At 42.9% G+C, this 55775-nt stretch carries 64 protein-coding genes (2 of these 64 only partly in view); 32 read left to right on the forward strand and 32 right to left on the reverse strand.

Features of this window, described 5'->3' with window-relative positions; translation table 11 throughout:
• The 3 genes in view from D2U88_RS12130 to D2U88_RS12140 are tightly spaced (at most 54 nt apart) and all read right to left on the reverse strand, a layout consistent with a single transcriptional unit that may run on beyond the window.
• Window positions 1–349: the 5' portion of a LysE family translocator gene (locus tag D2U88_RS12130; RefSeq protein ID WP_119640831.1), read on the reverse strand. It extends 311 nt beyond the left edge of the window; 349 of the gene's 660 nt are visible here — the first part of the coding sequence; its start codon is at window positions 347–349; its stop codon lies beyond the left edge, outside the window.
• Between the two features lie 3 nt (window positions 350–352).
• The gene (locus D2U88_RS12135) at window positions 353–1393 is read right to left on the reverse strand and encodes a quinone-dependent dihydroorotate dehydrogenase (protein WP_119640832.1); all 1041 of its coding nucleotides are present in this window, start codon (window positions 1391–1393) and stop codon (window positions 353–355) included.
• A 54-nt stretch (window positions 1394–1447) separates the two neighbouring features.
• Window positions 1448–1867 (reverse strand): hypothetical protein, encoded by a 420-nt coding sequence (locus D2U88_RS12140; protein ID WP_147378584.1) that lies wholly within the window; start codon window positions 1865–1867, stop codon window positions 1448–1450.
• 97 nt (window positions 1868–1964) lie between these two features.
• On the opposite strand from D2U88_RS12140, the gene pepT reads away from it, so the two are divergent.
• From pepT to D2U88_RS12155, 3 genes are all read left to right on the forward strand, one after another.
• On the forward strand, window positions 1965–3194 hold the full coding sequence (gene pepT / locus D2U88_RS12145) for a peptidase T (protein ID WP_119640834.1): 1230 nt from the start codon (window positions 1965–1967) through the stop codon (window positions 3192–3194).
• Window positions 3195–3198: 4 nt separating this feature from the next.
• Entirely contained in the window at window positions 3199–3789 is a 591-nt protein-coding gene (locus tag D2U88_RS12150) for a YdeI/OmpD-associated family protein (protein ID WP_119640835.1), read from the forward strand.
• Between the two features lie 91 nt (window positions 3790–3880).
• A complete protein-coding gene (locus D2U88_RS12155) occupies window positions 3881–4393 on the forward strand; it encodes a hypothetical protein (protein WP_119640836.1) in 513 nt (170 codons plus the stop codon).
• A gap of 182 nt (window positions 4394–4575) precedes the next feature.
• Here the strand turns inward: D2U88_RS12155 and D2U88_RS12160 are convergent, their stop codons facing one another.
• Both D2U88_RS12160 and D2U88_RS12165 read right to left on the reverse strand, forming a co-directional pair.
• Window positions 4576–5046: an OsmC family protein gene (locus D2U88_RS12160; protein ID WP_119640837.1), complete on the reverse strand. Its 471-nt coding sequence runs from the start codon at window positions 5044–5046 to the stop codon at window positions 4576–4578.
• A complete protein-coding gene (locus tag D2U88_RS12165; RefSeq protein WP_119640838.1) occupies window positions 5043–5456 on the reverse strand; it encodes an amino acid-binding ACT domain-containing protein in 414 nt (137 codons plus the stop codon). The genes D2U88_RS12160 and D2U88_RS12165 overlap by 4 nt, the downstream gene beginning before the upstream one ends.
• A 67-nt stretch (window positions 5457–5523) precedes the next feature.
• Here D2U88_RS12165 and D2U88_RS12170 point away from each other — a divergent pair, with 67 nt between their 5' ends.
• Complete coding sequence (locus D2U88_RS12170; RefSeq protein WP_119640839.1) at window positions 5524–6207, forward strand: ArsR/SmtB family transcription factor; 684 nt, start codon at window positions 5524–5526, stop codon at window positions 6205–6207.
• Between the two features lie 119 nt (window positions 6208–6326).
• On the opposite strand, the gene D2U88_RS12175 is transcribed toward D2U88_RS12170, so the two are convergent.
• The 4 genes from D2U88_RS12175 to nusB all read right to left on the reverse strand — a co-directional run bounded on the left by D2U88_RS12175 (window position 6327) and on the right by nusB (window position 9533).
• Window positions 6327–7676 carry a Gfo/Idh/MocA family protein gene (locus tag D2U88_RS12175; protein WP_119640840.1) on the reverse strand — a complete coding sequence of 450 codons (1350 nt, stop codon included), beginning with the start codon at window positions 7674–7676 and terminating at the stop codon, window positions 6327–6329.
• 87 nt (window positions 7677–7763) lie between these two features.
• On the reverse strand, window positions 7764–8054 hold the full coding sequence (gene yajC / locus D2U88_RS12180) for a preprotein translocase subunit YajC (RefSeq protein WP_119640841.1): 291 nt from the start codon (window positions 8052–8054) through the stop codon (window positions 7764–7766).
• 13 nt (window positions 8055–8067) lie between these two features.
• On the reverse strand, window positions 8068–8547 hold the full coding sequence (locus tag D2U88_RS12185; protein WP_119640842.1) for a DUF1573 domain-containing protein: 480 nt from the start codon (window positions 8545–8547) through the stop codon (window positions 8068–8070).
• A 38-nt stretch (window positions 8548–8585) separates the two neighbouring features.
• Window positions 8586–9533 carry a transcription antitermination factor NusB gene (nusB, locus tag D2U88_RS12190; RefSeq protein ID WP_119640843.1) on the reverse strand — a complete coding sequence of 316 codons (948 nt, stop codon included), beginning with the start codon at window positions 9531–9533 and terminating at the stop codon, window positions 8586–8588.
• Between the two features lie 179 nt (window positions 9534–9712).
• Between nusB and D2U88_RS12195 the strand changes: the two genes are divergently transcribed.
• The 4 genes from D2U88_RS12195 (at window position 9713) to D2U88_RS12210 (ending at window position 13109) form a co-directional block, all read left to right on the forward strand.
• The gene (locus D2U88_RS12195; protein ID WP_119640911.1) at window positions 9713–11467 is read left to right on the forward strand and encodes an ABC transporter ATP-binding protein; all 1755 of its coding nucleotides are present in this window, start codon (window positions 9713–9715) and stop codon (window positions 11465–11467) included.
• Window positions 11468–11542: 75 nt separating this feature from the next.
• Window positions 11543–11923 carry a PUR family DNA/RNA-binding protein gene (locus tag D2U88_RS12200; RefSeq protein ID WP_119640844.1) on the forward strand — a complete coding sequence of 127 codons (381 nt, stop codon included), beginning with the start codon at window positions 11543–11545 and terminating at the stop codon, window positions 11921–11923.
• Between the two features lie 81 nt (window positions 11924–12004).
• Window positions 12005–12565 (forward strand): thioredoxin family protein, encoded by a 561-nt coding sequence (locus tag D2U88_RS12205; RefSeq protein WP_119640912.1) that lies wholly within the window; start codon window positions 12005–12007, stop codon window positions 12563–12565.
• Window position 12566: 1 nt separating this feature from the next.
• Window positions 12567–13109 carry a GNAT family N-acetyltransferase gene (locus D2U88_RS12210; RefSeq protein ID WP_182859174.1) on the forward strand — a complete coding sequence of 181 codons (543 nt, stop codon included), beginning with the start codon at window positions 12567–12569 and terminating at the stop codon, window positions 13107–13109.
• A gap of 1 nt (window position 13110) precedes the next feature.
• On the opposite strand, the gene D2U88_RS12215 is transcribed toward D2U88_RS12210, so the two are convergent.
• Window positions 13111–13653, reverse strand: coding sequence for a YfiT family bacillithiol transferase (locus tag D2U88_RS12215; protein ID WP_119640846.1), 543 nt, complete (start codon window positions 13651–13653; stop codon window positions 13111–13113).
• A gap of 156 nt (window positions 13654–13809) precedes the next feature.
• Between D2U88_RS12215 and D2U88_RS12220 the strand changes: the two genes are divergently transcribed.
• Together D2U88_RS12220 and D2U88_RS12225 are read left to right on the forward strand one after the other, a co-directional pair.
• Window positions 13810–14448 carry a peroxiredoxin gene (locus D2U88_RS12220; protein WP_119640847.1) on the forward strand — a complete coding sequence of 213 codons (639 nt, stop codon included), beginning with the start codon at window positions 13810–13812 and terminating at the stop codon, window positions 14446–14448.
• A gap of 85 nt (window positions 14449–14533) precedes the next feature.
• Complete coding sequence (locus tag D2U88_RS12225; protein WP_119640848.1) at window positions 14534–14728, forward strand: cold-shock protein; 195 nt, start codon at window positions 14534–14536, stop codon at window positions 14726–14728.
• Between the two features lie 452 nt (window positions 14729–15180).
• On the opposite strand, the gene D2U88_RS12230 is transcribed toward D2U88_RS12225, so the two are convergent.
• Window positions 15181–16113: a peptidylprolyl isomerase gene (locus D2U88_RS12230; RefSeq protein ID WP_119640849.1), complete on the reverse strand. Its 933-nt coding sequence runs from the start codon at window positions 16111–16113 to the stop codon at window positions 15181–15183.
• A gap of 310 nt (window positions 16114–16423) precedes the next feature.
• Between D2U88_RS12230 and D2U88_RS12235 the strand changes: the two genes are divergently transcribed.
• The 9 genes from D2U88_RS12235 to D2U88_RS12280 all read left to right on the forward strand — a co-directional run bounded on the left by D2U88_RS12235 (window position 16424) and on the right by D2U88_RS12280 (window position 22189).
• Entirely contained in the window at window positions 16424–16981 is a 558-nt protein-coding gene (locus tag D2U88_RS12235; RefSeq protein ID WP_220473504.1) for a dihydrofolate reductase family protein, read from the forward strand.
• Between the two features lie 83 nt (window positions 16982–17064).
• A complete protein-coding gene (locus tag D2U88_RS12240; RefSeq protein ID WP_119640851.1) occupies window positions 17065–17892 on the forward strand; it encodes an alpha/beta hydrolase in 828 nt (275 codons plus the stop codon).
• 112 nt (window positions 17893–18004) lie between these two features.
• Window positions 18005–18367, forward strand: coding sequence for a hypothetical protein (locus tag D2U88_RS12245; RefSeq protein ID WP_147378585.1), 363 nt, complete (start codon window positions 18005–18007; stop codon window positions 18365–18367).
• Window positions 18368–18808: 441 nt separating this feature from the next.
• On the forward strand, window positions 18809–19237 hold the full coding sequence (locus D2U88_RS12255) for a PH domain-containing protein (RefSeq protein ID WP_119640854.1): 429 nt from the start codon (window positions 18809–18811) through the stop codon (window positions 19235–19237).
• 15 nt (window positions 19238–19252) lie between these two features.
• Window positions 19253–20089 carry a CPBP family intramembrane glutamic endopeptidase gene (locus D2U88_RS12260; RefSeq protein WP_119640855.1) on the forward strand — a complete coding sequence of 279 codons (837 nt, stop codon included), beginning with the start codon at window positions 19253–19255 and terminating at the stop codon, window positions 20087–20089.
• 118 nt (window positions 20090–20207) lie between these two features.
• The gene (locus D2U88_RS12265; protein WP_119640856.1) at window positions 20208–20495 is read left to right on the forward strand and encodes a hypothetical protein; all 288 of its coding nucleotides are present in this window, start codon (window positions 20208–20210) and stop codon (window positions 20493–20495) included.
• 16 nt (window positions 20496–20511) lie between these two features.
• The gene (locus tag D2U88_RS12270) at window positions 20512–20895 is read left to right on the forward strand and encodes a SpoIIAA family protein (protein ID WP_119640857.1); all 384 of its coding nucleotides are present in this window, start codon (window positions 20512–20514) and stop codon (window positions 20893–20895) included.
• A 95-nt stretch (window positions 20896–20990) separates the two neighbouring features.
• Window positions 20991–21599 carry a PepSY domain-containing protein gene (locus D2U88_RS12275; protein ID WP_119640858.1) on the forward strand — a complete coding sequence of 203 codons (609 nt, stop codon included), beginning with the start codon at window positions 20991–20993 and terminating at the stop codon, window positions 21597–21599.
• 5 nt (window positions 21600–21604) lie between these two features.
• Window positions 21605–22189, forward strand: coding sequence for a TMEM175 family protein (locus D2U88_RS12280; RefSeq protein ID WP_119640859.1), 585 nt, complete (start codon window positions 21605–21607; stop codon window positions 22187–22189).
• Between the two features lie 12 nt (window positions 22190–22201).
• Here the strand turns inward: D2U88_RS12280 and D2U88_RS12285 are convergent, their stop codons facing one another.
• Both D2U88_RS12285 and D2U88_RS12290 read right to left on the reverse strand, forming a co-directional pair.
• On the reverse strand, window positions 22202–23599 hold the full coding sequence (locus D2U88_RS12285; RefSeq protein ID WP_119640860.1) for a M20/M25/M40 family metallo-hydrolase: 1398 nt from the start codon (window positions 23597–23599) through the stop codon (window positions 22202–22204).
• Window positions 23599–24480: a PPK2 family polyphosphate kinase gene (locus D2U88_RS12290; protein ID WP_119640861.1), complete on the reverse strand. Its 882-nt coding sequence runs from the start codon at window positions 24478–24480 to the stop codon at window positions 23599–23601. The genes D2U88_RS12285 and D2U88_RS12290 overlap by 1 nt, the downstream gene beginning before the upstream one ends.
• Window positions 24481–24658: 178 nt before the next feature.
• Here D2U88_RS12290 and D2U88_RS12295 point away from each other — a divergent pair, with 178 nt between their 5' ends.
• Complete coding sequence (locus D2U88_RS12295; protein WP_147378586.1) at window positions 24659–25369, forward strand: hypothetical protein; 711 nt, start codon at window positions 24659–24661, stop codon at window positions 25367–25369.
• Window position 25370: 1 nt separating this feature from the next.
• Here the strand turns inward: D2U88_RS12295 and D2U88_RS12300 are convergent, their stop codons facing one another.
• The 10 genes from D2U88_RS12300 to D2U88_RS12345 all read right to left on the reverse strand — a co-directional run bounded on the left by D2U88_RS12300 (window position 25371) and on the right by D2U88_RS12345 (window position 34862).
• Window positions 25371–26534, reverse strand: a complete 1164-nt coding sequence (locus tag D2U88_RS12300) for a sigma-54-dependent transcriptional regulator (protein ID WP_119640863.1) — start codon at window positions 26532–26534, stop codon at window positions 25371–25373.
• Window positions 26535–26544: 10 nt separating this feature from the next.
• The gene (locus tag D2U88_RS12305) at window positions 26545–27390 is read right to left on the reverse strand and encodes a DUF6268 family outer membrane beta-barrel protein (RefSeq protein WP_235855783.1); all 846 of its coding nucleotides are present in this window, start codon (window positions 27388–27390) and stop codon (window positions 26545–26547) included.
• A gap of 57 nt (window positions 27391–27447) precedes the next feature.
• The gene (locus D2U88_RS12310; protein WP_119640865.1) at window positions 27448–28335 is read right to left on the reverse strand and encodes a mechanosensitive ion channel family protein; all 888 of its coding nucleotides are present in this window, start codon (window positions 28333–28335) and stop codon (window positions 27448–27450) included.
• Between the two features lie 6 nt (window positions 28336–28341).
• Window positions 28342–29682: an ABC transporter permease gene (locus tag D2U88_RS12315; protein WP_119640866.1), complete on the reverse strand. Its 1341-nt coding sequence runs from the start codon at window positions 29680–29682 to the stop codon at window positions 28342–28344.
• Window positions 29672–30610 (reverse strand): ABC transporter ATP-binding protein, encoded by a 939-nt coding sequence (locus D2U88_RS12320; RefSeq protein ID WP_182859175.1) that lies wholly within the window; start codon window positions 30608–30610, stop codon window positions 29672–29674. The genes D2U88_RS12315 and D2U88_RS12320 overlap by 11 nt, the downstream gene beginning before the upstream one ends.
• Window positions 30611–30793: 183 nt before the next feature.
• Window positions 30794–31909, reverse strand: a complete 1116-nt coding sequence (dnaJ, locus tag D2U88_RS12325) for a molecular chaperone DnaJ (RefSeq protein WP_119640867.1) — start codon at window positions 31907–31909, stop codon at window positions 30794–30796.
• A 6-nt stretch (window positions 31910–31915) separates the two neighbouring features.
• On the reverse strand, window positions 31916–32491 hold the full coding sequence (locus D2U88_RS12330) for a nucleotide exchange factor GrpE (RefSeq protein WP_119640868.1): 576 nt from the start codon (window positions 32489–32491) through the stop codon (window positions 31916–31918).
• Between the two features lie 135 nt (window positions 32492–32626).
• Window positions 32627–33589, reverse strand: coding sequence for a TIGR01777 family oxidoreductase (locus D2U88_RS12335; protein ID WP_119640869.1), 963 nt, complete (start codon window positions 33587–33589; stop codon window positions 32627–32629).
• 136 nt (window positions 33590–33725) lie between these two features.
• The gene (mnmC2, locus tag D2U88_RS12340; protein ID WP_119640870.1) at window positions 33726–34388 is read right to left on the reverse strand and encodes a tRNA (5-methylaminomethyl-2-thiouridine)(34)-methyltransferase MnmC2; all 663 of its coding nucleotides are present in this window, start codon (window positions 34386–34388) and stop codon (window positions 33726–33728) included.
• Window positions 34389–34391: 3 nt separating this feature from the next.
• Window positions 34392–34862 (reverse strand): DUF4920 domain-containing protein, encoded by a 471-nt coding sequence (locus D2U88_RS12345; RefSeq protein WP_119640871.1) that lies wholly within the window; start codon window positions 34860–34862, stop codon window positions 34392–34394.
• 106 nt (window positions 34863–34968) lie between these two features.
• Here D2U88_RS12345 and D2U88_RS12350 point away from each other — a divergent pair, with 106 nt between their 5' ends.
• Window positions 34969–36036, forward strand: coding sequence for a branched-chain amino acid aminotransferase (locus D2U88_RS12350; RefSeq protein WP_182859176.1), 1068 nt, complete (start codon window positions 34969–34971; stop codon window positions 36034–36036).
• A gap of 33 nt (window positions 36037–36069) precedes the next feature.
• Here the strand turns inward: D2U88_RS12350 and D2U88_RS12355 are convergent, their stop codons facing one another.
• Complete coding sequence (locus D2U88_RS12355) at window positions 36070–36456, reverse strand: pyrophosphohydrolase domain-containing protein (protein ID WP_119640872.1); 387 nt, start codon at window positions 36454–36456, stop codon at window positions 36070–36072.
• Between the two features lie 342 nt (window positions 36457–36798).
• Between D2U88_RS12355 and D2U88_RS12365 the strand changes: the two genes are divergently transcribed.
• The 5 genes from D2U88_RS12365 to D2U88_RS12385 all read left to right on the forward strand — a co-directional run bounded on the left by D2U88_RS12365 (window position 36799) and on the right by D2U88_RS12385 (window position 40478).
• Entirely contained in the window at window positions 36799–36978 is a 180-nt protein-coding gene (locus D2U88_RS12365; RefSeq protein WP_119640915.1) for a hypothetical protein, read from the forward strand.
• A 16-nt stretch (window positions 36979–36994) separates the two neighbouring features.
• The gene (crcB, locus tag D2U88_RS12370; protein ID WP_119640874.1) at window positions 36995–37369 is read left to right on the forward strand and encodes a fluoride efflux transporter CrcB; all 375 of its coding nucleotides are present in this window, start codon (window positions 36995–36997) and stop codon (window positions 37367–37369) included.
• Between the two features lie 269 nt (window positions 37370–37638).
• Complete coding sequence (locus tag D2U88_RS12375; RefSeq protein ID WP_119640875.1) at window positions 37639–37977, forward strand: P-II family nitrogen regulator; 339 nt, start codon at window positions 37639–37641, stop codon at window positions 37975–37977.
• Between the two features lie 36 nt (window positions 37978–38013).
• Window positions 38014–39297 (forward strand): ammonium transporter, encoded by a 1284-nt coding sequence (locus D2U88_RS12380; RefSeq protein WP_119640876.1) that lies wholly within the window; start codon window positions 38014–38016, stop codon window positions 39295–39297.
• Between the two features lie 122 nt (window positions 39298–39419).
• Window positions 39420–40478 (forward strand): porin, encoded by a 1059-nt coding sequence (locus tag D2U88_RS12385; RefSeq protein WP_119640877.1) that lies wholly within the window; start codon window positions 39420–39422, stop codon window positions 40476–40478.
• 55 nt (window positions 40479–40533) lie between these two features.
• Here the strand turns inward: D2U88_RS12385 and D2U88_RS12390 are convergent, their stop codons facing one another.
• Genes D2U88_RS12390 through D2U88_RS12400 form a run of 3 tightly spaced genes read right to left on the reverse strand, consistent with a single transcriptional unit; the run spans window position 40534 to window position 43130 of the window.
• On the reverse strand, window positions 40534–41169 hold the full coding sequence (locus tag D2U88_RS12390) for a DUF1684 domain-containing protein (protein ID WP_119640878.1): 636 nt from the start codon (window positions 41167–41169) through the stop codon (window positions 40534–40536).
• A gap of 32 nt (window positions 41170–41201) precedes the next feature.
• Complete coding sequence (locus D2U88_RS12395) at window positions 41202–42617, reverse strand: alpha/beta hydrolase family protein (protein WP_119640879.1); 1416 nt, start codon at window positions 42615–42617, stop codon at window positions 41202–41204.
• Window positions 42618–42677: 60 nt separating this feature from the next.
• The gene (locus tag D2U88_RS12400; RefSeq protein ID WP_119640880.1) at window positions 42678–43130 is read right to left on the reverse strand and encodes an Lrp/AsnC family transcriptional regulator; all 453 of its coding nucleotides are present in this window, start codon (window positions 43128–43130) and stop codon (window positions 42678–42680) included.
• A gap of 123 nt (window positions 43131–43253) precedes the next feature.
• Between D2U88_RS12400 and D2U88_RS12405 the strand changes: the two genes are divergently transcribed.
• Entirely contained in the window at window positions 43254–43655 is a 402-nt protein-coding gene (locus D2U88_RS12405; RefSeq protein ID WP_119640881.1) for a hypothetical protein, read from the forward strand.
• Window positions 43656–43662: 7 nt separating this feature from the next.
• On the opposite strand, the gene D2U88_RS12410 is transcribed toward D2U88_RS12405, so the two are convergent.
• A complete protein-coding gene (locus tag D2U88_RS12410) occupies window positions 43663–47115 on the reverse strand; it encodes a methylmalonyl-CoA mutase family protein (RefSeq protein ID WP_119640882.1) in 3453 nt (1150 codons plus the stop codon).
• A 142-nt stretch (window positions 47116–47257) separates the two neighbouring features.
• On the opposite strand from D2U88_RS12410, the gene purU reads away from it, so the two are divergent.
• The 4 genes from purU to D2U88_RS12430 all read left to right on the forward strand — a co-directional run bounded on the left by purU (window position 47258) and on the right by D2U88_RS12430 (window position 52398).
• Entirely contained in the window at window positions 47258–48106 is an 849-nt protein-coding gene (purU, locus tag D2U88_RS12415) for a formyltetrahydrofolate deformylase (RefSeq protein ID WP_119640883.1), read from the forward strand.
• Window positions 48107–48264: 158 nt separating this feature from the next.
• Window positions 48265–49617, forward strand: coding sequence for an MFS transporter (locus D2U88_RS12420; RefSeq protein ID WP_119640884.1), 1353 nt, complete (start codon window positions 48265–48267; stop codon window positions 49615–49617).
• A 90-nt stretch (window positions 49618–49707) separates the two neighbouring features.
• Window positions 49708–51567, forward strand: a complete 1860-nt coding sequence (locus D2U88_RS12425) for a glycoside hydrolase family 13 protein (RefSeq protein ID WP_119640885.1) — start codon at window positions 49708–49710, stop codon at window positions 51565–51567.
• Between the two features lie 126 nt (window positions 51568–51693).
• Window positions 51694–52398 (forward strand): DUF4197 domain-containing protein, encoded by a 705-nt coding sequence (locus tag D2U88_RS12430; RefSeq protein ID WP_119640886.1) that lies wholly within the window; start codon window positions 51694–51696, stop codon window positions 52396–52398.
• Window positions 52399–52602: 204 nt separating this feature from the next.
• On the opposite strand, the gene D2U88_RS12435 is transcribed toward D2U88_RS12430, so the two are convergent.
• Window positions 52603–53109, reverse strand: a complete 507-nt coding sequence (locus tag D2U88_RS12435; RefSeq protein ID WP_119640887.1) for a hypothetical protein — start codon at window positions 53107–53109, stop codon at window positions 52603–52605.
• 200 nt (window positions 53110–53309) lie between these two features.
• Here D2U88_RS12435 and D2U88_RS12440 point away from each other — a divergent pair, with 200 nt between their 5' ends.
• Entirely contained in the window at window positions 53310–53504 is a 195-nt protein-coding gene (locus tag D2U88_RS12440; protein ID WP_119640888.1) for a hypothetical protein, read from the forward strand.
• Here D2U88_RS12440 and pyrF read toward each other — a convergent pair.
• The 3 genes from pyrF to D2U88_RS12455 form a co-directional block, all read right to left on the reverse strand.
• A complete protein-coding gene (gene pyrF / locus D2U88_RS12445; protein WP_119640889.1) occupies window positions 53501–54328 on the reverse strand; it encodes an orotidine-5'-phosphate decarboxylase in 828 nt (275 codons plus the stop codon). The genes D2U88_RS12440 and pyrF overlap by 4 nt on opposite strands.
• A gap of 51 nt (window positions 54329–54379) precedes the next feature.
• On the reverse strand, window positions 54380–55456 hold the full coding sequence (prfA, locus tag D2U88_RS12450) for a peptide chain release factor 1 (protein WP_119640890.1): 1077 nt from the start codon (window positions 55454–55456) through the stop codon (window positions 54380–54382).
• A gap of 67 nt (window positions 55457–55523) precedes the next feature.
• Window positions 55524–55775, reverse strand: partial view of a DUF3570 domain-containing protein gene (locus D2U88_RS12455; RefSeq protein ID WP_119640916.1) — the 3' end only. The gene runs 1044 nt beyond the window's last position; only the last 252 of its 1296 coding nucleotides appear in the window; the start codon falls outside the window, past its right edge; the stop codon is at window positions 55524–55526.

Genomic DNA, 55775 nt, shown 5'->3' on the forward strand with positions numbered 1-55775 from the left:
CAGGAGTCTTTTCCTTGTTCAATAGGATGGATGCATCGCTTCGATACACTTTATAGGCCAAAAACAACAGATACAAGGCCCCAAAAAGTTTGATGGCAAAGAACAAAGTATCGCTCCGTTTGATAATCTCCGAAACACCAAAAGCCAGCAAAGTGGTGTGCACCAAACAACCCGACACCAAGCCATAAACCGTGGCCAATCCTGATTTTACCCCATTGGAAATACTTTGGGTCAGCACAAAAATATTGTCCGGCCCAGGGGAAAGGGCCAAGGCCAATGAAGACACCACAAACCCGATCAGAATAGGGTAATGTATGGTTTCCTCACTGTGCAAAAATAAGCTGTGCATGATCTATTGCATCCGGTCTAAAATGGCCCTGTTGATTTTTTTAATAAGTGCTGGACCCTCGTAGATAAACCCAGTGTAGAGCTGGACCAAATCGGCCCCGGCATCCAATTTCTCCAATGCATCTTCAGCAGAATGGATTCCGCCCACACCAATGATCGGAAAGGCCTTATTGCTTTTTTCAGACAGAAACCGGATGACTTCCGTGCTTCTTTTGGTCAAGGGTTTACCGCTAAGACCACCCTTCTCTTCGGTCAGGATCAGATGGGTTTTTAAATCCTTGCGTTCAATGGTGGTATTTGTGGCAATGATGCCTTCAATATTCGTAACCTTTACAATGTCGATGATATCCATGAGTTGATCATCCGTTAGATCCGGAGCTATTTTCAACAGGATGGGTTTCTCCTTCCGCTTGAGTTTTTTGGACAGCTTCGTATTCTGGCTCCTCAGCTTTTTCAACAGATTGGTCAAGGGCTCCTTATCCTGAAGTTCCCTAAGCCCTGGTGTATTGGGTGAACTCACGTTCACCACAAAATAATCCACGTGTTCAAACAAGGCTTCAAAACAGATGAGATAGTCCTTGATGGCATCTGCATTGGGAGTCACCTTGTTCTTTCCAATGTTTCCGCCGATTAACACCCTATGCTTCTTTTTTAGTTGTTCGGCGGCTTCAAAAACCCCTTTGTTGTTAAAGCCCATGCGATTGATAATGGCTTTGTCCTGCACCAAACGAAACAATCTTTTTCGAGGATTACCCGGTTGGGGCTTGGGTGTAACCGTCCCGATTTCCACAAAACCAAAACCAAAATCCGAGAACTCGTTGTACAATTTGGCATCCTTGTCAAATCCGGCCGCCAATCCCACTGGATTCTTGAATTTCAACCCAAAAAGTTCACGCTCGAGCTTGGGATCGTTCAAGACGAAGGTTTTCCTAAAAAGAAAGCCCAGACCCAAGCTTGAAAAAATCCTGATGGCCCAAAAAGAAAAGTGGTGTGCCGTTTCTGGATCGAACAAAAAAAGGATGGGTCGGATAAGGATTTTGTACATCAAAAAGATTTTGGACAAAAATAAAAACTCTTGCTATGGATTGTTGTAATTCCTTCAATTTTCGTCAACAGACCTGTTTACGTAGATAGGACGCAAGGTCATCTGGTTGCATAGTTTCGTATACCGCTCGTATTGCGCTTCGTTGAAGGTGCCCAACAAGCGTTTATCCATCATGCGGATATTCTGTTTCATGCTATCCAAAATGATTTTGTATTCCTGTGAAACCGTAATCAACACCTCTGGGGAACTCTCCTCGTTTTTCTTCATCAGGTATTGGGCCTTGTCCCTCAACAGGTCATTTCGCACTTTAAGTTCCGCACTCCAGTTCTTAAGGTTCTCCTGTTGCTCCTCACTGAGTTCAAACACCTTGATAATCGTCTCGTTGTCCTTTCCGCCCACACCCAGCATACATTCCATTTGGGCAGTACCCGAAAAACACAACAAGAGGAAAGAAATCAAACAAATTGGCTTCAATGAAGGTTGATTTAAATGATAGGGAAAGATACTTTTTTAATCCGTTGGAAATTCAAATATAGCCCAATTAAGCCTTATTTTTGGTGAAACGCCCAACATGGAAAAACTACTGCCCCGTTTTCTGGACTATGTGACGACCGATACCCAGAGTGATCCTTATTCCAAATCGACCCCAAGTACGGAAAAGCAATGGAACCTGGCCAAAAAACTGGTGATGGAGCTCCATCAAATTGGTCTGCAAGAGGTTTCCATTGATGAAAACTCCTATATCATGGCCACCTTGCCCAGTAATGTGGACAAGAAAGTGCCAACCATTGGGTTTATTTCCCATATGGATACTTCCCCCGATTTTTCAGGGAAGAACGTAAAGCCCCAGATCATCGAAAATTACGATGGCAAAGACATTGTCTTGCACAAGGGAAAGGACATTGTACTGTCTCCTGATTATTTTGAAGACCTGTTACAATACAAGGGACAGACGTTGATTACCACAGACGGCACAACGCTTTTAGGCGCTGATGACAAGGCAGGTGTGGCAGAAATCGTTACGGCCATGGAATATTTGGTGCAACATCCCGAAATCAAACATGGGAAGATCCGGATTGCCTTTACCCCTGATGAGGAAATTGGCCGAGGTGCCCATAAATTTGATGTGAAAAAATTCGGGGCCGATTGGGCCTACACCATGGATGGCAGCCAAATTGGGGAACTGGAGTACGAAAACTTCAATGCGGCCAAGGCCAACCTCATCTTTACGGGAAAAAGTGTGCACCCGGGCTATGCCAAGAACAAAATGGTGAACGCCATCGGCATTGCCAATGAATTTTTAAGCTTGCTCCCCCCAAGGGAAGTTCCTGAACATACTACGGGTATGGAAGGTTTTTTCCATGTGCACAAGATTAAAGGAGAAATTGAAAAGGCTGAGATCGAACTGATCATCCGCGACCATGATGCCGTTCATTTTGAAGCCAGAAAAGAGTTGTTGAGAGACGTTGTAGATAAGCTCAACCAAAAGTATGGGGACTATACAAGTCTGGTCATTGAGGACCAATACCGCAACATGCGGGAAAAAGTGGAGCCCGTTTTCCATATTGTGGAGATTGCCGAAGAGGCCATGGAATCCTTGGGCATTGAACCCATCATCAAACCGATCCGTGGGGGTACCGACGGCTCCCAATTGAGTTTTATGGGCCTACCCTGCCCTAACATCTTTGCGGGCGGACATAATTTTCACGGAAAATATGAGTATATTCCTTTGGAAAGCATGCAAAAAGCAGTGGAGGTCATTGTGAAAATCTGTGAACTGACCGCCAGTCAAATCAAGTAACGCCATGGAAAAATCGGAAAAACTAGAAGCCTTCTATGAAAAGGAACATCCCTTTAAAAACGGAATTGCGCTTTTGCGCGAGTTGGCCCTCCAAACCGATTGCGAGGAGGATTTTAAATGGAGTTTTCCGGTGTATACCGTAAATGGTAAAAACGTTTTTGGCGTCAGTAAATTCAAAGGCTATTTTGGTGTCTGGTTCTTCAATGGGGCCTTAATGAACGACCAAAAAAAAGTACTGGAAAATGCCCAGGAAGGCAAGACGAAGGGCATGCGGCACTGGAAATTCTTTTCTTTGGAAGAGGTTGATAAAAAGGGCGTAATAGCCTACATGCAAGAGGCCATTCAAAATCAAAAAAAGGGAATTGAACTAGCGACTGCAAAGCCCACGAAAGCCGTAATTCCAGACCTTCTCCAAACCAAATTGGCTGAAAACGCAAGTTTAAAAAGTGCTTTTGACGCCTTTGCCCCCTACAAACAGAAAGAGTTTTGCGAATACATTGCGGAAGCCAAACAAGAAGCCACCAAATTGCGCAGGCTGGATAAGATCCTTCCCATGATTGAAAAGGGAGTGGGCTTGAATGATGGGTATAGATAGATTGGCAAATCTGCGATTTAAATAATCAAACCTACCTGTAAATGGATCGTAGCCTGAGTGTAGGAACCCTAACATGATAATATCTTGAGTCATGAACTATGAGTATTATTTAGAAAAATTTCAAAAATCAGCTGACCGACTCGACAAGAAAATGCTAACTAAAAAGCACATGGAAATCCATGTTGGCATTACCTTAGAATCTGTTGTCCTGAAATTGTACAAAAGAAGTTGGACAAATGACAAAATGAATCCATTAAACGCACGGACAAGAATCTTTTTTGCCATCTGGATCAACGACAAGACATTAAGGCAAAACAAGATATTTTATAACATTCATGCATTAAAACTTCGAGATTTTAAAGGATATTCCATTACGAGTAAAGGGTTTGCGAATAGTTTTAGAGAGGATTTTTTAATATTTGAGCAAGACTGGAAAAACGTAAGCACAAAATATGGCCCATTGACATTGATGGAAGGTTGGGAACATTTTGAAAATGCTACACTTGAAGATATTGTTTTAAAACTTGCAAGCAAGTTTTTAAGCATTGAACATCTGATCGATAATACCTTGGAGAAATATCAGTCTACAAATATCAACTCATAAATAAAAAAATCACTAATAAACACCCATAACAAAGAATCAACCACAAAATAGATCGAAAGTTAAATTGGGATAAATGGACCTTGCACCCATTATTTTATTCCAAAAACCACTTGCTTTTTAATGGATATCCAATCTCATCATAGGAAACTACCAACCGTTAAATTATTTAGGTCCATTCCCTCTTAATCACAAAAACAGGACGGATGATGGTCAACTTTGAAATTCACAGAGTTGGCAATAAAACAAAGTTCATTTGCTTTTTTATGCAGTTCGTTCGCTTTTTCAATCATGGAACTTTCTACAACCCTAACCTTGGGATTCAGAACCACTTCGGTAAAATGCCCCCCTCCGTTTGCGGTTTCAACCATTTTCCCCGTAGCGTTATCCGCATATTCCATAACAATAACCCCAGCTTCGGAACATAAATGCAGGTACCAAAGCATGTGGCATGAAGAAAGTGATACAACCAAAAATTCCTCCGGATTGTATTTTGTTTTATCCCCTCTAAACGCCGGGTCCGAAGAACCAAAAATATCAGGTTTGTTAACGGTAGAAATGCTATAACTTCTCTCAAATTCCCTATAATTGGATGTCCCGGTCCCTTGGTTTCCGGTCCACTTAACAGTTGTGGAGTATTCATGTTCCTTTTTCATATGATGTAATCTTCATTTGACCACCATGTTTTCATCCATTGTTCAGACACTGCTTTTGCCTTTTCATAGTCGTCCGGAACAATGATCAGTTGATTTGAATGATCACTGTATTGGGTAAGAATATTGACCTTGGCATGGGCAAGTTCCCTACAAAAACTACCCAATTGACCCGGTACATCCTGTCTCAACTTTTGAATAATGACATCATGGATCTTTACCACTTCAATACCTACTTTTCCCAATTCCGTCTTGGCCCTATCCGCTTCCTCTACCAAAAAATGGGCTATTGAAAATGCCCCATTATCGAAAACACCGCCTCCTTCAAGACTGATTTTGTGTTTCCCCAAGATTTCACCCATCTTGGCCAATGTCCCGACCCTGTTCTCCAGTAAAATTTCTATGTCTTTCATTAATATATTTTAAACTGCTCCAAAGAAAATTGATTTATTACATTTATACTTCATTTGATACTGAACCATGGAAGAAGATAAATTTATTTCCACCGCATCGCTGCTATGCGAACCTTCAAGGGCAAAAATTGTATGGAATCTATTGGATGGAAGGGCTTACACGGCAAGTGAACTGGCGTTTGTTGCGGATTTGTCGGCGACTTCGGTAAGTAACCACTTGTCAAAGTTGCTGCAGGGAAATATTGTAAAAGTAGATATTCAGGGTAGGCATAGATACTACTCCTTTTCGAATCCTGAAGTGGCCTATGCCGTAGAATCATTGGCAAACCTCGCCAATAAAAAATCCAGTATCAAATCAGACCATCGAACCACCCAAAACGAGATTAAGTATTGCAGGACATGTTACGACCATCTAGCGGGTAAGGTCGGTGTTCTGATTACGGATAAATTATTGGAACGGGAGCTAATTCAGTTAATGGACAAAAATTTCATCGTTACCGAGAATGGCAACCATTTTTTTAGTGACTTCGGCTTGGATATGACTTCCCTAGAAAAACAAAGACGAAATTTTGCAAAAGCCTGTCTTGACTGGAGCGAACGAAAATACCACCTTGCTGGTTCGCTCGGTGCCGCCCTGCTTGATAAAATGTTGGAATTGGACTGGATACGGAGGACAAAAAACTCCAGGGCAATTGTAATAACCTCACTAGGGCGAAAAGAACTCATGAACAAGTTTGAGTTGGAATTCTAAAGATTGGATGCTCCTGTCGAAAAATACAACAATAGCCATAAAACATAACATAAGACAAGCAACCTTTCATTTACATACCGATAAGAATCTTGTCGAAAGGTCTCAAATTTACTTACAACCTACCCCAACTTCGGAAACTTCCAACCGTTGTGGTACTCTTTGGTCAAAAGGGCATCCGCCGTTGAATGATTGAATTTCCCATTTTCGGCATCCCAAAACAAGCGTTCACCTGTTTTATAGGCAATATTGCCCAAGTGGCTCACCATTGCGGCATCATAACCCACTTTTATGGGTGCTTTTAAAATAGAGGCGTCTCTAGTTTTTACAGCCTCCAAGAAATTTTTCGTATGTAATCCCAAACCTTGGCCAATTCCTTTTTGCAAGGGAACCGGTTCTATTTTGGGTCCCAGATCTTGGCTCCAATGTGGGCGGTCGTGCTCGGGAATCACTTCCCAACCGCCACGGTCCAGCACCAATGTCCCGTTGTTTCCAATAAAGGCTACCCCGTGGTTTCGACCGTAGTTTCCACCGTCAATTCCTGTTGCGTGTTCCCAAAGCAGGGAAAAATCACCAAAATCATAAATGGTCTGCAATGTATCCGGCGTTTCGGCCGCATCATCAGGATAGGCAAATTTACCTCCCATGGCCATCACCGATTTGGGGTCGGAGGCTTTCATACCGAAAAGGGCATAATCTATCATATGCACACCCCAATCGGTCATCAAACCGCCTGCGTAGTCCCAATACCATCTAAAATTAAAATGAAACCTGTTTTTATTGAAAGGCCTGGTTTGTGCTGGTCCCAACCACATGGCATAATCCACACCGGAAGGGACGGGACTGTTCGGCAACACGGGAATGGATTGCATCCACCCTTGGTAGGCCCATGCTTTTACCAATCGTATTTGTCCCAGTTTCCCGGAATGGACATAGTTGATCGCATCCACAAAATGAGGCTCGCTGCGTTGCCACTGTCCTATTTGCACCATTCGGTCACTGGCATTCACTTTGGCCAACATAGCTTGACTTTCACCCACCGAATTGGCTATGGGCTTTTCGCAGTACACATCTTTTCCTGCATCAATGGCATCCGTGAGTTGTAGGCAATGCCAATGGTCAGGCGTTCCAATGATGGCAATATCGATATCCTTGTCCTCCAACAGTTTTCTATAATCGGAATACCATTTTGGTTTTTTGATACCTCCCTTTTCCAGTTCGGCCGTTTTTTCACGCAGCACATTCTCATCTACATCACATAGGGCCACCACTTCCACTTCGCTGTTCTGCAACATGGAGCTCAAATCGGAAAAACCCATACCGTTACAACCAATGAGTCCCACTTGAATCTTGTCATTGGGGCTGATGGTCCTTCGAATGGAGGCCAACATTTCGGTCGGGAACATAAAGCTGGCCCCCAGTCCGGCCATGCCCAAAGAACTTCTTTTTACAAATTGCCTACGTGTGTTCATGCTTTTTAAATTTGGAATAAGGTACAAAAAAAACGTCCCTTGGAACGCAATGTTCCAAGGGACGTTCTTGATAAAACTTTTTGTACGCTATTTCTTTTCTTCGGGAGCGTTCAATTTTTTGCTCATTTCCATGGAAATGGCAGAACGATCAAACTTTAAACGGCCGGCCATGGTTTCGATGACACAGGAAAAATCCTTGTCGTTCAATTCCACAATCTTGCCATGAAGTCCGCTTTTGGTAATGATGCGGTCTCCTTTTTTCAATTCCGAAGTAAATTTTTTCTCATCCTTCTGACGTTTCATCTGCGGACGTATCATAAAAAAATACGCCACGGCAAAAATCATGATCAGAGGTAAAAACTGTCCGAGGTTTTCCATTTAAATCTTCTCCTTATTTAACGGGACCAGCGGGCATCGCCTCCTTAGGGTTAACAAAGGCCTTGATCCTCAAGATTTCAGAACCTTTTGCTGTATTGGCGGTAACGGTGATGGTCTTGGTCACCTGGTTTTGTCCTGAACCGTTGAACTTCACCAAAAGCTCGCCAGTTTCTCCTGGGGCGATCGGGGAGTTCTTTGGGTATTCGGGCACTGTGCAGCCACAGCTACTTTTTGCATCGGTAATGATCAAAGGGGCATCACCTGTATTGGTAAACTTGAACACGGTTTCTTGTGGGGTACCCCTTTCAATGGTACCAAAATCGTGCTCGGAAGTTTCAAAGGTCATTACCGGAAGTTTTTTCTGTGCCTCATCCCTTGTAGTGGCACTTTCAACATTGTCCGCAACTATTTTGTTCGAAGCTTTGTCCTTGCAGGAAACCCCCATCAAAGCAACGGCTGCGATCAAACTAAAAACTGTTGTTATTCTTTTCATGATTAAAATTTGTTTTCCCAAAATTAAACAAATATTGTTTATTGGAGCCCCCTTCCTATTTTTTGCAACTTTCCAGAGGTTTTGTACTCCTTGGCCAACTTGTCCAAAACTCCATTGATAAAGATGCTGCTCTTGGGGGTGGAGTACTCTTTGGCTATCTCCAAATACTCGTTCAAGGTCACCTTTTCTGGTATGGAGGGGAAGTTGAGCAACTCGCAAATGGCCATCTTTAAAATGATGGAATCGATCTCGGCGATACGATCATTGTCCCAATTGGGGGTCTTGCCCTCAATCTCCTTTTCCCATTTGGCATCGTTGAGCAAGGTCTTGGTCAACAACTCATTGGCATAGTCCATATCCTGTTGGTCCTTGAGCAATGCCGGCAAAAAGAAACGCTCCGCAGAGCTTTCGCTGGCCTTTTTCAAGCGTTTGATGAGATAGGTGTTCACAATGGGGAAATCGTCCACCCAGGTAAGTTTCTCATCCTCAAAGTAATCGTATACCTTCTCATTGGGCGCAATGATCTCCCTATACAACTGCAGCACCACATCACGATCATCCTCATAACCGTTCTTCCCATTGGTCATGTAAGTCTTGTATATGTCACTGGAGGTGACGTCCTTGTAGAGTATCTTGATATATTCCTCGTTAAGGTACCAATTGTTCAACTTTCGTTTGGAAAGTTCGCTTTTCAAGGCCTCGTTGTTGGCAATCTGTAGCAACAAGCGGTTCTTGACAAACTTTTCCCTATCCGGATAGTTGTCCTCTTCGGTAGCAAGATATTTTTTATTGGCGTGGCTGACGTGTTTTTCGGCCATGCGGTGAAGTTCGGCCAAAAGGCTCAAAACGAGTAGATAGAGCACATACATGTTCTCTATACTCACTCTTAGGAATTTTTCCTGCTTCGCCAAGGAATCGTCCTTGGACTGGACCAATGCATAAATGCACTGCATCACTTTTACTCTGATATGCCTGCGGGTAAGCATTTTTAAAGAACTTTAAAGTCGTTGATTGGCTTTCACTCCGCAAAAGTAATCTTATATTTCAATCTTACCTACCAAAGTTGTTTTCTTATCAGTTTTATAACATTTACTTTGTTGGCAATGCCATATATTTGCTGGATTGTCTACCTATAAAGACACTCAAAAAACTGCCTTTCCCCTTTATGAAGGAACTAAGACACCTCAATAAATACTTTAAAAAATACTGGTTAAAGCTTCTCGTCGGGATTTTGATCACTGTGATTGCACGCATCTTTTCCTTGGTCTTGCCATCATATGTGAACAAGTCCATACAGGCTGTAGAGCAATTTTTGAACAAGTCCATCACCCTTTCCGATGCCAAGGAAATGTTGTTGCAATACATCCTCATCATTGTGGGCACGGCCATCTTATCGGGCCTTTTCACCTATTGGATGCGCCAGACCATCATCAACGTATCACGTTATATTGAATACGACCTTAAAAATGAGGTGTTCGACCACTACCAACTGTTGAGCCTTAATTTTTACAAAAAACATAGGATCGGGGATTTGATGAACCGGATCAGTGAGGACATCAACCAAGTTCGGATGTACGGTGGCCCCGCCATCATGTACGGAATCCAAACGCTTACCTTGTTTGTCTGTCTGATTCCCCTTATGTTCATCAAGGCGCCTACGTTGGCCGCCTATACATTGTTGCCCTTGCCGGTATTATCTGTGTTGATCTACCAGATCAGCAAGGTGATCCACAAAAGAAGTACCAAGGTACAGGAGTTCCTGTCCAATCTGTCCACTTTTACCCAGGAGTCGTTTTCGGGTATTTCCGTGATCAAGGCATACAGTATAGAACCCCGCATCAATGCAGAGCTAAGGGACCTTGCCAATGAGGGAAAGGACACCAGTATGGCTTTGGCAAAGGTAAACGCATGGTTCTTCCCCTTAATGATCCTTTTGATCGGCATCAGTAACATTTTTGTAATCTATATTGGTGGAAGACAATACATCAACGGACAAATTGAATCCGTGGGGATCATTGCAGAGTTCATTCTCTATGTGAACATGCTTACATGGCCTGTGGCCATCGTAGGGTGGTTGACTTCCATTATCCAAAGGGCGGAGGCCTCACAAAAGCGGATCAACGAATTTTTGAAGGAAGAGCCTTCGATCCAGAATGAGGTAAAGAAACCCACCCCAATCCATGGGGATATCGAGTTCAAAAACGTGACCTTTACCTACGAGGACACCAACATTACTGCGTTGAACGGGGTTTCATTTAAAGTGAAGGCCGGGGAAACCGTGGCCATTTTAGGAAAAACCGGTTCCGGTAAATCCACTATCCTCGATTTGGTCGCGCGTTTGTACGATACTACTTCCGGGGAAGTTTTGGTAGATGGGATTCCCGTGCAGCAACTTAATTTGGACAGTTTACGAGGTGCTATCGGGGCAGTTCCGCAAGATGCCTTCCTCTTTTCGGATACCATTGCGAACAACATCCGCTTCGGAAATGAAAATGCTTCTTTTGACGAAATCGTGAAGGTGGCCAAGCAAGCCGTGGTCCACAAGAACATTGAAGGATTTGCCAAAAAATACGATACCATACTTGGTGAACGCGGCATTACTTTAAGTGGTGGACAAAAACAGCGCGTGTCCATTGCCAGGGCGTTGTTGAAAGATCCAAAAATCTATCTTTTTGACGATTGCCTTTCCGCTGTGGATACCGAAACCGAGGAAGAAATCCTGAACAATCTCAAAAAAGTTTCAGAAAGCAAGACCACCCTTATTGTGAGCCATAGGGTTTCCTCTGCAAAAAATGCGGACAAGATCATTGTTATGGATAACGGCAAGATCATACAAGAGGGCACCCATGAAGAGTTGAACAACGTTGAAGGCTATTACAAAGAGCTTTACCTCAACCAACTCTCGGGTAAAGAATCATAAAAAAGTTGCTGAATTAGCATTTTTTTTACATTTTTGGTAACATAATTCAACATAGTACCAAATACACTATACCATATGGGCGAGAAAGATATCATGGACCAGGAAGAGATTTACTCGAAAGTCTTAAGGGCAGGGAGAAGAACTTACTTTTTTGATGTAAGAAGTACCAAGGCCGGGGATTATTACCTAACCATCACAGAAAGCAAGAAGTTTACCCACGATGATGGTTCTTTCCACTACAAAAAGCACAAAATCTATCTGTACAAGGAAGATTTTACCGCCTTCAAGGAAATTATGGAGGAAATGATGGAATACATCATCGACGAAAAAGGCCAAGAGGTCATTTCCGAGCGCCACCAAAAGGATTTCAAGAAGGAAGAAGACGAGGAAACAAGCTTTAGTGAAAACGGTACCGCATCGGGTAGCTTTACCGATGTTGATTTTGACGACATCTAGACCTTATCTTTGAAAATATGGATGACGGCCTGCCTTTTTGCAGGCCGTTTTTTATTTTTGATCTATCCAAAACAATATACCATGGCACGTACTCCCAGTAACATGCTACCTTTGGGAACAAAGGCACCTGAATTTGAACTATTGGACACGGTTTCCGATAAAATCCTGTCCCTTCAACAGGTGAAGGGTGAAAAGGGCACTGTGGTCATGTTCATTTGTAACCATTGCCCCTTTGTGATCCATGTGAATCCAGAGATTTCAAAACTTGCGAAGGAATATCAGGCTAAGGGGATCGGTTTTGCGGCGATTTCGAGCAACGATGTGGCCAATTATCCACAAGACGCCCCGCATCTCATGAAATTGAAGGCCGGCGAAGAGGATTACACTTTTCCTTACCTGTACGACGAAACCCAAAAAGTGGCCAAAGCCTATGATGCGGCCTGCACGCCCGATTTTTATCTTTTTGACGCGAACTTAAGGTTGGTCTATAGAGGACAATTGGACGATTCCAGACCCGGAAACGGCATCCCACTTACGGGTAAGGATCTAAAAAATGCCATGGACGCCCTTTTGGACGATAAACCCATCAGCGTGGAACAAAAACCAAGTCTGGGTTGTAACATTAAATGGAAGGAAGCCTAATATGCAATCAACGATTCCCGTTCTCAAAATCCATTTGGTCCCAGTCGATAGCACCAATCTAGAAACTTATCTCTCTGTTGGAACCCGTTCCTACCGAGAACATTATCTCCACTTATGGGAAAATGAGGACCCCACTCCTTACATTTCCCATGGATTGACCAAGGAAGTAGTTCAGCGTGAACTGGAAGACCCCAACAACCTGCATTTTTTGATCAACCACGATACCGTTACGGTTGGCATCCTAAAACTGGTGAAGGATTGTGGCATAGATGAGATACCCAAAGAAGAAGCCTTGAAGGCCGAAAAAATATACTTTCTCCAAGAGCATTCGGGGAAAGGATTTGGCAAGCAGGTACTTCAATATATTGAAGACTTCGCCCGTTCCATCCACAAAAAAACAGTTTGGCTGGATACCATGCAAAAGGGCAATCCCATTCTATTCTATCAAAAAAATGGGTACGCGATCAAACGGGAAAGTGAAGTGGTCCTCCCCGGAGCCAAGCCCTCGGAAAAGGCCATGTGGATCTTGACCAAAAACCTGTAGGCTACCAGCCCTCCCGCTCTATCAGATTGGCAATATGCGCAAAATGATGGTTGCTGTGCCAAGCATACCGGCCCACATTTTCTTCCAACGTTGTTGCTACATTTCCGTCAGGATGGATAAAGGAGCGTTTTAGGTCTTCTTTGGAAAGACCTTTCAACAAATAGACCAATTTGGCATGTATGGCCCTTAAATGATCCAGGGACATTTGAATGGGTGCTGTACGGGTGTCAAAGAGTTCGGCCCAAGCTTTTTCGTCATAGGCTTTGATCACAGGATTTTGCTCTGTCAATGCCCATTTAAAACGAATATAACTGTTGTGATGGCTATCGGAAATATGGTGCACCAATTGCCGTACCGTCCATCCTCCAGGTCGGTATGGGGTTTCCAACTGTTGCTGATTCAGCGGTTTTACCATTTCCTCCAACTTTTGGGGCAAATGTTCCAAAACAGAGATCCATTCCTTCAAAAGTTGTTCTGTGATGACCGACGGGGCCTCGAATTTCCCGATCGGATAGCGGAGTTGTTCCAATGTATCGTTTTCCATAGTTTAAAAATAACAAACTAAAGGTTGTAACGGATTACCTTTTCATTACAAGTTGAACAAAGTTTTTTAATACACTTTTAACCAAAATTCAGCACAAGTGACGATATATCTACTAATTTTGTAGGGTAATGATGTATCAACTCTAAAACAACATATATGGCAACTCTTAGATTGGGCGATACCGCTCCCGATTTTACTGCGGTAACCTCAGAAGGAACCCTTAATTTTTATGATTATTTGGGCGATGGTTGGGGAATCCTCTTCTCTCATCCCGCTGACTTTACCCCCGTTTGTACCACGGAATTGGGTACCGCGGCCAAGTTCAAAGGGGAGTTCGACAAAAGGAACGTGAAAATGATGGCTCTCAGCGTTGATGGGGCCGATTCGCACAAAGAATGGATCAAGGATATCAATGAGACCCAACATACCCAGGTTAACTTTCCGATCATTGCCGATGAGGACAGAAAGGTTTCTGATTTGTACGACATGATCCATCCAAATGCCAATGATACCCTTACCGTACGTTCGGTTTTCATTATTGGTCCGGATAAGAAAGTAAAACTCATCTTGACCTATCCCGCCTCCACTGGCCGTAATTTTTATGAATTATTGCGTGTGGTGGATTCCCTGCAATTGACCGCCAACCATAAGGTTGCGACTCCCGCTAACTGGGAACATGGTCAAAAAGTGGTGGTTAGCCCAGCAATACCTACCGAAGAGGCCAAGGGGATTTTCACCAAAGGTGTGGAGGAAATCAAACCCTATTTGCGTTTAACGCCGGACCCAACAGCATAATTTTTTAAGAAATTATTTAAAAAACCCTAATTATCAATAAATTAAATGTACATTCGCGGTTCATTTAATTTTTTTAATTTTCATTATGAGTAAAGGAACAGTAAAATTCTTCAATGATTCTAAAGGCTACGGCTTCATCACTGAAGATGGTTCAAACAAAGATCACTTCGTACATGTCTCAGGTTTGGTAGACGAAATTAGAGAAGGTGATGTTGTAGAATTCGAACTACAACAAGGTAAAAAAGGAATGAACGCCGTTAATGTACAAGTTATAGATTAAGGTAGCAACACACTTTTTTATATGTCAAGCCCGGGCAAAAGCCCGGGCTTTATTTTTTTTACATTTTTTACGCAACCAATTTGGCATTCCCAATCTATTAAGTGTAAACAGGCTTTGTTCCCCCATAACCATTAACCTTACATCCACATGAACACTTTTTTTGGAGTACTTTCATTTCTTTTGGTCGTTAATGTTCTCTTGCTCTTTTTGAGCGTGAATGGGTCCAAAAAATAAAGGAAAACGAGCAATCTATACATTTCGGGCAATAGGTAGGGTATTTTTTCGTTCGATTGTTATACTATAAACACGCAACGACCATGAATACCTTTTTTAGCGTTTTGCTATTCCTTCTGGCCCTAAACCTTTGTTTACTCTTATTGAGTGTAAACCGATCCAAATAAAAAAGCTCCCATTGCTGGAAGCTTTCCTATTTATCTAGTAGTGAAGTATTCCTATTTCACTTTCATCAATTCCACATCAAAGATCAAAGTTGCATTGGGAGGAATTACCCCTCCGGCCCCGGCACTTCCGTAAGCCAAATGGGATGGAATCACAAAACGGGCCTTGTCACCCACTTGTAATAATCCAATACCTTCGTCCCATCCCGGGATCACCTGACCAATGCCCAATGTAAAATCGATGGGTTGGTTTCTTTTATAGGAAGAATCGAAAACCTGCCCGTTGGACAAGGCACCCTCATAGTGTACCGAAACCGTTTTTCCCTTCTCGGCCTTGGGTCCACTTCCCTTTTGAACAATCTTATATCGAAGTCCACTATCAGTCTTGTCAAATCCCGCGGCCAACTTTTCCATTTCAGCTTCTGCTTGGGCCTTCGCCTCGGCAATTCGTTTTTCCCTGGCGCCTTCAAAAATCCTAAAGGCCTCTATGGCGTTCCAGGTTTGGGCTTCGTCCCCTACCCTTACGATTTCCAGACTGTCGATGGTATCCCCTTGTGCAATGGCATCCACTACATCCTGACCTTCCACCACGTGTCCAAAAACAGTGTGTTTGTTGTCCAACCAAGGCGTGGCCACATGGGTAATGAAGAACTGGCTCCCGTTGGTACCTGGTCCCGCATTTGCCATGGACAATACTCCTGGGGTGTCGTGCTGCAACTCTGGATGAAATTCATCGTCGAACTTATAACCTGGGTCTCCGGTACCGGTGCCCAATGGGCACCCTCCTTGTATCATAAAGTCGGCAATCACCCTGTGGAACTTAAGACCATCATAGTAAGGTTTTCCCTGGGGTCTTGCGCTATTTTCCATATTTCCCTCGGCCAGAGCAACAAAATTACCCACGGTTCCTGGGGTTTTATCATGGGCAAGTTTCACTAATATTTCCCCTTTAGGGGTATTGAACTTAGCATAAATTCCGTCTTGCATTATTTTCTTTTTAATAGGATTATTCGATTTCTCGATCCTTGGGTTTTCCCAAGGCTGTAAAGGTAAGGGTTTTATAGTGCAATACCTTGGAAAGCTATAGATTAAAGCATGAAAAGGAAAGGGCGATCATTCGGTATGGCCATGGGAACAACTATCAATTTCAGTCAAATGGCTGAAGGCCATAATTGTTGTGCGTGCAGATTTCCGTGGTGTATTGAACTCGTTTAAAAAAATAGTACATTTATTTCAAAATGAACATGGTACAGGACATTTTCCAATATCCACACTTTAACCAGTAAGTCCAATTCTTATGTCAACACAATCATTAACAGTTACCATACATATGGTTTCCAGTTTGGATGGATTCATAGCCAAAAAAGACAATAGCATTTCTTGGTTCGAGACATCGGACAGTTATGAAAAAGGTGTTTCAGGACAAGATCCGGAAGAATTTCTCAAGACGATTGATTGTTATGTAATGGGGTCCAAAACCTATGAACACGCTTTGGAACTTTCCAGATCATATGGCTGGGCGTACGGGGACAAACCTACCATTGTGGTCACTAAACGGAAACTTCCCAATGAAAGATCCAATATCGAATTTTATGCTGGCAACCTCAACAAACTTGTAGAAGAACAACTAAGGCCAAAGTATAAAAATGTTTGGGTTGTGGGTGGCGCAGAGCTTGCCAAAGATTTTATTATCAACAAATTGGCAGATGAAATACGGATCAGCATCCTGCCCATAATATTGGGGGGCGGATTGCCCTTTTTTGACCATCTTGGGCAAGAATTGCCCCTTCACCTAAAGGATACCACCGCCTATAAAAATGGAATGGTGGAGCTCTGTTACGAAATCAAGAAATAGCCTGTAATGAATACACCACAGACATTCCTTCAAGATGGCAAGTAAAAAAACAGAATGGAAAATTTGAATCAAATGCAATCCAAATGAGAAAAATCCTCTTTTTATTTTTCATCACCATAGGACTTACCACCGCTTCGGCCTCCACCGTGGATACCGTGGCCATTTACAGTCCTTCCATGCAAAAGACCATTAAATGTGTCATCATAAAACCAAACCACTACGATGATTCGACCACTCGCTATCCTGTGGCGTATCTATTGCACGGCTACAGCGGTTCCTATGCCTCTTGGGTGGAAACTGCCCCAAACCTAAAGGAATATGCAGACAACCATCAAATGATTTTGGTATGCCCAGATGGCGGATACAACAGTTGGTATTTTGACAGCCCCATCAATCCTGAGCGCAAATACGAGACACATGTGAGCAAAGAAGTGGTTTCCTATGTAGATGATCATTACCGAACCATTCCCGATCGCAACCATAGGGCCATAACCGGATTGAGTATGGGCGGCCATGGAGCCTTTTATCTTGGATTACGCCATCCGGATGTTTTTGGGGCCATGGGCAGTACCAGTGGTGGGGTGGACATCACACCTTTTAAGACCCACTGGGAAATTTCGGAACAGATCGGGGATACGATCGACCATAAGGATAATTGGAAAAACATGACCATCATAAATATGATAGACAAATACCCCGCCAATGATCTGTCCATCATTTTTGACTGTGGCACTGAGGACTTCTTCTATGAGGTGAACAAGGCCCTACATAAAAAAATGCTGGATATGCATATTCCCCACGATTATATTGAACGACCTGGTGAACACAACGGGGAATACTGGAAAAATTCCATAGAATATCAATTGGTCTTCTTCAAAAATTTCTTTGCAAGAAATCCTGATGAAAAATAACACAAAAGATTACTCTTGAAATGAAAGAGCATATGGCCTCATGTTGAAAAACCATATGGTAAACACAACTCGAGAGCTCAAAAAGCTTATTTTAAACAATGAAATCAAACTAATGATGATAAGAAAAATTATAGGAATACTTACCGGATACGTAATTTTTGTAGTGACCTCATTGGCATTTTTCAACCTGACAGCCCAAAACCCACATGCCAACCCAACCATTGGTTTCGCCATCTTAACGGCTTTGTACGGAGCCGTTTCTTCCTTCCTTTCAGGTCTTGTTGCCCAGTGGATAGCAAAAGGGGCGAATCTGAAGACCAATTATATATTGGCTGGAATCATTGCCGGTTTTGCGGCCTTCTCATTATTTAAATCGGAAGGAAATCATTATACACAGCTACTAGCTATTTTTATTTTTGCCCCGGTTTCCATCTTGGGAGGAGCCTATCTTTTAAAACGTCGAAAAGGTGCATAGGCTAAAAACATTTTTGGATTCAAAAAATCGGAATAATACTATTTATCTTCCTGTTATGAATTGCCGTAACCAAAATTCCGCTCTTTTTAGTAATTTGTAGAAAAATAGTATCATCATGTTAGGAATCTTATTGGCAAAAAGAGGAAAGACCAAAACGTTGAACCTGCTTATCGTAGCTTCATTGCTTATGATTGGGATTGGATTATCGATGTTGATATAATGAAACGCTGACCAAACATGAAGTCAAGGATACTGCCAATTGCCTTAATTATTTTTAGTGGCATCTTGATCGTTCTGAACTTTATTTTAGAAAGTGATATGAATTTAGGATTCTGGATGCGGATTTCTTCGAGTGCACTTTTGATTTTGGCTATGATTGTCACCATAAGGGCACAGAAACAAAGGCAATAGGCATATTATTCCCTGTCACACAATAACAAAATGAAGTTTAAAAGCCAAAAGGACATTTTGTTCAGTACCATCATTATTGGGACAAACCTTTTCTTGTTGGGTATTACCCTGTATGGCATTTTCATTGGGGAAATGGAACCCCATGAATATTGGACGCTCCCACTCGTCTTGGGTGTTGTGGTGTTTCTTTTCTGGATGTATTTTGGAACCGATTACGAACTTTCGCCCAAGGGGCTCATTTACCGCTGCGGCCCCATGAAAGGTAAAATCGGTTACGAACGGATTAGGGAAATTGTAAAGGGGCGCACCCTTTGGATAGGGTTTAGGCCAGCCACGGCAAGAAAGGGTCTGATTATAAAATATGACAGATACAATGAAATCTATATCAGTCCCAAGACCAATGAAGTCTTCATAGATAAAATCTTAGAGTTGAAAAGTGATGTAAATATCACCGAATAAAACACATTCCTTTAAATGCAGAAAAAATACTTGCCCTCCCTTGTCATTATCCTACTTTCGACGGGCATTTATTTTTGGTCACTGACCATATTGAAAAAAGGGTTTGACTTTGGTCTAATTGCAATATTGGCCATTGTAGCACTTTTATACATGTATTTTTTCAGAAACGATGAGCAACCTATAAGCCTTCTGCAAAAGAAGACATCTGGATACTTGGTAATGTATGGTCTGTTGTACTTTGCCAGCATTTTTTTCATGAACCTTCTCGGCAGTTCCATTGTTTATTGGCTGGTACAGTTCCTTATACCTCTGCTCATTCTTAAACTTCACAAAGAATCACTTTCAAGCATTTTTTTTAAGTGGTCCAACATCTTCAAAGATGGTAAAGTCATTCTGGTCTCGGTTATTCTGTTGGTTCCCTTTTTAATTTTTGAAGTAAGGGATTCCGAGCAGATATTGAAATTGTTCCAATCTTGGAAAATTATTTTATACCTGCCCATTAGCATCCTTTACATGTTGGTCATAGTTGCTTTTTGGGAAGAGTTTTTCTTTAGGGGAATCTTACAAAGCAGTATTTTAAAACTGACCAAAAGTGCAAGTGCCTCCATATTCTTAACCGCTCTCTTTTTTAGCACTTATCATATTCCCATGAGATATTATAATGCTAGGTCGGAATACCATGGTGACTTATTATCCAGTATGGCAGGAACCATAAACGAGCAATTCATTATGGGGTTATTTTTAGGGTTTGTGGTTTATAAAAGTAAAAATGTATGGCATGGAATATGGCTCCATAGCATTTTAAATGGTGTAAGCTTTGTATATCAACTTTCCCTTATGCTTGTACTCTGAGCAACGGCATATATTGTTTTACCACATCCTAGGTTGTAGAAGCGTTAATCTTTCCCAAATTACTTTTAATACCGTATTACATGGAGTAACTTAGAGGGAATCTTTCAAATACCATCCCATGTTATCCGTAAAACGCCCATTGATTATTTTGATCACGGTAGCCTTCCTTTTATTGATTCCTTTTATCGCCATGCAGTTCACCAATGAGGTACAATGGTCCTTGATGGATTTTGTAGTAGCCGGTATCCTCCTTTCAGGCGTTGGCTTTTCCGTTGATCTTGCCATCAGAAAGGCAAAGACCCCAAATAAGAGGCTATTGTGGGTTTCGGCCATCATCATCCTTTTTCTGGTGGTTTGGGCGGAGTTGGCAGTGGGTGTATTTGGGACTCCGTTAGCTGGCAGTTGAACAAAATATCTATACCATGATAGAACAAATCAAAACTTTTGAAGACAACGTTTTGGCCATTGAGGTAATCGATGGTTTTGATGAAACGGACGAAAAACTTTGTCAAAAATTCTTTGACGAAAAATTGGAGAAAGGCTTTGCAACGGTAAATGTACTGGTGAAATTGGACGAGCTCAAGATTGCCCATAGCAGTACCAAAGCCTTTATGGAAGACATTATCTGGACCCTGAGAAACTACAAGAAAATGGGGCACTTGGCCATTGTGGCCCACAGCAAGATCTTGAAGGCGCTTGTCCCGATTGACAATCTCTTTTTTCAAAGGGCCAGCAAAGGTAGGTTGGAACAGTATTTTGATGTTTCGCAAATGGATGAGGCCATGGCGTTCGTCCAAGCTAAATAATTCCACATCCCTTCTTTGGGTATAAATGCATCCATTGGTTAAGACTTTTAGCTTTTGACAAATTTTGATGATATTTATGCTTCAACTAAACTGGAATGGGTAAACGGACACAACAGGCCAAAATACTCCGGGTTTTTAGAAAAGTCCACAGGACCACTGGAGCCTTATTATTTATTTTCTTTTTTTTCATCTCTGTCACAGGCCTCCTTTTAGGCTGGAAAAAAAACACCAATGGCGTTATTCTGCCCAAAACTCAAAAAGGGACCACGGCCGAACTAAAGAATTGGTTGCCCGTGGACAGTCTGCACACCATTGCCTGCACCACCCTTCATAATTTTGTTTCTCCCGACCTTTCTTTGGAGTTGGACCGAATCGATATGCGAAAACAAAAGGGTTCCGTAAAATTTATCTTTGTCGATAACTATTATGAAGTCCAACTGGATGGGGCCACAGGCGAAGTGCTTTCCATAGGACAAAGAAAATCGGACTTTTTGGAAAATGTGCACGATGGTTCCATTTTGGACCGATATCTTAACACAGACGGATATATAAAATTGTCCTATACCACAATCATGGGGGTTTCCTTGCTCCTTTTTACCGTGACCGGATTTTGGCTTTGGTATGGGCCTAAACAAATGCGAAAATCTGGCAAGGCCAAACCAGATAAACTACCTAAACAACCAAATTACCAACATTTAAACTGAAAATCATGACCAAAGGAAGAATGGAAGCTTTTAGCGATGGGGTGTTGGCCATTATCATCACCATCATGGTCCTTGAGATCAAAGTACCGCACGGGAGCAATTTCAATGATCTTAGCCCCTTATTGCCGATTTTTTTGAGCTATGTGCTCAGTTTCATCTATCTGGGCATTTACTGGAACAACCATCACCATATGATGCACACCGTAAAAAAGGTAACCGGAAAAATCCTATGGGCCAATCTACATCTGCTGTTTTGGCTTTCACTGGTTCCTTTTGTGACCGGATGGATGGGAGAAAATCATTTTGCCACGGAACCCATGGCCTTGTATGGTTTCATCCTGTTGATGGCCGCCATAGCCTATTTTTTTCTTCAAAATTCCATTATCAAATCTCAAGGAAAAGATTCCATCCTAAAGAACGCTGTGGGTAAAGATTTGAAAGGAAAATTATCCCCAATGTTTTATATCATAGGTATTACGATGGCTTGGGTAAGTGTATGGTTTTCCGGAGCCATGTTCGTTCTAGTCGCCATCATTTGGCTGGTCCCCGATAAGAGGATAGAAAGAATATTGAAAGGACAGCTGGAATGATCTTCTAGCCGCCTAGCCTTTCACCTTTTGGGTCGGTACCGTGCCGTATTTATCCATAAGATAGATCAAGCTGGCCATAGTGGCCGCTCCCAACTCCAGTTCACGTTTGTTCACTTGCTCAAAAGTGTCGTTTTCAGCATGGTGATAATCAAAATAACGTTGCGAATCCGGTTTCAGACCTGCAAGTACGACACCTTCATCCTTTAGGGGTCCAATATCGGCACCGCTACCACCTTTTTGAAAAACATGGATCAAATAGGGTTCGAACAGGTTTTTCCAACCTTGTATCTGTTCAATGTTCTCTTCTGATGCATCTATGGAAAAGCCCCTTGGCGTAAACCCGCCAGAGTCACTTTCCAGGGCAAAGACATGTTTCTCGTTCTTTTCACGCGCCACTTCGGCATATTTGTTACCGCCCCGCATACCATTTTCTTCGTTCATGAACAACACTACCCGAAGAGTACGTTTGGGTTTATATCCCGTTTTCTTCAATATCCGAAGCACATCCATGCTTTGAACGCAACCTGCACCATCGTCATGCGACCCATCCCCCAAGTCCCAAGAATCCAAATGGCCCCCTACGACCATAACTTCATTGGGATAGGTGCTACCCGTAATCTCACCAATTACATTATAGGATTGCACATCATCGTACTGTTTGCAGCTCTGTTTGAAGTAGAATTTGGTGTTAGGGTTCAACTTTAAGGTCGTACTCAATAATTCTGCCGCATTGGTACTGATCGCTGCCGCTGGTATCCTTTGGTTCACCGGAGTATCGCCATACCGCATGGATCCCGTGTGCGGATAATCATCTAACCGGAGGTTCATGGAACGTACGATGACACCCAGTGCACCATACTTTGCCGCTTCAACAGCTCCGGAAGCCCGTTGGTCCACACATCCGGAATAGGCCGAGAAAGTATTGATCAAGGTCGGGTCCATAGGGCGATTATAAAAAACGATCTTGCCCTCTATTTTAGCTTTTCCCAACTTTTCCAATTCTTCCAGTCCCTTCACTTCCACGATATTGGCCTTTAGGCCTCCATCAGGGGTTGCGACCGACCCTCCCAAGGCACAAATGGGCACATTGGTGGTAAGTCCGGGTGAAGTCTCAAAGTAAGCAAATTCCGGTATGCCCCTTACCCATTTCGGCACCATCACGGGCTGCAACCAAACCTTGTCAAACCCTAGGGCATCCAACTGGGTTTTGGTATAATCCACGGCATGTTGCGCCTGAACGGAACCAGAAAGGCGACCACCGATCTGATTGGAAAGATAATTGAGCCAATCATAGGCCTTACCATTGGTCAATGCCATATTGTAAATGGCCTTTATTTGCTTTTCGTCTTCGGTCTGTGAAAAAAAAGGGGTACTGGCCAATAAAAAGGCCAATAGGAGGACTATTCTCATCAGGATTCTTTTTCCAGTTCTTGTTTAAAGGTTTCTAAATTAGCCTTTATTTCATCATCCAACTCGGGTTCCTCTATATCTTTGTATTTTTTTAACGCTTCCAGCATAATGGAGGCCACAATGACCCTTGCCCCCTTCTTGCTGTCGGCCGGAATTACGTACCAAGGTGCATGTTCCGTGGAAGTTTTGTTGATGGCCTCTTCGTAACACGCCTGGTATTTTTCCCAAAGTTTTCTTTCTTCCAGATCGCCCGGTGAAAATTTCCAGTTTTTTTGTTTGAGTTCTATCCTTCTCAATAACCTGTGGCGCTGTTGGTTTTTGGAAAGATTCAGGAAAAACTTGAAGATAATGGTGCCATTTTCGGCCACGTGCTGTTCAAATTCATTGATCTGTTGGTATCGCTTCTCCCAAAAATCCTTGTCTATATCGTCCACCGATTCAATACCGGGCAAATTTTCACCCATAATATATTCTGGGTGTACCTTCGTCACCAACACATTTTCATAATGCGTTCGATTGAACACGGAAAATTTTCCCCGCTCCGGCAATGCGATGTAATGTCGCCATAAATAGTCGTGTTTCCTTTCCAAAGTAGTGGGCACTTTAAAACTGTACACTACCACGCCACGAACATTGAAATCCTTGAACACTTCCCGGATAAGACTGTCCTTACCAGCGGTATCCATCCCTTGTAGACAGACCAGCACCCCATATTTGCCGTGGGCGTACAATGTATCCTGAAATTCGCCTAGTTTTTTACGTATATCCTTCAATTCTTCCTTCAAGTCCTTTTTGGAGGCCCCAAAATCTTCAAAGGTTTCTTCTTGGGAGAGCCTTATCTCCTCTCGTACCAAAAAGCGATCGGTATTTATTTTTTCCATAGGAATGAATATAAACCTTTTTGACCATACCTTCAACTACATTGAAGAGTGCAGTTCATCGATATTTTTACCACTTGTGGGTTTAGAAGGTATTTTATCGATTTTATATTCCTTGACAGAATCCCCCCACGTAACTTAGTGAATATCAAATACGCACTGTCCCAAATCAAGAAGCGTTATGAAAACAAGGAAAATAATCCTACTTATTGCCTTTACCCTGGGCCTTCTGGGCTTTTGGTTGATGACGGCCTTTACTACACGGAATGCCTGTGAGTATGCCAATTCCAATTTACAGTTCATCAAAAGTGAAATAGAGAACGCCGTAGTTTCCACCACTTTGGATATGGCCAAATACCACGCCTACAAAGCCTTGAACGGTATTGAAAAAACCCGGGGGAACTTTTTGGATTGCGGTTGTGAAGGTACGATTGAAAGTTTGGAAAGTACCCAGACCGAACTTAAACTGGCCACCAAGGCGGAATCCCTGAAAGATTCCAAATTAACATTGCACAAGGCCTTGGAAAACACCATGATCGGCATGAAGGTTCTGCAAGTTTTTGAGCAGGAAACCTCAAGTAATTACAATGATGACATCCTGGTCATGAATACCAAAGAGGTGTTGGATAATCAAAATCCTTTGTTTTTGACTCAAAATAGCTCGGTGAAGGAACAGGTGCATAGTTGTCTCCTTGGATTTGAAACATCATTGGAAAAAGTGGTAACCGACGTGGATTGTGAAGATGCCCATCGTTTTATCACCAATATCTATGAAGAATCCAGATTGATACTTCTGAACACCAAGTTATCCCCACATAAAAAGGCATATCACCAACGCGTGATGACCTTGTCCGAAGAAGCCCTTGAAAAATTGGGAAGCTGTAAGCAATAGATCACTTGCTGGCAAAAAGCTTTACGTCTTCTTCGGAGACTTCCTTGCCTCCCAGAATGATCAATCGTTCCACAACATTGCGGAGTTCACGTACGTTACCGGTCCAGTCATAACCTTTCAACAGGTCGATCGCTTTTTTGGAAAAAGCCTTTTGAGCCGTCCCTTGTTCCGAGGCTATCTTTTTGGAGAAATGGTCGATAAGCAAAGGAATATCGTTCCTTCTGTCGTTCAAAGCGGGTACTTTGATCAAGATAACGGCCAGTCTATGATAAAGGTCTTCCCTGAACTTGCCCTCCTCTATTTCCTTTTTCAGGTCCTTGTTGGTAGCCGCAAGTACCCGAACATCCACTTTAATGTCCTTATCGGAACCCACCCTCGAAATCTTGTTCTCCTGCAAGGCCCTTAGTACCTTGGCTTGGGCAGAAAGACTCATATCGCCGATCTCATCCAAGAAAATGGTCCCTTGGTTGGCCGCTTCAAATTTTCCTGCACGATCCTTAACTGCAGAAGTAAAGGCACCTTTTACATGACCGAACAATTCACTTTCTATGAGTTCCGAAGGAATTGCGGCACAGTTCACTTCCACAAAGGGTGCAGCCGAGCGTGGACTTTTTTGATGTAACCAGTGGGCCACCAATTCCTTCCCGGTTCCGTTCGATCCCGTGATCAACACCCGTGCATCGGTCGGGGCTACCTTTTCGATCATTTCCTTTATGGTACCGATTTCCTCACTCTCCCCGATCATTTCATAGTTTTTGGAAACCTTTTTCTTTAAAATCTTGTTTTCGGCAACCAGTTCCTTTTTATCCAAGGCGTTCCGAACCGTGGTCAGCAAACGGTTCAAGTCTGGCGGTTTGGAGATGTAATCAAAAGCACCCAATCGCATGGTGTTCACAGCGGTATCCAAATCCCCGTGACCGGAAATCATGATGAAGGGTATTTCAGGTTTTATCTTTTTAGCGGCTTCCAGTACTTCCACGCCATCCATTTTAGGCATTTTGATGTCGCAGAGCACCAGGTCAAAGTCTTCCTTTTTAATGGTCTCGATGCCTTGCAGGCCATCTTCGGCCTCCAACACATTGTAACTATCACTTTCCTCGGCCAATATTTTGACCAATACCCTTCTGATCGCTGATTCATCCTCTATCACCAAAATCTTTGACATACCTTATCTTTTAAAAAATTCCAATCTTGAAGCCAGTCCTAATATAGAAATTTGACTCGTCATTCAATAAAAATACGTTTCCCTGTTCATCGTTCCTCAATTTCCCTTCCTGCACCACCGATGTGCCCACCATGGCAAAAAGTGCCATGCGATTTGAAATGTTGTACTGGTACCCAATGGTCCCCAACAAAGAGGTGAGCGATATTTTTGAGGCCACCTGGCCGTCCTCCAAAAGAATGTTGTTCTGGAGATTTATAAAGTATCCATCCAAGAATAGTGCCATTTCGAAAACATGCTTCTTGGAAACGTAATATTTCAGATCAGAACGGGGAATACCAAGAGTAAATGCCCAGTCCGGATGGAACCTTCGGTAATAGTTGATCAAGGGCAATGGCACCGGAAGCCCGGTGGTGCTGTTATAGGTAAGGCCCAATACAATACGATAGGGTTTTTCGGCATCGGGTTTCTCTTTCCAAAACGTTGCCGTCGCGTTCATAAAAAAATCATCGGTGGTCGTGCCGCTGATAAAATTGGAGGCCATCCTTGGGGTGAGTATGGTAACCAGGTTCCAGTTTTCGTTCCATTTGGTAATAAATCCAAGGTTCATATCAATGACATGGAAGCGTATCAGTTCTTTCTTATCAAAGGGAAAATCTTCCGAATACCCCATATCGAACCTGTTGTATTCCATCCCCATGATGAGATAGTCCTTTTTTTCGTTGAGCTTTATCGGCAGATTGAAGAGTCCCTTGTAGCGTTGGGTCTTGATACCCGTATCATTTTGGGGAATATTGAGGTATTCCACTCGTAATACATCTGTGCTTTGGGCCCAACCGGAATGGCTGCAAAGTATCACAACGAAAGCGAACAGCCTCCAGATTGCAATATGGTGGATCGAGGTTTTTATGTCTTCTTATGGTTTAGGCTGAATAATATGTACATCGCGTTGTGGGAAAGGGATACTGATGTTGTTTTCCTTAAACTTGGCATTGATCTTATACCGAAGTTCACTTTTTATCCTTGGATCCCTAAAACTGTCGTTCGTGAAAAAATTAAGGGAGAACATCAATGCAGAATCCCCAAAATCATCAAAAAGTACGAACGGCTTGGGGTTTTTCAATATCTGTTTTTGCCCTGCGGCCACCTGTTCCAAAATTTGGGTCACCAAGTTTACGTCGCTGCCGTAGGCCACGCCCACACTCACTTTTTCACGGGTGGTCTTATGGTTTTGGGTATAGTTATAGACAATGTCGCTGATGAACTTATGATTCGGCAAGATCAACACCTTGTCATCCCTTGTGATGGCACGCGTGGTACGCAGCTTGATTTCGAAGACTTTCCCGACCTTACCGTCCACCTCAACCACATCACCCACCTGCAAGGATTTATCAATAATGATAAAAATGCCTCCCAAAACATCCTTGAACAGTTCCTGGAGTGCCAGACCCAGGCCAACGAACAAGGCTGCCGATGCGGTGATTACCAAGGTAATGTCGATTCCTGCCGCGCTTAAGGTTACCAGAACGGCAACAATATAAATTACATAATTGGTGAACTTAAAGACACTGGTGAATTTTTGTTGGTCCTCCTGCTCCATTTTTCGGGTTAGGATGTGACGGAGCCATTTTAGAAGAAACTTGGTGGCCACCAAGGCAACCGTTAGCAGAAGAAGTAGGCCAACCGTTAAGTTGATGGATTTCTCCCCTTGGCCAATATGAAAACCGATATCCAAAAAATCCTTGATGGATCCCCAGATATCCTCTTTAATAATCTCTTTTAATTCTTCTGGACCTTCTTGCATACCGAATTAATATCTCAACCATTTTACCAACTCCTTGTAGGTAGGTTTTTTACCGTACATCAATATCCCGACCCTATAAATTTTGGCCGCTAAAGAAACAATTCCCAAAAATGTAACGATCAATAGGAAAATGGACAACAAAAACTGCCATAAAGGTACTCCACCTTCTCCAATTCCACCCGGTAAACGCATTAACATAACAATGGGCGATGTTAGCGGAAAGAGTGAAAAACCAACGGCAATGGGCCCGTGTGGATTGCTGAACACGGAAAAGAACCCCACATAAATGGCCAGCATCAATGGCAAAATAATGGGGAAAATGAATTGTTGCGTATCCGTTTCGTTGTCCACGGCAGCACCAATGGCCGCGTAAATGGAGCTGTAGATCAGGTAGCCCAGTACAAAATAAATGAAGAACGAAATGATCAGAATTCCCCAGGGAATATCCAAAATCTCTTTGGTATACATCATCATATCACTGTCCATAGGAGCTAATTGCGACATACCACCCATAGGCCCGGCTGGCATATTGGGGTCCCCGGACATGGCACTAAGATCAATCCCCAACACCATCACGACCAAAGATAACAACACTGATGCGGATATAATCCAAATGGTGAATTGGGTCAATCCTGCCAAGGAATTGCCCACAATCTTGCCCAACATCAGTTGGAAGGGTTTTACGGAGGAGATGATGACCTCAATGATCCTACTGGTCTTTTCTTCGATTACGCTACGCATTACAAACCCTCCATAAATGATGATGAACATCATGATAGCATATCCGAAACCACCACCGATAAAAGCCTTGATCTCATTGATTCCCTTGATACTTCTTTCCCCATCAAAAGTGGCCAGATTGATTTCGAAAGGGGCTTCCACATTGGAAAACTGATCGGAAGACACCCCAAGTTTTTCAAGTCGATCCTGGCGCAACTGTCTTTGGAAGATAGATTCCAACTTTTGGGTAACACTGGAATTGGGATTATCCTTGGTGAATAAATAGGTGGCACGGGCCACTTCTTCCACTGTTTCGCCTTTAGGGATGTGCAACAATCCATAATATTCCAACGCATTGGTGGAATCCTTGGCCTGCTCCAGGGTTAGGTGGTCCAATTGCACAAAGGACAAACTCTTGGTTGGTTTAAATTCCTCTTGAAAAAAGGAACTCTCGTTTAAAACTGAAATCACCCTGGTCTCATTATCATTGATCTTGGCCAAATAGGCAATCAAAACGATCATACCTACAATCAATAAGGGGCTCAGTATGGTCATTACAATAAAGGAACGGTTCCTGACCTTGGCCAAATACTCCCGCTTTATGATCAATCCGAGTTTACTTGCCATTTTCCTTATTGTTTACAGTTTGGATAAAAATGTCGTTCGCCGAAGGGATGGTCTCATCAAAACGGTATAGGTTTCCTACCGTGGACAATTCCCTTAAAATATCACCCGTATGAGATGATGGCAACTGAACTTTAAAATCCAAATGGCCTTCTTGCTTTTCTAGGTTGGAAGAAAGGATATTGAATCTCTCCGCCAAAGATTTCATAAGGGCTTCACCATTTTCTGCCACTTGAAGGCCTACATCAAAAATATTGTTTTTGTAGGCGTTTTTGATGTCTGCCAGTTTCCCGTCCAGAATTTTTTCCGATTTATGGATCAAAGCAATATACTCGCACAATTCTTCCACGGATTCCATTCTGTGGGTGGAAAAAATAATAGAAGTTCCCTGTTCCTTCAATTTAAGGATCTCATCCTTTATGATGTTGGCATTGATGGGGTCGAAACCACTGAAAGGCTCATCAAAGATCAACAGCTTGGGTTCATGGAGCACCGTAACAATGAACTGGATCTTTTGCGCCATTCCTTTGGAAAGTTCCTGGATCTTCTTGTTCCACCAGTCGCCGATGTTCAACCTTTCGAACCAATATTTCAGTCGTTCCTTGGCATCGTGCTTGGACAACCCTTTAAGTTGGGCCAGGTAAAGGGCCTGCTCACCTACCTTCATGCTTTTGTACAACCCCCTTTCCTCTGGCAAATATCCAATTTGGGCAATGTGTTTGGGGGACAAATGTTCCCCATTGAAAAAAATCTCCCCGGCATCTTGGTGGGTAATCTGGTTGATGATACGTATAAAAGAGGTCTTCCCAGCCCCATTGGGGCCCAAAAGTCCATAAATGCAATTTTTAGGAATCTCGAGTGAAATGTTGCTCAACGCTGTATAGTTTCCATAGGTCTTGGAAACATTTTTGGCAACAAGGATATGATCCATGTAAACTATTTTTTCAAAGATATGTAATTGCCCAATACCTGCATATTCCTTAAAAACAAAAACCCACCCTTAAAAAATTCAAGGATGGGAAAAAAATTGCTATGAAAAAGAAAATTAGATATCGGTCACCCAACATCAGTTTCAAATATACGTTTTTTATTTAAACAGAAAGTTTTTTTATGCTTAAGAGAACATATCTTTCACCTTTTCGAAGAAAGATTTATCGGATTTTTCCGGTTTTGGCGTAAAATTCTCATCGTTCTGCATGCGCTCAAAAAACTCTTTCTGCTCCTTGGTCACTTCTTTTGGGGTCCAAACGTTCACGTGTACCAAAAGGTCACCACTACCATATCCGTTAAGGCTCGTGATTCCTTTACCCCTCAATCTCAATATTTTACCGGACTGTATCCCAGCCTCCAACTTGATGCGGACTTTGCCGCCAATGGCGTCAATTTCTTTGGAGCTGCCCAAAACAGCTTCGGAAATGCTGATATAAAGGTCATAATGCAAATTGTCCCCTTCCCGCTTCAACGTATCATGCTCCACGGTCTCTATGGCTACCAACAAATCTCCGGGGACTCCGTTCCCAGGAGCTGAATTACCCTTTCCGGAAACTTTTAACTGCATACCATCCTCAACACCTGGTGGAATTTTGATGGATACGGTCTCTTCTTCCACAATAAGCCCTTGGGCATCGGCACCTGCAGGTCTTTTATCAATGGTCTGACCAGAACCACCACACGTACTACAGGTAGTAGCGGTTTGCATTCTACCCAATATGGTGTTGGTAATCTTGGTGATTTGTCCGGTTCCGTTACAGGTTGGGCAGGTTTTATAGGTTACCCCATCTGCCTGTACCTTTCTGCGCACCTTCACCTTCTTCTCGACCCCATGGGCCACTTCTTCCAGATTCAGTTTTACACGGATGCGAAGATTGCTCCCCTTCACCCTGCGTTGTCCTCCTCCGAAACCACCAAAGCCGCTAAAGCCACCGCCAAAGGCACCACCGAAAATATCCCCAAACTGGCTGAAGATATCATCCATGTTCATACCTCCACCACCGAAGCCACCGCTTCCATCGAAAGCGGCATGACCGAACTGGTCGTACTTGGCACGCTTGTCCGGGTCACCAAGAACTTCGTAAGCTTCTGCGGCTTTTTTGAACATTTCCTCCGCCTTTGTATCGCCAGGATTCTTGTCAGGGTGATATTCAATGGCCTTCTTTCGGTAGGCCTTTTTTATTTCCGCTGCGGATGCTCCCTTGGAGACTCCCAATATTTCGTAAAAATCCTCCTTCATATAACTCTAGTTTCCTACCACTACTTTTGGGTGCCTGATGATTCTATCCCCGAGCCTGAACCCTTTTTCAACCACATCGATGATCTTGCCCTTCAGTTTTTTATCGGGTGCGGGAATTTGGGTAATGGCATCGTGCACTTCGGCATCAAAGGCATCTCCCTGCTTAGCCTCAACCTCTTCCAGGCCTTTATTTTTTAGGGTCTCCTTGAATTTATTGCTGATGAGTTCCACCCCTTTGAACATTTCCTTATCGTCGGATTTGGAAAGTTCCTTAAGGGCACGGTCAAAATCGTCCATAACGGGCAATAGGGCCACCATGACTTCTTGTCCTGCCGTTTTGAACAGGTCCATGCGTTCTTTTGAGGTTCTTTTCTTGAAATTCTCAAACTCGGCAAAAAGTCTTAGGAACTTATCCTTTTCCTGGGCCAAATCTTGTCTCAATTGATCTTCCACAGAAACTTTTTCTTCCTGTCCTTCATTTTGGTCCATTTCCCTATTTTCTTCGTTCAGCTCAGTATTATCGGTCGTCTTGCCATTGTTTAGCTCGTCTTCCATTTCCTCAACCTTACTGTTATTGCTCATTTTATGTCTGTTTTGTTTCCGTTTTGAAATGGCAAAAGTACTGCCAATTGTCCAAAAATGTCAAAATGTCACCACAAATCACAAAAAAATCCGCCTAGGCGGATTGATAATCTTATCTACGTGAATACTTTAGATTCAGACCAATTCGTTCTTGGTCGCCTCCAAAGGAGAAGTTTCCTCTTCTTTTACGCCTGAATACAAGTCTTGTAAAGCCGTGCAGATGTTGGCATAATGAAAGGTAAATCCTTTCTTTTCAATTTTCTTGCTGCTCACCCGTTGACTGGCCAAAACTAGTGTCGACATTTTGCCCAACACTGCCCTAAGCACAAATTTGGGCACATGGGGCATCCATAAAGGGCGCTCCAAAATGCGGGCCACTTCCTTGGTCATTTTCGTATTCGTTACTGGATTAGGGGCCACTCCATTGTACACCCCTTTCAGGTTATTCTCCACAATAAAAACGAATAGTTGTGCCAAATCCTCAATATGGATCCATGACTGCCATTGATTACCACTGCCCAGTGGTGATCCCACAAAATTCTTGATAGGAAGGGCCAACTTAGGAAGGGCCCCACCTTCCGTAGATAAAACAACTCCAATCCGGACCTTGGCTACATTGATATCCAGCTCTTTGAACGTGTCCGCTTCGGCCTCCCATTTACGGACTACCTTGCCCAAAAATCCTTTACCTAAATCTTGTTCATCTTCTTCGTAGTAATGGGAAAGAGAATCGGGGTAAATACCAATGGCGGATGCCGAAACCAGACATTCCACATCATTGGCCCCAACTTGCTGCAAACCTTTTTTTAGGGTTTTCAAGCTGTTCACCCTACTCGAAATCACTTTTTTCTTATGAATGGGAGTCCATTTTTTAGCGATGTTGGTACCTGCAAGATTGATAATGGCCTGAACATTTTTGAAACAGTCCACATCGATTTCACCTTTGGATGGGTTCCAATAAAAACCTTGAAAATCTTCCAACTTGGTGATTTTATCCTTGCTCGTGGTCAAATAGTTTACGGGAATGCCTTTGGAATGCAAGACATTGGTGATTGCTTGGCCCACCAGACCCGTTGCCCCTGTAATCAACACCCTCATACTATCATTTTGACACAAATTTAATGGTTTAAATGGCTGTTTCTGAGACGTTAATTTAGGTTTAACACTATTGTTCAAACTTTAAAACTTTTTAAGACAATCTGGGTCACCGGCATTAACAGTATCTTGGCAAGGTCTAATTTTTGATTGCCCTGAGCATTTCACGTTTTCCTGGCGGTCCAGGCAACCGTTCAACGGTAAAGCCAACAGCCTGCATGGCCCTGCGTACACTACCTTTGGCAGCGTAAGTAACCAAAATACCTCCTTTTGCCATGGCATCGTACATAATCTTGAAGATGTCCTCAGTCCAAAGGTCGGGTTGTACCCTGGCACCAAAAGCATCAAAATAAATGAGGTTGAACTTATTCAAATCCTTGATTTCCCTAAAATCCTTCTTTTGTTTGAGCAGATGGAAAGAATCGGTGACGGGAACCTCTTCTTCCCAATTGGATTGATGCATCAACTGGAACAATTCCTCTGAATCTTCCGCCTTTAATTGATGACAATAATCCAAATGCCCCACTTCTTCCAAGGTAACCGGATAAGCTTCCACCCCAACATAATGTATTTTCAGATGCTGCTTTGGAGCTTCCAATAAGGTGATGAGAGCATTTAGCCCAGTTCCGAAGCCAATTTCCAAAACATGGATCTCACTGTTTTGGAACAATCGCAGACCATGTTCCATAAAAACATGGTAGGCCTCTTGAACAGCACCGTGTTTGGAATGGTATTGTTCGTCCCAGTCTTCAATTTGGATGGTTTTGGAGCCATCCCCGGTAACAATGATTTTTCTTTTCAAGATTTAATTGGCGATGAGCACGCCATCCGCTTCAAAACGGAGTGTCTTTTTGGGAGCAGTGATCAGAGCAATCTCATCTTCCGAAGCGCCTTCGTCCTCAGCGAAATGTTTTTGGTCTTCTACGGACATTTCTTCAAAAAAAGCGGCACCGTTCATCACCACGGTTTTGCCGGCAGCATCCTTGGGAACGAAGAACCCATAGTCTTTAAAACGCACAAAAACCTCATTATCGGCATCCAACTTCACCTTCATCCAGCAGCCCTTGGCCTGGCACACTTCGGTAATCTCCCCAATCATCTGTGTCTGAAGGGAATCCTTGGCTCCAATACCATCATAGGTACCGGAAGTTTTGACGGCTTTGTCCGAAACTTCGAATTCCTGACCGAAATAATCGCCTTTAATGGTCTTCTGCTTGCAGGAGGAAACTCCCAAAATCAGTAACAATACAATAGAGATAGTGTTAAAAACCTTCATTTTTAATAAGTTTTAAAAGTTTGTAGATCAAGTATGATATTTAGATTTGTATAACGCTCAAAACTAACAATAAATAGCTAATTTTAACATTGCAAATGTAAGTGATATGGAAACAATGGTTAACAACATAGCTATAGAGAAAGCTAAAACCTCCAAAATCCATGAGGTGGATTTTGACAATCTATCCTTTGGAAGCGTTTATACAGACCACATGTTGGTCTGCGATTACAAAAATGGCGAATGGGAAGCCCCCAAGATTGTTCCCTACCAACCCATTACCCTAGATCCTTCAGCGAAGATCTTTCATTACGGTCAATCCATCTTTGAAGGGATGAAAGCCTATAAGGATGAGGATGGCAAGGTATTTTTGTTCCGTCCTCTGGAAAATTTCAAGCGATTGAACAAATCAGCGGAACGTTTGGCCATTCCACAATTGCCAGAATCCTTTTTTATGGATGGACTCCATGCGCTCATCCAATTGGAAAGTGATTGGATCCCAACCAATGCGGGGAGTTCCTTGTATATTAGACCCTTTATTTTTGCATCAGGGACAGGTTTCCATGCCTCCCCGGCCAATGAATATAAGTTTATCATCGCCTGCGCACCTTCCGGTTCCTATTTTTCTGGAAAGGTGAAAGTCTTGATCGAAGAGACCTATTCCCGTGCCGCCAATGGGGGTGTGGGTTATGCCAAGGCAGGTGGAAACTACGCTGGTCAGTTCTACCCGACCAAATTGGCCGCGGACAAAGGTTACCAACAAGTTATCTGGACAGATGACAATGCACACGAATATATTGAAGAGGCTGGCGCCATGAACGTTTTTGTTCGCATCAACGATACTTTGATGACCGCCCCGACCAATGATCGTATCTTGGATGGAATTACCCGAAAAAGCATTTTGGACATTGCCAAGGACGAAGGCATCAAAACAGAAGTGAGGAAGATTTCCGTTCACGAATTGGTGGAAGCCGCCAAAAATGGCTCCCTCAAGGAAATGTTCGGTGCCGGGACGGCAGCAGTGGTATCCCCCATTTCAGGGTTTGGCTATCATGGGGAAGATTATGAACTTCCTGAATTGAAGGACAGTTATGCATCCATGTTGAAAAAACGGATTACCGATATACAGTACAACCGGGCCGAAGATAAGTTCGGATGGCGGTATCCCGTTGAATAATAAAATGAAAAAGCACCTTAAAAGGTGCTTTTTTTATTTGTCCATGATTGTTTGGATGTCTGGTTTAAAATAGTTGGGGCCCTTTAATACCTTTCCATCCTCTCGATAGATCGGCTTGCCATCCGCCCCTAACTTGCTCATATTGCTTCTTTGGATTTCCTCAAAGACTTCCTCTATTTTGTACTGCATACCATGCTCCAAAATGGTGCCGCAAAGAATGTACAGCATATCGCCCAACGCATCGGCCACCTCTACCATATCGCCATCATTGGCCGCTTCAAGGTACTCTTTGTTCTCCTCGTCCATCAAATTGAACCTCAACCTATTCTTTTCCTTTCCCAGATTTGCCACCGGCTCATGTAGCACGCCAAGCCCGAAGGAATTGTGAAAAAGCTCCACTGCCTTTATTTTACTTTCCATTGCTCTCGATTTGATTTAGATTTGCATAAAAGTAAAAAATATGTTCAGCACGGGACAGTTAATTTTCGCCATTCTTTTTTTTCTGGCCTTTGTGGTTATCATTGCCCTATCCTATAAAAAGGACAAAAAACTACATCGGAAAAATTACAAAGGTGTTATCTGGATTCTTGTTTCCTTTATAACTTTTATAATAATCCTATTCCTTATCAAATACTTTCTTAAAAATTAACACCTGAATTGAGTTTACCACAAAAATGCTCATTTACACAACATTAAATGGGGTTTGATTCGTATACTATAGGAAAAGACGTACTTTTGTTTAACATTAATTTGGCAGAAAAAATGACGTTATTCTTTAGCATCCTTTTCATTTTGCTCGCTATTAATGCAATACTGTTGATCTTTAGCGTCAACGGGGCAGGCGAAAGATTAAGAAAACCGATTCAAAAAATTTCGGAGACCTCACTTCCAAGACTCTTCCCCCGAGAGGCATCCGAAACCGAATACAAGGAAGCGGTATAGTTTGTACCTTTAGGGCATGAAACAGGCCTTTCTTGTTTTTTTAGGTGGGGGATTTGGCAGCGTAATGCGCTACCTGATTTCCAAACCCCTCAATCCTTTGTTCCATAACTTCTTCTTGGGAACATTTCTGGTCAATATTGTAGGTTGCCTGCTTATTGGCTTGGTATTGGGATTGTCCGCAAAAGGTAATATCCTATCTTATAACAGCACACTTTTTTTTGCCACGGGATTTTGCGGAGGATTCACGACTTTTTCAGCATTTGCTTTTGAGAAACACTCCCTTTTGAAGAATGGCGACCTCCTGAACTTTGGTATTTACATGGTCGCAAGCATCTGTTTTGGGGTTCTTGCCGTTATTTTTGGCCTTTGGTTGGCCAAACAACTAGGATAGTTACAAATTACATTTTTATAGTTAAATTTTGTTAAAACTTAAACATTAACAACTCCTTTTGAAGCTTTTAATGACAAAAATTAATTTCCAAAAGGTTTATGTTAAAAAAAAATCAACAAATAAATAACAAAACTTTATTTAAAATCAGATACCCCTAAAATTTTAGGGGTATTTTTTTTATACCCATAAAAATAGACGGATAACCCACTCATTTTTAATAGTCTTTTGTGAATTACTATATATTTGAGACATCAATTAACTACTTAATTATGAAAAAAGTCGAGGCAATTATTAGAAAATCGAAGTTTGACGAAGTGAAGAAAGCACTCCATCAAATTGAGGTCAATTTCTTCAGTTACTGGGATGTAACAGGAGTTGGCAATGAAAAACAAGGACATGTGTATCGTGGCATTTCTTACAGTACCAGCGATATACAGAGGAGGTATTTGGTTATCGTGGTATCCGATGACTTTCTGGAAAGAACCGTGAACGTATTATTGGACACTGCAAGCACCGGCAACGTGGGAGATGGAAAAATCTTCGTTTCCGACATGATTGAGGCCTACAGGATCCGAACCAAGGAAAGCGGTAGCGCCGGAATCAATTAAAAGTATAACCAAAAAACAACTCAAAAAATTTAGATTATGATTATTCAGGAACAAGAAGCGATAGAAAAAGCCGTGGAAGCCATCACTGGCGACATGGGTGCACTATGGATCACCATTGCAGGTGTTTTGGTGTTTTTCATGCAAGCAGGATTTACCTTGGTCGAAGTAGGTTTTACCCGCAGCAAGAACTCTGGTAACATCATCATGAAAAACTTTATGGACCTTGCCATTGGCTCGGTCATGTTCTGGGCCTTGGGTTACGGTATCATGTACGGTAGCGACCTGGTGGCCGGAGGTTTCTTCAGGACCAGCCCTTCCGATCAAGGATATTTCTTTTTCAGTGCGACAGACTGGTATAACCTGTTCTTCCAAACCGTATTCTGTGCAACCGCTGCCACGATTGTATCAGGAGCCATAGCCGGTAGGACCAAGTTTTCCACGTACCTTATTTTCTCTGCCGTAATGACCACGCTCATCTACCCTATTTCCGGTAGCTGGTACTGGCCATTTGATGACGATGCTTGGTTGAACACCGCAGGATTCATCGATTTTGCCGGTTCATCCGTAGTACACGCCGTTGGTGGAGGTGCCGCATTGGTGGCCGCCATCATGGTAGGTCCTCGTATTGGAAAATATGTAGATGGCAAAGCACAAGCGATTCCAGGACACAACATGATGTTCGGTGCGCTTGGGGTATTGATCCTTTGGTTGGGATGGTTCGGATTCAACGGAGGCTCCCAGTTGGCTTGGGGTGGTGACGATACCATTGCTGCCAGTAGTGTAATCATCAACACCAACTTGGCTGCTGCCATGGGTGCCATTGCCGCACTACTTTTGACTTGGATCCGTTACGGAAAAGCAGATATCTCCATGACCTTGAACGGAGCTTTGGCCGGATTGGTCGGTATTACTGCAGGATGTGGTGCCGTTAGTGCCGTAGGAAGTCTTGCCATTGGTCTACTTTGTGGATTGGCCGTAGTATTCTCTATTGAGATTATCGATAAAAAATTCAAAATCGATGATCCCGTGGGAGCTATTTCCGTACACGGTGTATGCGGATTTCTGGGAACGGTTTTGATCGGCCTGTTCGCTTTGGATGGTGGTTTGTTATACGGAGGAAGTGCCAAACTTCTTTGGGTACAGACCTATGGATCTTTAGCTTACATTGCTTGGGCTGCCCTTGGTACCTTTGTGATCCTTTTCATCTTGAAGAAAACTATCGGTCTTCGCGTATCAGAACAAGAAGAAATCGAAGGGCTCGATATTCACGAGCACGGTGTGGAAGCTTATCCAGAGCATATTTCCTCACAGAACAATTAAAAACTCACATAGAAAAGAAAACGGAGCGTTCTGCCAAACGCTCCGTTGATAACCTTTTCAATCAAAAACTCACAATTTAAACAACTAGTAGTCCCAATGGGACAACTCAAAATGATTATGATATGAAAGCGATTATAAATACAAATTTCGGAAAAAATTTGGCCTTCGCCATACTTTCAATGGTAACAATTTCTGCTTTTGCACAAGAAGAGGAAGAAAAACCAAAATTCAGCTTTAGTGGTTCGGTAGATGCTTATTACAGGGCCAATTTGACCGCACCAAACGACGAGAATGCCATTGCTCCAGGTTCCTCTTTTGCCAACTTGCCCGGCTTTTCTTTGGGCATGGCCAACCTTGTTGCCGCTTATGAAGGTGAAAAAGTAGGTTTTGTGGCCGATTTGGTATTTGGCCCACGTGGTACGGATGCCGTTTTTGCTTCCCCAATGTATTCTGCCACCGGAGATATCGTAAACCAGTTGTATGTGTATTGGAATGTTAGCGATGATGTAACCCTTACCTTTGGTAACTTCAACACTTTCTTGGGATACGAGGTGATTTCCCCCGTAGCCAACTTCAACTACAGTACGTCTTACCTATTCTCTTATGGACCTTTTAGCCATACTGGTTTGAAGGCTGATTTTGATCTTGGAAGCGATTGGACCGCTATGTTGGCCGTGATGAACCCAACGGATCTTACCGAATTCAACCCAACCGGAGACTATGCCGTGGGTGCCCAATTGGGATATTCCGGTCAGTTCTTGAACTTTGTGTACAGCCAAAGTAGCTATGAAATCGACTTTACCGGTGGATTTGATCTTTCCGAAGATTTCTACTTGGGATTGAACGCCGCCCACTTCTCCATTGAAGACAATGGTGGTTCTTTCACCGGTGTTGCCCTTTATCCACAATATGCCGTGTCCGAAACCTTCAGCTTGGGTCTACGTGGTGAATATTTCATGACTGGGGACTTCTTTGGAGATGCTACAGGTATTGGTTCTGACACCAGCGGTGATGGTAGTGTATTGGCCTTGACCCTAACCGGTAGTGCAACTATTGGTGACTTGATCCTAAAACCAGAGATTCGTTTGGATAGCTCTGCTGAGGATGCCTTCATCGACAATGATTTGGCTCCAACCAAAAGCTTGGCTTCTGTACTATTCGCAGCCATCTATTCTTTCTAGAAAAGAAGCATATGTAAAAACTAAAGAGCCTTATTCCTCTGGTCTAAGGCTTTTTTTAGTCTTTATGAAAATCTTTCACTCCTGCTCTCACCTTAGTTCTCAAATAGTTTTGCCTTGGCACTAGAGGGCAGGAGTACTTTTTGTTATAGGCACAATAGGGATTGTATGCCTTATTGAAATCGATTACCAAGGTATCCCCTTCAGGAATGGAAAGATCGATATAACGACCTCCCCCATAGGTTTCTTCCCCATTGGTGGCATCATTAAAAGGTAAAAACAAATACTCCTTGTATTGTTCCTGTTGGATCAGGTCAAGACTTTGGTAAATTTCCAATTGCCTTTCTTCCCCATTTAAGGTAAAATGGGCAATACCATATAAAACCTCATTCGTTTTCCTATCCGTAGTGGTAGGCATGAAAAAAGGTTCAGCATCCGGGGTACGGACCAATTTGGCCTTCACCACATAGGTAGTGTCCGGTTCAAAATAGTCCAATCCCTCAAAATCCTTTTTATATTTATCCGGTAACGGCGATTCCTCCGGGTCTTTGAAACTGGCATCCAATTCTTCTTGAAACTTCAAAATATCAGCCACCAGGGCAGATTTTGGCGTTTCGTTGGATTCATCATGATATCTTTTTCCCTTTCCGCAAGAGAATAGGCACAAAAGACAAAACAGACCAATATATTTCATCTGAATGATTTTACACAAAGGTAAGCGGAAAATCAATTTTCATCGATCTCATACAGGGCATCCTTCAAATATTTGGATACCAGCTCATTAAACTCAGGCGTAATGCGGAACAAGGCCGTGCCTTCCAAAGTATATAGTTTTTCCCTGTCCTTGAACCCTTTTTTAAAGGCTTCTTCCAAATAAAACAGCGAAGTGCCAAAATCTTCATTCTTAGCGCTCAAGGAAATGGTTTTCAGATAATACTCAAAATTTTCCGGCTCCAAGATGGTCTTCAGCATGTAAAGGAAAGCTAGGGCATCTTCATCCACTACTTCATCAGATCGGACCAAATCGATATAATCTTCCGCCAAGGCATTTACAAATCCCAGTAATCGGTGTCCCATCTCCTTTTCAAAAGGGTCAGTACCTGTCATAAACTTTTTGATTTCTCCCCTTTGATGGTTCCACCAGCCCAAGTTGTTGAAATTGTGGGTATATATATCTTCCTCCATATAATACTGGTAATCTTCCTTTAACATTGATTCTTTGAGAAAAGCCGAGTTTTCATTACGTTTCATACTTCTGAACTGCTTGTCCTTTCTCAACTCCTTTTGCACCAACCGCAGGGAATCCAGATTTTTATGTGCACCGTAAATAGACATCATTTCGGTCATGTACTGTTCTGCCCAAAGAAGATCTCCAATATTCTTTAACTGGTTCAATTTGGCCAAATCCTCTTGATATGCTTTTTCCACATAGGCCGAATCTTTGGGAATCAATTTTCTGCCCATGGCATCCAAAGTGAACAGTTGCAGGCCCTTCTCCAGATAATCAAAACTTGGCCAATCGTTGCCTCCATCAAATAGCAGCATTTGATTTGGAAACTTCATTTTATCCAGCAATTTGGTATCGGTCAGCATTGAAGTATATTCATAATTGTCCTTGCCCACCATACCGATAAAATGAAAAGGGCTCTTGATATTCAACAATTCCCTATTGGCCAACGAGGCCCCAATGGAAATAGCTCCCTTTACTCCTTTGATGAAAATGGGGACCAATGTAGCAAATCTCCCTCCAGCCGAAGAACCCGCTGCGTAAACCCGACCTTGTTTTATAGGAAGCATATTGACCACCTCCTCCATGGTCTTACCTGTCAAAAGCATGTTATTGGTCAAAGAGAGGCTGTCCACCATCTTAGGTGCAGCCAGAATATACCCCTCTTTTTCTGCAGCCGGAACAAACATGGATATCGCTTGCTTTTCCTTGCCTTCCACATCGAACACCATCAGCAATGGCCATTCGGTATCCGTTCTAAAATTTGTAGGCAAATAGAGTGAGAACGTACTCTTTGTAGAATCATTAACGGCCAAGCCTTCAATAATTTCTCCTTTTTTCAGCACCAATTTTTGGCCGATCGCTAAAGGGCCTAAAAAGATGAAAAGAATGATGGTATAGTGTAATTTTTTCATAGCAAATATTGAACAAAAACCTAGCCAAAAGCTACTTGGTCCTATCAAATTTAAAGGAAGTTATTTGTTTGGCTTCCCTTTTTTAATAGGGGCATGGGCCACTACATTGGACAGAACAATGTGCGTTCGGCATTCTCCGTATACGATGAGTTCATCTATGAATTTCTCCAGGTGCGACTGGTCGCGCAACACCACTTCCATAATAATGTTCTCATTCCCTGTGATCCGATAGCAATTTACAACCTCCTGAAAAGATTTTACCTTGTCCAAAAAGGGTTTTAGTTTTCCCATAAAGGCCCTCAACATAATGATCGCCTTTAACTGATGTCCGGCCTCCACATATGAAATATTGGCCCTGTAGCCTTCTATGATCCCAAGATCCTCCATCTTCTTTACTCGCTCCGCAACAGCTGGCGAGGTCAACCCAACCTTGCGGCCAATATTGGCAAAAGATTCCCTTGCATTGCGTTGCAGGTGCCCAAGTATTTGCCAGTTAAGTTCATCTATCTTCATTTGGAAAGAAAATTAATCGATAAATCTTTCTTTTTAAAGCCAAACTTTATTATTGGTTTAAAAACAAAAGTAAGAATTTTTCAATCGTCCGTAATTTTATAGTACAAAATTGCTTTTGAAAAGATGGAGAGAAGTTCTCTTAATACCCTGCTTGTATACCGTAAATCCTTGGCTCTACGTGATTTGAGCGAAGCGGTCGCTTCCTATTTTGCACATAATAGGGAAATGCTGTCTTTTCGTCAAATAGACAGTTTTCGTGACGATATTACCAAATCCTTGGTGACCGATGCTCTTTTGATCACTAAAGAAGTAGAACAGGCCGCATTGAGCAACTCCCATTCCGTGCGCATGAAAAGCCTTTCCTTTGTCAACGTCATGACCCGTAACATTTTGGCCTATTGCAATGGCCTTGAAAGGGACGGAGTAAAGGAAAAGGAATATTTGAACCTTCTCCGAAGAGAAATCAAGACTTTCCGCATCACTTTTAAAAAGTGGAGAAAGTCGATTTCCAACAGAAACGATTAATTTTTCCCTACATATTTCGGCGATACTGACCCCCAACCTGGAACAAGGCTTCGGTAATTTGTCCAAGTGAGCAACATTTGGCCACTTCCATCAATTTTTCAAAAATATTCCCATGGTTCATTGCAACTTCTTGTAGCTCCCCCAGTTGTTTTGCCGCATGGTCCTTTTCTCTTTTATGGAGATGCTGCAACGTTTTGATCTGATTTTGTTTTTCCTCCTCGGTTGCCCTAATCACCTCAGCCGGTAAAACCGTAGGTGAGCCCTTGGAACTCAAAAAGGTGTTCACCCCAATGATGGGATATTCCCCAGAATGCTTCAAAGTCTCATAATGCAAACTCTCTTCTTGGATCTTGGATCGCTGGTACATGGTTTCCATGGCGCCAAGCACCCCTCCCCTTTCAGTGATTCTATCGAATTCCATTAAAACGGCTTCTTCGACCAAATTGGTAAGCTCCTCTATAATAAAGGATCCCTGCAATGGGTTTTCATTCTTTGCCAATCCCAATTCCTTATTGATGATCAATTGGATGGCCATGGCCCTGCGTACGGATTCCTCAGTGGGCGTGGTAATGGCTTCATCGTAGGCATTGGTATGCAAAGAATTGCAATTATCATAAATGGCGTACAATGCTTGCAGTGTGGTACGAATGTCGTTGAAGTCAATCTCTTGGGCATGTAGGCTCCTTCCCGAAGTCTGGATGTGGTACTTCAACATCTGGGCTCTTGGATCGGCCCCATATTTTTCTTTAAGGGCCTTGGACCAAATTCTTCTGGCTACCCTACCGATAACGGCATATTCAGGATCTACCCCATTGGAAAAAAAGAAAGATAGATTAGGACCAAACTTGTTGATGTCCATTCCCCTGCTCAAATAATATTCCACGTAGGTAAACCCATTGGAAAGCGTAAAGGCCAACTGGGTAATAGGGTTTGCCCCTGCTTCCGCAATATGATATCCAGAAATGGATACGGAATAAAAGTTCCTTACGTTATGATCAATAAAGTATTCCTGAACGTCACCCATCAACTTTAGGGCAAACTCAGTAGAAAAGATACAGGTGTTCTGCGCTTGGTCCTCCTTCAAAATATCCGCCTGCACCGTACCACGTACCTGCTCCAAAGTTTCCGTCTTAATATTGTCATATACTTCCTTCGGAAGTACCTGGTCTCCTGTAACCCCTAGCAACATTAATCCCAAACCATTGTTCCCCTCGGGAAGTTGTCCAAAATATGAAGGGCGTTCCACATCTTTATAAATGGCTTTGATCTGCTTCTCCACTTCCTCCTCCAATCCATTTTCACGGATGTATTTTTCGCAGTTTTGGTCAATGGCCGCATTCATGAAAAATGCCAACAACATGGGTGCCGGACCATTAATGGTCATACTTACCGATGTCATCGGGTCGCTCAAATCAAATCCGGAATACAATTTTTTGGCATCATCCAAACAACAAATGGAGACCCCTGCATTCCCAATCTTTCCATAGATATCAGGGCGATGATCTGGATCGTTTCCGTACAACGTCACCGAATCAAAAGCGGTGGAAAGGCGCTTTGCAGGCATATCCATACTCACATAATGGAAGCGTCTGTTCGTTCGCTCCGGGCCACCTTCGCCTGCGAACATTCGGGTAGGGTCCTCTCCTTCCCGCTTGAACGGATACAGCCCCGCTGTATATGGGAATTCCCCTGGAACGTTTTCTTGCAAAATCCATTGAAGAATATCGCCCCAAGCCTTGTACTTGGGCAATACCACTTTCGGAATCTGGCTATGGGAAAGAGATTCGGTATGGGTCTTGATTTTCACTTCCCTGTTACGAACTTTAAAAACATAGTATTCGGAAGCATAGCGTTCTACCTTTTCTTTCCATTTCAAGAGGGTTTCCCAATGCTGTGGCAACAATTGCATTTTCACCTTGTCGAATTCCTTGATCAACAAACCCACCAACTCTTTTGATGTTTGATTGGAAGCCAGTTTATTGATTTCCATTTCATTCAAACCAGTTTTATCCAAAAAGATTCCTTCGGCTTTTTCGGGTTCTACATCCAATGTTGAGGCCAAGATCAGGAAAATGCCATACAGTTTTTGTGCTGTTTTGGCCTGTTCTTTTGACTTGACATCGTAAGCACGGTTATTCTCCGCTATCTCTGAAAGATATCTGGTTCGAGAAGGCGGTATCACATATATTTTTTCAGCCATTTCCCCGGAAACCTCAAACGTTGAATCCAAAGTAGCTTCTGCTTTTTCTACCAAGGTATCCATGACCTTTCTGTACAGGTTGTTCATACCCGGATCATTGAACTGAGAGGCAATGGTACCGAAAATAGGAAGTTCATCTTCCTTGGCATGCCATAATCCATGGTTGCGGGCATATTGTTTTTTCACATCACGAAGGGCATCCAAAGCCCCTCTTTTATCAAACTTGTTGATGGCCACGATATCCGCAAAATCGAGCATGTCAATTTTCTCCAATTGGGTAGCCGCACCAAATTCTGGTGTCATCACATATAGGGAAACATCGCTGTGTTCTAAAATCTCAGTATCGGATTGCCCGATTCCTGAAGTTTCCAAAATAATGAGATCATAATTGGCCGCCTTCAGCACTTGTACCGCTTCGGAAACATGTTTGGAGAGGGCCAAATTGGATTGACGGGTAGCCAGGGAACGCATATAAACGCGTTCGTTATTGATGGCATTCATCCGGATGCGATCACCCAACAAAGCACCTCCCGTTTTTCTTTTTGAGGGGTCTACGGATATGATCCCAATGTGCTTTTCCGGAAAGTCAATCAGAAAGCGACGTACCAATTCATCCACCAAACTGGATTTTCCCGCACCTCCAGTACCCGTGATACCAAGCACAGGAACTTTTCCTTCCCTTTTCTCTATCTCAGATTGAAACTTCTCAAATGCATCATGTCGGTTTTCGGCCAAGGAAATCAGCCTTGCCAGCGTATTCGGATTTCGTTGATCCAACAACGACGCCAAGCTTGTTCCTTTTGGGATAAATAAGTCTGGGACAACCGAATCGCAACGTTGTACCAAATCATTGATCATCCCCTGAAGCCCCATTTCCCTACCATCATCTGGGGAATAAATGCGCTCGATTCCATAATCCATCAATTCCTTGATCTCATCGGGAAGAATGACTCCACCGCCGCCGCCAAAAATCTTGATATGTCCTGCACCTCTTTCCTTCAGCAAATCGAACATATACCTAAAGTATTCATTGTGCCCCCCTTGGTAGGAAGTCATGGCGATGGCATTGGCATCTTCCTGGATGGCACAATCCACCACTTCGGCCACACTCCTATCATGCCCCAAGTGAATCACCTCAACCCCAGTAGCTTGTATGATCCTCCTCATGATATTGATGGCCGCATCATGCCCATCGAAGAGCGATGCCGCGGTCACAATCCTAATCTTGTTCTTGGGTTTATAGGCTGTTATTTGTTCCATCTGCAATAAAAGGTCTGAATTTGCCCTGCAATTTACAGAAAATGCAAATCAAAACGTATTTTGATTAGGATTTTACAAAAAATATCCGAGGTTTAGGCATCACTTTCTTAAACCTCTAATTTTATCCGATCAAACATTGGACATGAAGCTTACCATACTCATACATTGTCCCGATCAAGCGGGTATCATTCGGTCGGTGACCACCTTTATCCATCAACAAGAAGGAAACATAGTTTATCTTGACCAACATGTGGACAAACAGGCCGGGGTGTTTTTCATGCGATTGCAAAGTGAGTTTGAAAAAGAGTTGCCTTTGGATACATTCAAAAAGGAGTTCCAAAACAAATTGGCCGATCAATTTCAAATGGAATGGGAAGTGTATCTGGATGGATACAAACCCAAAATGGCAGTGTTCGTTTCCAAGTACAACCATTGTCTATATGATTTGTTGAGCCGATACAATTCTGGGGAGCTTTCTGTGGATATTCCTTTTATTTTGAGCAACCATAAAGATTTGGAATACGTTGCAGAACAGTTCAACATTCCTTTTTTTCATGTACCCGTGACCAAACAGAACAAGGCGGAAGCCGAAGACAGGCAACTGGAACTTTTAAAGGAACACCGAGCGGATTTTATTGTGTTGGCCCGTTATATGCAGATTGTATCACCTAAGGTCATCGATGTATATCCTCAAAAAATCATCAATATCCATCACTCGTTCCTACCTGCCTTTATGGGTGCCAAACCCTACCATGCGGCCTTTGAACGTGGCGTAAAAATCATTGGGGCCACCAGCCATTATGTGACCGCGGACTTAGATGCAGGACCCATCATAGAACAAGATGTTGCCACTGTTTCCCATACCCATTCCGTAAACGATTTTATTGCCAAGGGAAGGGACTTGGAACGCATTGTGCTCTCACGAGCCGTTCAGCTCCATGTGGCAAGAAAGACTATGGTCTACAATAATAAAACAGTGATTTTTTCTTGATTATGGATGGGGCAAGGACCAAATCTTATTTCTCCTTCAATGTTTCAAAAAAAACATATCTTTGATTTTATCAGCGCTTATATTTTACTTTCCTTAAAAAGTATTAAAAGCAGTCTCATAGCTGCATTAATTGTTGTTGATCCAATATAAAAATCACAATGTTTCAAAAGCGTCGATTAAGTTTTTGGCAAATATGGAACCTCAGTTTTGGTTTCTTGGGCATTCAAATGGGTTTTGCCCTTCAAAATGCCAATGCAAGTAAAATTCTACTGATTTTTGGGGCCGATGTCCATGATCTTGGTTGGTTCTGGATTGTGGCACCCCTCACCGGACTTATTGTACAACCCATTGTGGGTCATTACAGTGACAGGACCTGGAACCGTTTGGGACGAAGACGACCTTATTTCCTTACCGGTGCCCTTTTAGCATCTTTAGGGCTTGTTTTGATGCCCAATGCAGATATGTTTACCGCCTTTATGCCCGCTCTTTGGGTGGGTGCCGGAATGCTCATGGTCATGGATGCATCCTTTAACGTGGCCATGGAACCCTTTAGGGCCTTGATCGCGGATATTCTACCCGCGGACCAACGCACCTTGGGTTATGGTCTACAGACCGTACTCATCGGGATTGGGGCCGTTGTGGGTTCATGGCTTCCTTATGTGTTGACCAATTGGGTCGGACTGGACAATACCGCAGGAGCTGGGGAAGTACCTTTCAACCTTTTACTATCATTTATCATAGGTGCCGTGGTGCTCATTACCAGCGTATTGGTGACGGTGTTCACCACCAAAGAGTACACCCCTGAAGAAATGGCCCAGTTACTTCAATCGGAAGGGCCAGGCACCATTGACGAAGCTCCGGGAAAACTAAGTGATATTTTTACGGATTTCAGGAAAATGCCCCGTACCATGCGGCAATTAAGCTGGGTGCAGTTTTTTTCCTGGTTTGGGCTTTTTGGACTATGGGTCTTTGCACTTCCTGCCATTGCTCAACATATTTATGGTCTGGACCCCAACGACAACCAGAGTACAGCATTTCAAAATGCCGGGGACTGGTTGGGCATCCTCTTTGGAATCTACAATGGAATTTCTGCCATTTTTGCCTTCTTCCTGCCTGCCATCGCCAAAAAAGTGGGGCGGAAGAAAACACATGCCATTTCTCTTATTATTGGAGCACTCGGATTTTTGTCCATTTATATTATGCCCGATGAAAATTGGCTCATCCTATCCATGGTAGGTATCGGGGTGGCCTGGGCCAGTATTCTCGCCATGCCCTATGCCATTCTCGCGGGATCCATTCCACCCCAAAAAATGGGTGTTTATATGGGTATCTTCAATTTTTTCATTGTGATTCCACAGATTGTCAATGCATTGATCGGAGGTCCCATGGTGAGACATCTATATAATGAACAACCCATTTATGCGCTGATGACGAGCGGGATTTCCTTTCTGGTAGCTGCTTTGTTAGTCTCACGGGTGGATGACAAGGATGACCAAATCGTATCCATTTAACGGAAACATCGACTCTACTTTTTACTTATAATCCAAAGAAAACCATTCCATTTTTCAACTTTGAAAATGGTCCAAAAAAAATCAACATAGATGAAAAATATCATTTCGTTATTCATTCTGATGACTTTTGCCTTCGGCATTGGCCAAGTGCAACGTGTGGAACCTCCTTATTGGTGGACCGGCATGAAGAACACCGAACTCCAATTGTTGGTACATGGAAACCAAATCAGTGAACTCCAACCTGAATTCTTGCCCAATATCCCCATCAAAAAAATTGAGAAAACGGAGAACCCAAACTACCTGTTCATTACGGTGGATACCAAGAGCGTACAACCGGGTACCATCAAAATAAAATTTAAAAAAGGACGACGAACCATTTCTTCGGTAGACTACCGATTCTTGGAGCGAAGGGAAGGCTCGGCCAACCGAAAAGGTTTTGACTCCTCGGATGTAATCTATCTTTTGATGCCCGACCGATTTGCCAATGGTGACACGTCAAATGACAGTCATCCCAAAACCATTGAAATGGCCGATCGGAGCCAACAAGGCGGTAGGCACGGAGGAGACATACAAGGAATTATTGACCATCTGGATTACATTGATGAGCTTGGAGCCACAACCTTATGGAGCACTCCTTTGACCCTCGACAATGAAAAGACCTATTCCTATCACGGATATGCCTGTAGTGACCTCTACCAAATGGACCCCCGTTATGGCAGCAATGAGGATTTTGCTCGGTTGACCGAGGCATTGCACCAACGGGGCATGAAACACATTATGGACTACGTGCCCAATCATTGGGGCCTTAGCAATTGGTTGATACAGGACTTACCTGCCCAAGATTGGTTGCATTATTGGGAAGGCGGTGAAAACGGTTTTAAGAGGAGTAATTACATCCAAACCACCCAACTGGATCCCAATGCCTCGAAATATGATGCCAAAGGATGTATGGATGGATGGTTCGACTACACCATGCCCGATATGAACGAAAGCAATCCCATGGTCATCAATTATTTGGTGCAAAATACCATTTGGTGGATCGAAAGTGCCAATTTGGACGGCATGCGGGTAGACACCTATCCCTACAACGACAAAGTAGGGATTACCGAATGGGTGACCCGGGTAATGGAGGAGTATCCCAATCTGAACATTGTGGGCGAGGTTTTTATGCACGAAACGGCCCATATCGCGTTTTGGCAAAAAGACAGTAAGATCGGTGCCATCCAAGGGTTCAATTCCAACTTACCTTCGGTGATGGATTTTCCCCTTCACGATATTTTTCCCCAAGTCTTTAACCAATCGGAACAAAACTGGGGAGATGGCCTCTTCAAGGTTTATGATCACTTGACACAGGATTTTCTCTATCCCAACATCAACAACCTATTGATCATGATGGGCAACCATGATGTGAACAGAATCAACCAGGCATTTGATGGGGATGTGAACAAATACAAGTTAGCGATTACTTTGTTAGCCACTTTAAGGGGCATTCCCCAAATCTATTATGGAGACGAAATTGGGATGCTAGGTGAAAAAAGTAAGGGCGATGGGGATATCCGAAGAGATTTTCCTGGCGGATGGCCTAGCGACCCACAAAATGCATTCTTGGAATCCGGAAGAACCGATGGGCAAAAGGCGTATTTCGATTATACCAAAAAACTATTGAACTGGCGAAAAACCAAATCGGTGATCCACAAAGGAAAGACCTTGCACTTTTCCCCAATGGACAATGTGTATGTCTACTTTAGGTATTTTCCCGAAAATCCGAACGATGCGGTCATGGTGGTATTGAACAATTCCCTAAAAGACCAGCAAATCGACCTGGCAAGGTTCACCGAAGGCATCCAAAATCATCAAAGCGGTACGAACGTGATTACAGGTCAGGACATCGGATTGGACAAGTCATTGGAAATCAAGTCGAAATCTAGCTTAGTCCTTGATTTAAATTAATGCAATCCCGTTTCTTTTAGGTGTTTCCTTAAAAAATAACACGGTGATTTTATCTAAAAAGCAAGGGAACAGGACCATCTTTTAGAGGTTTCGCTGTAATTTCACCCTAACTATAAAAAATATATCATGAAACGAGCACTACTTTGCATCCTACTATTTCAACTTGTAGCATGCACCGAACTCCAACAGGTTGTGAATCAATTACCCCAGGGAACAACAGGAATTGGCAACGCAGAAATTGCCCAAGGATTACGTGAAGCCTTGAACATGGGTATTGAAAAACAGGTGAATATACTGGCCCTTGAAAACGGTTTTTTCAAAAATGAGCTGGTGAAGATCCTGTTGCCGGAAGAACTTCAAAAGGTTGATAAAACCTTGAGGGACATTGGATTGTCCAGCCTGGCTGACGAAGGTCTAAAAATCATCAATAGGGCAGCCGAAGATGCCGTAGGTGAGGCCACCCCCATATTTGTGGAAGCAGTGAAGGGCATCACCTTTAACGATGCCAAACAAATTTTGTTGGGCAATGACAACGCCGCCACGCAGTACCTGCAACAGGCCACCAAGACCCAGTTGTACAATAAATTCAACCCAATCATCAAGAATTCGTTCCAAAAAGTAGGTGCGGACAAAATTTGGAGCAATATCATCACCAAATACAACAACCTGCCCCTCACCAACGACGTGAACCCCGATTTAACCGATTATACCACCAACGAAGCCTTGGCCGGAGTGTATACCATGATCGCCGTGGAAGAGAAGGAAATTAGGACAAAGGTTTCGTCCAGGACAACAGATTTGTTAAAAAAGGTGTTTGCTTTGCAAGATTAATTATAATTTTTTTTGAATAACGCAATAAGTCAAAAATATCTCCGTTATAAACTCAATAAAATGAAATAATTATAACAAAATCCTAAAGTTAAGTTAACCTTGACGTGAAGGTTTAAAGAGAATTTTGTAACAAGTTATCTGAGTTAGCATTTTTTTGAGTTAGTTAGTTTAAAAGCCAGTGTTCTCGCACTGGCTTTTTTTTGTTTACTTCCTTTTGTAAAGGCCATCAAAAGCTGTTGAAACCAACGTTTCCCCTTGGAGCACCTCCCATAATTGTCGCACACTCCCATCCTCAAGTTTTGTCCAAGTAATGCGGTTTCTGTACTTTTTACCATCTTCCTTGATAAATTCATCCGAGGTCAAAATCATTTGATTTTCAACCCTGTTTCCTTTCAGTTTCAGGATAGCCCCCGCATTGTCCACCCATAATTGTTCCCACTGCCCTGTACTGGCATTGTAAAAATTCATGCTTGTCCCTGTATATCCGGCTTGGGCACTGGTCCAATTCTCACGAATCACACAACCATCCTCCTCCCTGCTGATCACACTGCTGCCTGCAGGTTTGCCGTTATTGTAATTGGTAACCTCCCATTCCCCAATCCAAAAGTCAAAAGCCTTATGATTTTCCGAACAGCAGTTACAAGAACCATTGTTTTGGGCGTTCACAAGTATCGACAGAAATAGTATAATCGGTAGTGCTAGTTTTTTCATGTTTTCAATTTTCCGACATTCTACGTTATAATTAAAGGTAAGTTAATTTTATCCTAAGCCATTGTAAGAATAAGTTCCGTTTTTACCCTGATTCGTTAAATTTTAGATAAAAGACCTGATTTCTAGTCGTATACCCCACTAGATCATAATCCATGGGCAGCATTTCAACGTATCTTTGATATTAACAAATCTTGGAAATCATGAACAATCAATATTGCAGAGTCGGAACAGTGACCCCGATCACCAGTGGAAGTGAAGCTATTTCCGTTTTGGAGGTCATGTACTCTAATTTTATCGAGAAAGCTTCGGATGTTGCCCACGTAGATACACGTTTGGGTGAATTCTTCAAGAGAAAAGCCCAAGGAATTAAAAAAGTATTGGAAAGCCTATCCTAAGATTGGATATAAATTTCAAGCTCGTGTTCCATTTCCTTTTGGATTTCTTCAGCCTTAGCAGCAGCTATTTCCGCAAAATCGCTTTCCTTGGAGGCGTACAATATGCCGCGCGAAGAATTGACCAACAATCCAATGTTTTTGGTCATGCCGTATTGGCACACGTCCTGCAAACTGCCCCCTTGCGCGCCTACTCCAGGCACCAATAAGAAACTTTCGGGTACAATTTCCCTGATTTCCTGCAAATAAGTGGCCTTGGTTGCCCCTACCACATACATCAACCGTTCTGAACCCTTATAGGTTTTAGAAGTTTTCAAAACCTGCTTGTACAGTTCTTCCCCTTCCAATTTTTTGGTTTGAAAGTCAAAGGCGCCTTCATTCGATGTCAATGCCAATAAAATGGTATGCCTATCCTCAAATTCCAAAAAAGGTTCCACCGAATCCTTGCCCATATAAGGCGCAATGGTAATGGAATCAAAATCCATGGTTTCAAAAAAGGCCTTGGCATATCGTGTGGAAGTGTTCCCGATATCGCCCCGCTTGGCATCTGCAATGGTGAACATTTCAGGATAATTGGCATTCAAATACGCCATGGTACGTTCCAACGATTTCCACCCCGGTAAACCATACGCCTCATAAAAAGCAATATTGGGTTTATAGGCCACGCAGTAGGAATGGGTAGCATCTATAATCGCCTTGTTGAATTCAAAAATGGGATCCTCTTCTTTAAGGAGATGCTCTGGAATCTTTTCCAAATCCGTATCAAGGCCTACACAGAGAAAGGATTTCTTTTTACGGATCTGCGAAATGAGGTGTTCTATTTTCATTTAAAGTGGTTCTCGACTGTGCTCTAACGGACCATTGTAATCACACGAAGCTTAGAAAATTTCCGAAGCTTCTTTTAGTTTTTCGGTATTGTCGACCAACATGAGTTCGTCGATGATTTTCTGGATATCCCCGTTCATGATGTTCTGCAAATCATACAGGGTCAATCCGATCCTATGGTCGGTTACCCTTCCCTGGGGATAGTTATAGGTGCGGATCTTGGCCGAACGGTCACCACTGCTCACCTGAGAATTTCGCTTTGCGGCATCCTCAGCCTGTTTTTTGGCCAACTCCATATCGTACAATCTGGCCCGTAATACCCTAAAGGCCTTATCCTTGTTCTTGTGTTGCGATTTTTCGTCTTGACACTGCGCCACAATCCCCGTGGGAACGTGGGTCAACCGCACTGCGGAATAGGTGGTATTCACTGACTGGCCACCAGGTCCCGAAGAACAGAAATAATCGATTCGTACATCCTTGGGGTCTATCTGCACGTCAAATTCCTCCGCTTCGGGAATCACCATGACGGTCGCGGCACTGGTATGCACCCTACCTTGGGTCTCCGTTTGGGGAACACGCTGTACACGGTGCACCCCGGCCTCAAATTTCAGGGTACCGTACACATCCTCTCCAGAGACTTCAAAATGGATTTCCTTATACCCGCCACTGGTTCCTTCGTTCAAGTCGATGACATTGGTTCGCCATCCCTTGGATTCACAATATTTGGTGTACATACGGAAAAGGTCCCCGGCAAAAATACTGGCCTCGTCCCCACCGGTTCCGGCACGGATCTCCATCACTACATCCTTGGCATCTTCTGGATCTTTGGGGATCAATAAAAATTTGATTTCATCCTCCAATTTGGGCAAGGCACTTTTGGCCTCGTCCATTTGCATTTTGGCCATCTCCACCATTTCCGCATCACTGCCATCGGCAATGATTTCCTCTGCTTCCTGAATGTTGTTGGTGAGGGCTATATATTCATCACGTTTATCGGCAAGGACCTTAAGGTCCTTATATTCCTTGTTCAACTTGATGTATCGTTGCTGATCGGCAATCACATCGGGTTGAATGATCAAATCGGAAACCTCGTCAAAACGTTGCTTTACGATATTCAGTTTGTCTAGCATAAACCTGTCCTCCTTAAGACTGCGAATTTACGATTTTTTAGTTGGATTGTTTTCCAAGAAAATTTGATCAGTTCCCTACGAAAGTGGTCCCCAAAGTAATGATGAAAGCATTGAGGCCATCACTGCGATCGTACTGGCTAAAACGCAGGTCAATGGTCTTCAGGCCAAAATTGAGTAAGCGTGCCGAGGTAAAAATATCCCGGTATTGTACCCCCATGCCGTATTGATGGGCACTGTAATCGGAAAGGTCATAATCCGAAGTGTAGAAGGAATAGGAAGAAAGCGCAACTTCCTTGGGATAAAAATAATCGGCCGCTGT

The sequence above is a fragment of the Flagellimonas aequoris genome (assembly GCF_003584165.1).
Lineage (GTDB): Bacteria > Bacteroidota > Bacteroidia > Flavobacteriales > Flavobacteriaceae > Flagellimonas > Flagellimonas aequoris.

What these genes read in the sequence shown, in the direction of transcription:
- D2U88_RS12165 (WP_119640838.1), bottom strand. Translation starts at nt 5,456, where the DNA reads ATGAAAGACATAGAAATTTTACTGGAGAACAGGGTCGGGACATTGGCC.
- D2U88_RS12435 (WP_119640887.1), bottom strand. Translation starts at nt 53,109, where the DNA reads ATGAAAAAACTAGCACTACCGATTATACTATTTCTGTCGATACTTGTG.
- dnaJ (WP_119640867.1), bottom strand. Translation starts at nt 31,909, where the DNA reads ATGAAGGAGGATTTTTACGAAATATTGGGAGTCTCCAAGGGAGCATCC.
- D2U88_RS12290 (WP_119640861.1), bottom strand. Translation starts at nt 24,480, where the DNA reads ATGGAAAAAATAAATACCGATCGCTTTTTGGTACGAGAGGAGATAAGG.
- D2U88_RS12225 (WP_119640848.1), top strand. Translation starts at nt 14,534, where the DNA reads ATGAGTAAAGGAACAGTAAAATTCTTCAATGATTCTAAAGGCTACGGC.
- D2U88_RS12320 (WP_182859175.1), bottom strand. Translation starts at nt 30,610, where the DNA reads ATGGATCATATCCTTGTTGCCAAAAATGTTTCCAAGACCTATGGAAAC.
- D2U88_RS12410 (WP_119640882.1), bottom strand. Translation starts at nt 47,115, where the DNA reads ATGGAACAAATAACAGCCTATAAACCCAAGAACAAGATTAGGATTGTG.
- D2U88_RS12440 (WP_119640888.1), top strand. Translation starts at nt 53,310, where the DNA reads ATGAACAATCAATATTGCAGAGTCGGAACAGTGACCCCGATCACCAGT.
- D2U88_RS12295 (WP_147378586.1), top strand. Translation starts at nt 24,659, where the DNA reads ATGAAAACAAGGAAAATAATCCTACTTATTGCCTTTACCCTGGGCCTT.
- nusB (WP_119640843.1), bottom strand. Translation starts at nt 9,533, where the DNA reads ATGCTTACCCGCAGGCATATCAGAGTAAAAGTGATGCAGTGCATTTAT.
- D2U88_RS12420 (WP_119640884.1), top strand. Translation starts at nt 48,265, where the DNA reads ATGTTTCAAAAGCGTCGATTAAGTTTTTGGCAAATATGGAACCTCAGT.
- D2U88_RS12430 (WP_119640886.1), top strand. Translation starts at nt 51,694, where the DNA reads ATGAAACGAGCACTACTTTGCATCCTACTATTTCAACTTGTAGCATGC.
- D2U88_RS12315 (WP_119640866.1), bottom strand. Translation starts at nt 29,682, where the DNA reads ATGGCAAGTAAACTCGGATTGATCATAAAGCGGGAGTATTTGGCCAAG.
- D2U88_RS12385 (WP_119640877.1), top strand. Translation starts at nt 39,420, where the DNA reads ATGAAAGCGATTATAAATACAAATTTCGGAAAAAATTTGGCCTTCGCC.
- D2U88_RS12135 (WP_119640832.1), bottom strand. Translation starts at nt 1,393, where the DNA reads ATGTACAAAATCCTTATCCGACCCATCCTTTTTTTGTTCGATCCAGAA.
- D2U88_RS12400 (WP_119640880.1), bottom strand. Translation starts at nt 43,130, where the DNA reads ATGAAGATAGATGAACTTAACTGGCAAATACTTGGGCACCTGCAACGC.
- D2U88_RS12235 (WP_220473504.1), top strand. Translation starts at nt 16,424, where the DNA reads ATGTCAACACAATCATTAACAGTTACCATACATATGGTTTCCAGTTTG.
- D2U88_RS12355 (WP_119640872.1), bottom strand. Translation starts at nt 36,456, where the DNA reads ATGGAAAGTAAAATAAAGGCAGTGGAGCTTTTTCACAATTCCTTCGGG.
- pyrF (WP_119640889.1), bottom strand. Translation starts at nt 54,328, where the DNA reads ATGAAAATAGAACACCTCATTTCGCAGATCCGTAAAAAGAAATCCTTT.
- D2U88_RS12170 (WP_119640839.1), top strand. Translation starts at nt 5,524, where the DNA reads ATGGAAGAAGATAAATTTATTTCCACCGCATCGCTGCTATGCGAACCT.
- D2U88_RS12390 (WP_119640878.1), bottom strand. Translation starts at nt 41,169, where the DNA reads ATGAAATATATTGGTCTGTTTTGTCTTTTGTGCCTATTCTCTTGCGGA.
- D2U88_RS12365 (WP_119640915.1), top strand. Translation starts at nt 36,799, where the DNA reads ATGACGTTATTCTTTAGCATCCTTTTCATTTTGCTCGCTATTAATGCA.
- D2U88_RS12330 (WP_119640868.1), bottom strand. Translation starts at nt 32,491, where the DNA reads ATGAGCAATAACAGTAAGGTTGAGGAAATGGAAGACGAGCTAAACAAT.
- D2U88_RS12175 (WP_119640840.1), bottom strand. Translation starts at nt 7,676, where the DNA reads ATGAACACACGTAGGCAATTTGTAAAAAGAAGTTCTTTGGGCATGGCC.
- D2U88_RS12195 (WP_119640911.1), top strand. Translation starts at nt 9,713, where the DNA reads ATGAAGGAACTAAGACACCTCAATAAATACTTTAAAAAATACTGGTTA.
- D2U88_RS12425 (WP_119640885.1), top strand. Translation starts at nt 49,708, where the DNA reads ATGAAAAATATCATTTCGTTATTCATTCTGATGACTTTTGCCTTCGGC.
- D2U88_RS12245 (WP_147378585.1), top strand. Translation starts at nt 18,005, where the DNA reads ATGATGATAAGAAAAATTATAGGAATACTTACCGGATACGTAATTTTT.
- D2U88_RS12215 (WP_119640846.1), bottom strand. Translation starts at nt 13,653, where the DNA reads ATGGAAAACGATACATTGGAACAACTCCGCTATCCGATCGGGAAATTC.
- yajC (WP_119640841.1), bottom strand. Translation starts at nt 8,054, where the DNA reads ATGGAAAACCTCGGACAGTTTTTACCTCTGATCATGATTTTTGCCGTG.
- D2U88_RS12395 (WP_119640879.1), bottom strand. Translation starts at nt 42,617, where the DNA reads ATGAAAAAATTACACTATACCATCATTCTTTTCATCTTTTTAGGCCCT.
- D2U88_RS12200 (WP_119640844.1), top strand. Translation starts at nt 11,543, where the DNA reads ATGGGCGAGAAAGATATCATGGACCAGGAAGAGATTTACTCGAAAGTC.
- D2U88_RS12155 (WP_119640836.1), top strand. Translation starts at nt 3,881, where the DNA reads ATGAACTATGAGTATTATTTAGAAAAATTTCAAAAATCAGCTGACCGA.
- D2U88_RS12280 (WP_119640859.1), top strand. Translation starts at nt 21,605, where the DNA reads ATGACCAAAGGAAGAATGGAAGCTTTTAGCGATGGGGTGTTGGCCATT.
- D2U88_RS12185 (WP_119640842.1), bottom strand. Translation starts at nt 8,547, where the DNA reads ATGAAAAGAATAACAACAGTTTTTAGTTTGATCGCAGCCGTTGCTTTG.
- D2U88_RS12335 (WP_119640869.1), bottom strand. Translation starts at nt 33,589, where the DNA reads ATGAGGGTGTTGATTACAGGGGCAACGGGTCTGGTGGGCCAAGCAATC.
- D2U88_RS12255 (WP_119640854.1), top strand. Translation starts at nt 18,809, where the DNA reads ATGAAGTTTAAAAGCCAAAAGGACATTTTGTTCAGTACCATCATTATT.
- D2U88_RS12240 (WP_119640851.1), top strand. Translation starts at nt 17,065, where the DNA reads ATGAGAAAAATCCTCTTTTTATTTTTCATCACCATAGGACTTACCACC.
- D2U88_RS12260 (WP_119640855.1), top strand. Translation starts at nt 19,253, where the DNA reads ATGCAGAAAAAATACTTGCCCTCCCTTGTCATTATCCTACTTTCGACG.
- D2U88_RS12160 (WP_119640837.1), bottom strand. Translation starts at nt 5,046, where the DNA reads ATGAAAAAGGAACATGAATACTCCACAACTGTTAAGTGGACCGGAAAC.
- D2U88_RS12230 (WP_119640849.1), bottom strand. Translation starts at nt 16,113, where the DNA reads ATGCAAGACGGAATTTATGCTAAGTTCAATACCCCTAAAGGGGAAATA.
- D2U88_RS12345 (WP_119640871.1), bottom strand. Translation starts at nt 34,862, where the DNA reads ATGAAGGTTTTTAACACTATCTCTATTGTATTGTTACTGATTTTGGGA.
- D2U88_RS12310 (WP_119640865.1), bottom strand. Translation starts at nt 28,335, where the DNA reads ATGCAAGAAGGTCCAGAAGAATTAAAAGAGATTATTAAAGAGGATATC.
- D2U88_RS12350 (WP_182859176.1), top strand. Translation starts at nt 34,969, where the DNA reads ATGGAAACAATGGTTAACAACATAGCTATAGAGAAAGCTAAAACCTCC.
- D2U88_RS12220 (WP_119640847.1), top strand. Translation starts at nt 13,810, where the DNA reads ATGGCAACTCTTAGATTGGGCGATACCGCTCCCGATTTTACTGCGGTA.
- D2U88_RS12380 (WP_119640876.1), top strand. Translation starts at nt 38,014, where the DNA reads ATGATTATTCAGGAACAAGAAGCGATAGAAAAAGCCGTGGAAGCCATC.
- D2U88_RS12150 (WP_119640835.1), top strand. Translation starts at nt 3,199, where the DNA reads ATGGAAAAATCGGAAAAACTAGAAGCCTTCTATGAAAAGGAACATCCC.
- D2U88_RS12300 (WP_119640863.1), bottom strand. Translation starts at nt 26,534, where the DNA reads ATGTCAAAGATTTTGGTGATAGAGGATGAATCAGCGATCAGAAGGGTA.
- pepT (WP_119640834.1), top strand. Translation starts at nt 1,965, where the DNA reads ATGGAAAAACTACTGCCCCGTTTTCTGGACTATGTGACGACCGATACC.
- D2U88_RS12210 (WP_182859174.1), top strand. Translation starts at nt 12,567, where the DNA reads ATGCAATCAACGATTCCCGTTCTCAAAATCCATTTGGTCCCAGTCGAT.
- crcB (WP_119640874.1), top strand. Translation starts at nt 36,995, where the DNA reads ATGAAACAGGCCTTTCTTGTTTTTTTAGGTGGGGGATTTGGCAGCGTA.
- D2U88_RS12270 (WP_119640857.1), top strand. Translation starts at nt 20,512, where the DNA reads ATGATAGAACAAATCAAAACTTTTGAAGACAACGTTTTGGCCATTGAG.
- D2U88_RS12205 (WP_119640912.1), top strand. Translation starts at nt 12,005, where the DNA reads ATGGCACGTACTCCCAGTAACATGCTACCTTTGGGAACAAAGGCACCT.
- purU (WP_119640883.1), top strand. Translation starts at nt 47,258, where the DNA reads ATGAAGCTTACCATACTCATACATTGTCCCGATCAAGCGGGTATCATT.
- D2U88_RS12275 (WP_119640858.1), top strand. Translation starts at nt 20,991, where the DNA reads ATGGGTAAACGGACACAACAGGCCAAAATACTCCGGGTTTTTAGAAAA.
- D2U88_RS12405 (WP_119640881.1), top strand. Translation starts at nt 43,254, where the DNA reads ATGGAGAGAAGTTCTCTTAATACCCTGCTTGTATACCGTAAATCCTTG.
- prfA (WP_119640890.1), bottom strand. Translation starts at nt 55,456, where the DNA reads ATGCTAGACAAACTGAATATCGTAAAGCAACGTTTTGACGAGGTTTCC.
- D2U88_RS12375 (WP_119640875.1), top strand. Translation starts at nt 37,639, where the DNA reads ATGAAAAAAGTCGAGGCAATTATTAGAAAATCGAAGTTTGACGAAGTG.
- D2U88_RS12285 (WP_119640860.1), bottom strand. Translation starts at nt 23,599, where the DNA reads ATGAGAATAGTCCTCCTATTGGCCTTTTTATTGGCCAGTACCCCTTTT.
- D2U88_RS12265 (WP_119640856.1), top strand. Translation starts at nt 20,208, where the DNA reads ATGTTATCCGTAAAACGCCCATTGATTATTTTGATCACGGTAGCCTTC.